A 57,671-nucleotide genomic window follows, 5' to 3' on the forward strand; every position below is an offset into this window, starting at 1 on the left:
ACACGTCCGGGATCATCGGGGCGGGAGGCTAGCTGCGCTCGGTCTCGGGGGGCAAGGGAGGCGGCGCCGAGACCGCCGAGACCGCCGGCACCGCCGTGACCGCCGTGACCGCCGGGACCGCCGCGGCCCGCCGGCGCAGCATCCACTGCGCCCCGAGCCACGTGACGACGCCGGCGCCGAGGCCGAGCCAGGCGGAAGCCGAGGGCGCGCCGGCGCGCTCCACCAGGAAGGCCCCGCCCAGCAACGTCCCGCACAGGCCCAACGTGAGGGCCAGGTTGTCGACCGCCGAGAGCCGGCCGACGAAACGATCCGGCGAGAGCCGCTGGATCTCCGTGCTCGACAGCACCCAGTTCGCCCCGCTGCCCAGGCCCCACACGAGCACGACCGCGAGCAGCGCCGCCGGGTGGCGGGTCACCGCGAACACCGCGATCGCCCCGAACGTGACCCAGACGGCCCCGGTCGCCGCGCGCTCGCCCCGCAGGCCGCGGCGGACCAGCGCGACGCCGACCAGCGGGCCAACCCCGGTGCCCGCGCCGCGCACGCACTGGAGGACACCCAGCGTGAGCGCGCCCGTGCCCGCGAAGGGGAGCTGCGTCGCGACCAGGTTGAGCAAGAGGAGCGCCCCGCCGTTCGCCATGTGGACCGGCGTCTTCGCGAGCACCGCGGCGAGCAGCGGAGGCCGCTCCCACGCGTGCCGCCACGCGAGGACCATGTCGCGGCGCACCGACGCGAGCGCCGACAGCATGCCGCCCTCCGACGGCCGCCCCTCCGCCACCATCGGGGGGAGCCCCCGGAGGAACAGCGCCGCCAGGCCGAACGACGCCGCGTCCAGGGCGAGCGCCGTCGCAGGGCCGAGCCCCGCGATCAGGCCGCCGAACGCCATCCCGACCGCGAACATGACGCTCCACGTCGCCGACGCGATCGCGTTCGCCTCGAGCAGCTCGTCCTCCTCGACCACATGGCGCAGCACCGCGCTCTGCGCCGGCAAGCGCAGCGCGCCCACCGACGCACGCACGAAGACGAGGACCTGCACCCCGACCACGCTGCCGGCGACCGCAGCCCCCAGCATCCCGACCGTGAGCGCGCTCTGCACCACGCTCGTCGCGACGAGCAGCCACCGCCGATCCAGCCGGTCCGCGAGCACCCCCGCCACCGGCGCGAACAGCGCGATCGGGAGGTGATGCCCCACCATCACCAGCGCGAGCGCAACGACCCCGCCCCCCTCGCCGCCCAGCGCGAGCAGGCTCACGGCGACGAAGCTCATCCAGTCGCCCAGCAGCGAGACGACCTCGCTCATCCAGACGCGACGGAACGCAGGGCGGCGGCGGAGCAGGCCAGGACGGCGCTCCGGGCGCCTGCCGCTGTTCATCCAGGGCACACCATGGTAATCGCGCTCTGTCTCATGCGGATCTGCGCCATCATTCCCGCCTACCAGGCCGAGCGCAACGTGGGGGACGTCACACGGGGGGCGCTCCGGGTCCACGGCCTGGCCGGCACCGTCATCGTGGTGGACGACGGGTCGAGCGACAGGACGGCCGAGCGGGCGCGCGCGGCCGGCGCCACGGTGCTGAGCCACCCGGAGAACCTGGGCAAGGGCGCCGCCCTGCGCACCGGGATGGAGTTCGCCCTCGCCGCAGGCTTCGACGTCGCGGTCACGATCGACGCGGACGGACAGCACCCGCCGGAGGAGGCGCGGCGCCTCATCGAGGCCGACGCCGACCCCGAGGCGCTGGTGCTCGGCATCCGGGATCTCGCGGGCGCGGGCGCGCCGCGCGCGAACCAGATCTCGAACCGGATCTCGAACTTCTTCCTCTCTCTCTTCGCCGGCCGTCCCTTCGCGGACACCCAGTGCGGCCTGCGCCGCTACCCGCTCCGGACGACGCTGTCGCTCGGCGCCCGCGACGAGGGGTACGCCTTCGAGGCGGAGATCCTCCTGCGCGCGGTGGCCGCCGGCGTCCGCCTGGTCGAGGCGCCGATCCGGGTCATCTACCCGCCCGAGGGCGAGCGGCTCACCCACTTCGACAGCGTGCGCGATCCGGCGCGGATCATCCGCCGGGTCGTGGCGACGCTCGCGCTCACGCGCGGGCTCCGCCACGTGCCGGCCGAGCCGGTGCTGGCCCCCGACCCGGTCCGCCCGGCCGCGGCGAGCGCGCTCGCCACGGAGCTCGACCCCCACCCGCGGCAGCCGGCGACGGCGCCTCCCTGATTTGCGGCCGCCGCGCCTCGCACGCCACCGCCGCAAGCTCCTCGCGGCCGCCGCGCTCCTCGCCGCGCCGGTCCTCGCGCACCTCGGCATCGCCGCCGCGACGCGGATCGAGCCGCCCCCGATCCGCGCGGCCGCCGGCGAGCCCGAGGCGAGGCCGGGGGGGCTGCGCGTGCTCGGCCCGGCCTACGTGCGTCGCCGCGGGCGGATCCTCGAGGCGCGCCTCTCCGGGTCGCCGGAGGAGATCGGGCACCAGCACGGGCGGCTCTTCTACCCGGAGATGGTCAAGAACGAGGGGACCCTCTACGAGCAGTTCCACCACTACGTGCCGGTCGCCCCGCTCCGGTGGCTCATCATGGACCTGTCGCGCCTGGAGTTCCGCGGCGTCGACGAGGGCATGACCGACGGCGTGCGGCGCGAGATCGCCGCGCAGGCCCGCGCCTTCTCGCCCGACCCGTTCGACGGCGTCCTCCCCACGTACCACCGCTTCGTCTTCCTCCAGTCGCTCTACGACATCGCGCTCTCGTTCGAGCACTCGCCGCTCATCGGCTGCACGAGCTTCGCGCTCACCGGGACGGCGTCGGCGGGCGGGCACGCGGTGCTCGCCCGTAACTTCGACTTCGAGGCCGGGCCCGTCTTCGACGAGGGCAAGGCGGTGTTCCTCGTCCACGAGCAGGGGAAGATCCCGTACGCCTCGGTGTCCTGGCCCGGCCTGATCGGCGCGGTGACGGGGATGAACGCCGAGGGCCTCGCGCTCGTCGTCCACGGCGGGCGAGCCGGCGAGCCGCGGGCGGCAGGCGAGCCGGTCGTCCACACGATGCGCGAGGTGCTCGGCCGCGCGCGGAGCGTCGACGAGGCGCTCGCGATCCTCGAGGCGCGCGCGCCGATGGTCTCCCACCTCGTGATGCTCGTCGACGCGGGCGGCGAGACGGCGATCGCCGAGCGGGCGCCCGGCGCGCCGCTGCACGCGCGCCGGGGCCGCGGCAAGATCCCGCTCACCAACCACTTCGAGGGGCCGCTCGCGGGCGATCCGCGCAACCTCCGCGTCCAGGCCGAGACCTCGACCCGCCCGCGGCGCGACCGCCTCGACGAGCGGCTCGCGGCGCTGCCCGAGGGCGCGACGATCGAGGCGGCGATCGACGTCCTGCGCGACCGGCGCGGGCGCGGCGGCGCGGCCCTGCCGCTCGGCGACCGGCGCGCGATCGACGCGCTCATCGCCACCCACGGGGTCGTCATGGACGCCACGGCGCGCGTCCTCTGGGTCAGCGAAGGCCCCCACCTCGCGGGCCGCTTCCTGCGCTTCGACCTCACCCGGCTGCTCAGCCCCACGTTCGACCCGGCGCTCGACACGGCCGAGCCCGACGCCCTGCCCGAGGATCCGCTGCTCACGAGCGGCGACTACGCCGCCTGGGAGCGCGCGGGCTCACCCCACGAAGGCGGGGAGCGCGGCAACGACAATCCTTAAATAAGCAACGACAATCCTTAAATAAACAGACGCAACCAAATAACCGCTCCGTCCCTCGCGCAAGCGCGGCGGCGCCGTCTCCATGCCGTGACGTCGAGGTGGCGAGCGTGGCGAGCGTGGCGAGCGAGCGCGACAGCCCCGCGCCCGGGATGCGCCTCATCCCACAGCGAGCACGAAAGCGCCGCGCCCACGAGGATCCTCCCCGCAGCGCAGCGGCGACACACCCGGCGCGAAATCGCAAGTTTTCGGCGTGGTTTCGGGGTGCCCTCTCTCCCACGCCCATACACCGGAGGTGGGACACCTCTCGTCCGGCGTGGCCTTACCGCAAGATTGCCTAGCGCGACCTTCCGTCCGACAATGCGATTCGGGGCGCCAAGGTCGCGGCATCGGAGCGGCGACCGGGTCGACCAGACCATGACGGACATCAACCTGATCAACACGACCCTCGATCAACGGTACGTCATCCTCGGGCTGCTCGGGGAAGGCGGGATGGGGGCGGTCTACGAGGCACGGCACCTGGGCACCGGCCGCCGCGTCGCCGTCAAGGTGATCACGAGCAAGCTCGCGCAGGACGAGGCGGTGATGGCCCGCTTCGAGCGCGAGGCCAGGGCGGCCGGCGCGATCGACAGCGAGCACATCGCGAGCGTGCTCGACAGCGGCAGGGACCGCGCGACCGGCCTGCCCTTCCTCGTGATGGAGCTGCTCAACGGCGAGGACGTCGACCAGATGCTCCGGCGGCTCGGCCCCCTGCCGCCCGAGCTCGCGCTCTGCATCGTGGCCCAGGCGTGCATGGGCCTCATCAAGGCGCACGACGCGCGCGTCCTCCACCGCGACATCAAGCCCGCCAACCTGTTCCTGGCGCGGCGCGACGGGGGCGAGTACGCGGTCAAGCTCCTCGACTTCGGCGTCGCCAAGATCCAGGACGACACCTTCGAGCAGCAGAAGGAGCTCACGGCCACGAGCAACCTGATCGGCTCGCCCATCTACATGTCGCCCGAGCAGGCGCGCAACATGCGGGACGTCGACGGCCGGACCGACGTCTGGTCGCTCGGCATCGTCCTCTTCAAGATGCTCGCCGGGCGCACTCCCTACAGGAACTCGCGGGGGCTCGGCGAGCTCATCGTCGCGATCTGCTCGACCCCGGCGCCGCCCATCCAGACGCTGGCGCCCTGGGTGCCGTACGAGGTCTCCGAGATCGTCCAGCGCGCGCTCCAGATCGACCGGAACGTGCGCTTCCAGAGCGCGGCGGAGATGCTCGACGAGTGCCGGATGCTCCTGCAGCACGGCATCTCGATCCACGAGAGCATGCTGCGGCCCCTCCCCGACTCGGTGCAGGCCGACATCCCGCCGCCCTCGCAGGGGCCGCCGCACCCCGACATGCCGACGCGGCGCCCGCCCACGCCCGTGGGGACGCCCCGCAGCCGCACGCCGACGCCCGGGAGCACGTCCCGCAGCTGGCCGGACCCCGGCGACTTCTCGACGCGGCGCCCGCCCACGCCCGTGGGGACGCCCCGCAGCTGGCCCGAGCACGTCACGCACAGCGGGGCCCTCGGCCAGAGCGGTCACCACTCGACCCAGAGCGGCCACCACCACACGACCCAGGGCGGTCACCACCACACGACCCAGAGCGGCCACCACGTGACCCCGCACGGCCTCCTGATCCGCGGGCTCCCGGACGGCCCGCCGCCATCGAGGACGGTCTCGGGCACCTCCGTGCCCTTCCACAAGACGATCATCGTGGCGGGCGACCAGCCCACCGCTCACGTGCGCCCCCGCAGCAGGGCGGCCCCGCTCGTTGTGGCGGCGGCGCTTGTCGCGGCGACGGGCGCCGGCGTCGGCGCCTGGCTGGTGCAGAAGACGACGGCGTCCGCGTCCGCCCCGGCGACCGGCGGGACGCAGCCCGCGCCGGCGGCCGCCGCACCGGCCGCGCCCACCGCGGCGCCGGGCGCGTCCGCCGCGGCCGCGGCCGAGCCGGCCGTGCAGATCGATCCGGAGCGGCTCGGGAGCTTCAACCCGCTGCCGGCGGTCATCACGTCCTCGAGCAACCCGCTCACGGACGAGAAGATCAACCTCGGCCGGATGCTCTACTACGAGACGCGGATCTCGAAGAACCACGACCTCTCGTGCAACTCGTGCCACCCGCTCGACCGCTACGGAGCGGACGGCGCCAAGGTGTCGATCGGGCACGCGCACCAGAGCGGCCGCCGCAACACGCCGAGCGTGTACAACTCCGCGGGGTTCTTCTCGCTCATGTGGGACGGGCGCTTCGACAACGTCGAGGCCCAGGCCAACGGGCCGATGATGAACCCGAGCGAGATGGCGATGACGCCGGTGCGGCTGGAGGCGACGCTGCGCTCCATCCCGGAGTACGTGAAGGCGTTCGGCAGGGCGTTCCCGAGCGATCCGTGGCCCGTCAACGCCAACAACACCGCGAAGGCGCTCGGCGCGTTCGAGCGCAAGCTGATCACGCGCGGGCGGTGGGACCTGTTCCTGGAAGGGGAGCCCGAGGCCCTGACCAACGCGGAGAAGGAAGGGTTCAACACGTTCGTCGAGGTCGGCTGCGTGACGTGCCACTTCGGCCCGCACGTCGGGGCGACGATGTTCCAGAAGCTCGGCCTCGTGCGGTCGTGGCCCGACACGATGGACCGCGGCGTCTTCGAGATCACGAAGAAGCAGGCCGATTTCATGGTCTTCCGGGTGCCGACGCTCCGCAACGTGGCCATGACGGCGCCGTACTTCCACGACGGGTCCGTCTCGTCGCTGCAGGAGGCGGTGCGGCTCATGGGCAAGCACCAGCTCGGCAAGGACCTGTCCCATGCGCAGGTCGAGCAGATCGTTGTGTGGCTCAAGTCCCTGACGGGCGATCTCCCGAAGGAATACATCGCGAAGCCGAACCTGCCGGAGAGCGGGCCCAACACGCCGAAGCCCATTGCGGATTGAGCGCGGCTCGCTCGTCTGACATGACCATGTCAGAGGACGAGGCGAGGATGCAGCGACGATCTTTCCTGATGGGGCTCGCGGCGTGCGGCGGGGCGCTGTCGATCGGCAGCCACGCGCGCCGCGCGCGCGCGGACGAGGTGGGCGACGCGCTCGCCGAGATCACGCGGGCGCGCGCGTCGGTGAAGACGCTGGTCGCGCCGTTCACGCAGGAGCGGAGCATCGGCCTGCTGGCGACGGCGGTGAAGAGCGACGGCGAGATGACGCTGGTGCTGCCCGACCGGCTCCGGTGGGAGCTGAAGCCGCCGGACGCGATCACCTACTGGATCACGCCCGAGGGGTTCGGCTTCGCGACGCCGAAGGGCGCGGCGGGCGCGGGGCGCGGCGCGGCGGGGCGCTTCGGGTCGGTGCTGTCGGACCTGCTGGTGCTGCTCGGCGGCGATCTCGGGAAGCTGCGGGCGCGCTACGATCTGTCGATCCCGAGCCGCGCGGACGGGATCACGCTGGCGGCGCGGCCGCGGGCCGAGGAGGTCGCGAAGCACGTGCGCAGCCTCGAGATGACCTCGGGGCCGGAGCTGTGGTCGGTGCGGCGCGTGGTCATCGAGGAGCGGAACGGCGACCGGAGCGTCATCGCGTTCGGCAAGGTGGCGCGGGACGTCGCCGTGGATCCGGCGCGGATGAAGGCGCCGAAGCAGGGCTGAGCGGGCGCCGAGCTCGTGCCCGGCGGCGCGCGAGGCAGCGCCGGGCCGCCCGGTCCCCCGGGACACGGAAGCAGAGAAGAGCGCGGGCGTCGCGGCGCTAGAACACCTATCACGTCAAAACCCGGAGAATTTTCACAGGGAGGCGGGGAGGCGGGGAGGAAGAAGAAATGAATTTCTCCCTCTTGCTGTCTCTCGCTCCCCGCCTCCCCGTCTCCCTGTGAAATTCCTGCTTTTTCTCGTGGTTTCAACCCGTTTGTCGCTCTAGGCGAAGATCAGCACTCGCACTCGTCCTCCCCTTCATAGGACTTGGCGACGAAGCTCATGTCGTACGGGTAGTTCGCCTCGGGCGGCCCATAGACGCGGAGCAGCAGATCGTTCGCCGAACCCGCGCCCCCTCCGTCGAGCCATACCCGTCCATGATCGCTCTCCTCAGCCCCGAGGAGCTCCATCGTGGCAGCGCTGTAGACCTCCACGATCAATGTGTTCTCTGGACCGGGGGGCGGAGTATACTGCGCACAACCCGCGCCGCACAGCTCTGCCCCGGAGGCCAGGACGCGAAGGCTCCAGTTGACCTCCTCGATCCCGAGAGAGGTGGTGTCAAGCAGGTACCAGTCCTCGTCGCCCTGGCAGAGGACGAAGTCGATCTTCGAAAACCACGCGCTGGGACCAAGGCTGTCGTCGGTATGGTCATACGCGAGCGGAGCCGCAGAGGCGGACGCGTCGTTCGCCTCGTAAGCGTCGTCTGCGCAAACAGACGCTCCGCCGCCCCCGGTCGCGGCCCCGCCTGTACCAGCCCCGCCAACGCCGCTGCCGCCGCTGCCGCCGCTGCCGCCGCTGCCGCCGCTGCCGCCGCTGCCGCCGCTGCCGCTGATGGCGCTACCGCTACCACCGCTGCCGCTGACGGCGCTACCGCTGATGCCGGTACCGCCGCTGGCGCTGGCACCGCTGCCGCTGGCACCGCCGCCGCCTCCTTCGGCGCCTGAGCCCGCGCCATCGTCGAGCCAGGGCGAGCAAGCTGTCGTTCCAAACAAAGACGCGCAGAGCGCTGCGAACCCCATGAGACGAACCGAGCTAGGAATGAGCGACATAGATAACTCCACTGGGCACAAATGAACAACGACCTCCAGGGCGAAGCTTCGCCCTCGAGGCGCGAACATCGAGCGTTCGCACAAAGCAGGCTCACAATCGAATCATCAGCTCACACCAGTTGTCATATTTCATATTTCATTCCTCCCTCCTTTCTCATGGCGCCATGCCTGCCGCGGCGTATCCTTGTCGGCGATGGATCCGCATCGTTCAATCGTCGCTCATCGCCCTCGTGATCGCCGCCGCCCTCATTGCCCTCCTTCGATGAGCTCGCGCACCGATCGCGGCGCTCGCTTCCGGAGCATCGCGTGGGGCGCGGCGCTCGCGGCCGTCCTGGGGTGCCGTTCGTCGCCACCTCCGCCGGCCCGTCAGGAGGTCATCGACATCCATGTGCACCTGACGGAGGCCAGCGCGGTGGCACCATTGCTCGCGCACATGGCCAAGCATCACGTCGATCGCGCCGTCATCCTGGCGAGCCCGGATCTGACGAGCGGCCGCGGTGGCGCTGGCCTCTCCGGCTACCGCGCAGGCAATGACATCGTCCTCGACGCCGCAGCGGCTCACCGTGGAAAGCTCATTCCCTTCGTCACCCTGGATCTGGGTCACGACGACCTCGCGTACCTCGCCGAGCTGCGCAGTCGAGGCGCCTGCGGCGTGAAGCTTTATCAGGGGCACAACCTCTTCCACGAGCGTCCGCTCGACGACCCCTCGCACCAGGCGATGTGGCAGGCGCTCGCGGATCAGGCGGTTCCGGTTCTGCTTCATGCCAACACCGTCCGTTACAGGAGCGAGCTCGAGGCGGTCCTGCGCGCCTTCCCCGACCTGCAGCTCGTGTGCGCGCACCTCTGCGGCAGCCGCACCGACCTCGCGCGCATGGAGTCCCTGATGGAGGCGTTTCCGCGCCTCCTCGTCGATACGAGCCATGGCTCCGCCGGCCCGGCGACAGAGGGCTTCGCGAGCCTCGAGCGGGAGCGCGCCCAGCTCCTCAGGCTGTTCTCTCGCTGGCCCGAGCGCTTCCTGTTCGGGACCGATCTCGTGACCAGCGGGCTGGACCCGATGTCCATGGAGCTGTGGGACCTGCAGGTGGAGTCGAACATGGGTCTCTTGAAAGAGGACAAGTTTCGCTTCTTCCGTCAAACCGCCGATCAGCCGGCCCGCACCATCGGCACCTATCAGGGCCTTCACCTGCCCCCCGAGCTCCTCGGCCCCGCCCTCGGGCAGAACGCCGCGCGATGGCTCGGCGCCTGCGTGCGCTGAGGGCCACCTCGCGGATCGCCGCCCGCGGCCTCAGGGGCCGAACTTCGCGAGGAAGATCGCCCGGGTAGGCGTCGGGGTCACCAGCGGCCCCATGCCAAAGTCGATGGTGCCGAGGAACGGCCCGGCGGCGTACACGTCGCCGGTCGCGTCCATGGCCGTGGAATAGCCGTACTGTTGCCCCCTGCCGCCGGTGTGCTTCACCCAGCGGACCGTGCCCGCCGCATCGAGCTTCGCGACGAAGGCATCGCCATAGGTGCAGTCCATCAGGCCCGTGCCGAAGTCGACGTCGCCGTAGATCAAACCGGTGATCGCGAGCTCGCCGTCCACGGTCGCCGCGACGTCCAGCGCCGTCTGCGGCCCATACTGCCCGAGACGCCTGGCCCAGAGGAGCTCGCCTGCCGGGTTCAGCTTGGTCACGAAGGCGTTGCCGCCCCACGTGACAGAGCCGGGCTCGAGAGGACCGTACCCTCCCTCGCTCACCAGCGGACCTGCGCCGAAATCCACGCTCCCGAGGAACGTCCCGCTGATGACGACGTTTCCAGCGCCGTCGACCGCGACGCCGTACGCCCTCTGGAGCGCCTCGTCGCCGAACCGCTTGCTCCAGACGTGCTCACCGGCAGCGTCGAGCTTCGCCACGAAGATATCCTCGCTGCCCGCGGTGATCAGCGGCTCGCCGCCGAGGTCGATCGCCTCGGCGAAATAGTCGCCGAAGCTGCCGGCGAGGACGACGCTGCCCGACGCGTCGAGAGCGACGTTGTGGATCTCCGTGTAGCCGAGCTGCTTACTCCAGAGGCAATTCCCCGCAGGGTCGAATTTCGCGATGAACGAGTCCATGTCACCGACGCTCGTCAGCGAGGCGCCGCAGACGCTGATCTGGCCCATGAACGTCCCTGCCACGACGACGTTCCCGGCTGCATCCATGGCGAGGCTGTCCGCCCATTGATCACCATCGACGCCGATCCGAGCCGACCAGACGTGATCTCCGCCTTGTGTGAAGACGGCCACGAAGGCGTCGCCACCCGACTCCTGCCCCACGAGCAAACCACCTCCGAAGTCGACGCCGGTCCCGTAAACCACCCCCGTCGTGGCAATGAGCCCCGCCTGGTTGACGGCGACGTCATTCGGGTAAGCCGAACCGGTGAATTCCTTGTGCCAGAGGGGTTCTCCTTCGCCGTCGAATTTCGCGAGGGAGAAGGCCAGGGCGCCCCCGGTCGAGAGCGGACCGTCGCCGAAGTCGACGCCATCGGCAACCGTCGTCGCGACGACGAGGTTGCCGGGTTCGTCCACGGCGATGCGGCTGCCCACCCACACCTGGGGTTGGCGTGGGTTCGAGGCGAAGTGCCGGCTCCACAGAGGATCGCCATTGCCGACGGCGCCGCCGGCGCCCGCGCCGCCGCTGCCGACGACGGCGCCGCTGCCGCCCGCGCCGCCGCTGCCGCCTGCGCCACCGGCGCCTGCGGCGTCGCTGCCGCTGCCGCCTGCGCCGCCGCTGCCGCCTGCGCCGCCGCTGCCGGCCCCGCCCGCTCCGGTCGCGCCACCCCCGGCGCCCTCATCGCGTATGGGATCGAGCGGGATTCTGTCGCATGCGGCGACAAGCGTCATGAGCACGGTGCATCCAGGTACGAGGAGCTGTTTCAAGGAGGCCTCTCCGATCTCGATTGAAGAAGTGCGCGTGGCTTGCTCCTATGAATGGCCGCCTGTCGTGGCGGCGGCTCACCGCTGGACGACGACACCCAGCGAGAACGACGCGAGCGGGCTGAATGTCGAGATCACCCGTCCTGCAAACCGGATGTCGACAGGCGGGATCGCCGCGCCGCCGAGCGCACCCGCCGTGAGAACCACGGAGTCGACGAGCCGGAGACGCGCCTCGCCTCGCCCGTACACGAAGGCGGTGAACGTGGACTCGTCGCTGTCGATATAGGGCGGTCTCGCATCGCCGGACGCGCTCACGTAACCGAGACCCACGCCGGGGGAGAGGACGAGTCCGAACCGACGGCTCCTCTCGATGGGCGCGAGGGTGAGCTCGGCGCCGAAGAGCGAGCGGCGAAAGCGAACCTTGCCTTCCGCCGCCTCGATGTCCGGACCGACGATCGACAGGTCCGCCAGGAGCCCGACACCGATCCGGGCCGAGGGCCAGATCCGGAGCGAGGCATCGAGCGCCAGCGAGGCGCCAGGCGCCTGCCATCCCGCGGCGATCGCGACGCCGACCTCGACGAGCGGGGCCCTGGGCGCCGCAGGCACCGCGAACGGCGGCGAGGACGGCGCCCAGGCGCGGAGCGGCGGGCTCCGCCACGCCTCACCGGGCAACGCGGCTGGAGGCGCGGCGGGAGAGGGCTGGACCAGGGCCGGCGCGACGGCCGCCGGCTCCGGTGCGACGGCTCCGGCGGGGGCCCCGGCCGTCGACGCCGTCGACCGGAGCGCCCGCACCAGCTCGGCCGCGCGGAGCACCCGGGTGTCGAGCGGGCCGTCGGGCGCCACGCTCGCGACCAGGTCCGCGCGCCCGCTCGAGTCCGACCAGATCTCGATGGCTCCCCCCTCGCCTTCGGGGATGACGATGAGCAGCCCGCCGGCACCGGCCGCCGCCGGGCCCGCCTGGACGTGGACCTGCAGGCCCGCCGCTTCGAGCTCCTGCGAGAGCCGGTACGCCAGCGCCCCGCGCGCGCCGGCGACGACCGTGATCGGCGGCGCCTCGTCGGCGGAGCACGGCGCTGCGAACGCCGCGAACGCCAGCAACGCGACGAGCGCGCAGCCGATCGAGCTCGCCACGGCGCGCGCTCCCCGCGAGCGCAGGCGGCGCCGGCGCGGCGGCCGCGATCTCCGCGGGAGGAGGCTCGCTCCAGCGTGCAAGGTGCCGAACGGAACCCTCAATCGGCCTCATGAGCGAGCGTCGCCGCGAGCCCGGCGTGGGCGCCGTTCGGGTACGCCGCGAGGTAGCGCGCGGCGAGCTCGCGGGCGCGCGCGCGGAGCTGGAGGTTCCTCGCGCACTCTATCGAGCGGCCGAGCGCCTCCGGCGCGAGCGCGCCGCGCGGCCTCTCCGCGAGGTACACGGCGAACCAGCGCTCGGCCTCCGCCCACGCGCCGCGCCCGTCGAACGCCATGCGGCCGAGGTGGTACGCCGCGGCGGCCGCGGCGTCGCTCCCGGCAAACCGCCGGCGCGCCGCCTCGTAGAACCTGGCCGCGACGTCCGGCTTGCGGGAGAGCCGCGCCGCGGAGCCGAGATCGACGAGCTCCGCGCCGCCGGCGCGCCCGAGCACCGTGTCGATGCCCAGGAGCTCCACGTCCGCGAGCGCCTCGCCGAGCTTGCCCGCGGCGAGGTGCGCGCGCCAGCGCTCGGCGGGGGCGTCGGCCAGGGGCTCACCCGCGCGGGGCCGCGGCGCGCCAAGGGTGGGTGGCGCGGGGGCGGGCGCGGGCGCGGATGCGGCGGCGCTCGCGCCCGGGAGGAGCGCGGGAGGCTGCGCGGAGGGGATGGCCTCCGGCTCAGGCGCTGGCGACGGCGCCTGCGGCGCGACGGACGACGCCCGCGGCGCGGCGGATCGAGGAGCCGCGCACGCCAGCCGCGTCGCTTCGGGGGCGGCGAGGGCGCGCCCCGAGGGGTCGACGCAGGGGCCCAGGATGCGCACGCGGCCGGTGATCATCGAGACCGTGAGCTCCTCGGCTTCCGTGTTCCACGTGATGTCGAACTCGGTGCCGATCACGTGGACCTCGAAAGGCCCCCCGGCCACCACCCACCGGGTGTCGTCGCGATGCACGACGCGCACGCGCAGCGAGCCGCGCTCGAGGAGGACGCTCGCGCCCCGGGGGCCGACCTCGGTCACACGGGCGCGCGTCCCGGGCGCGAGGTCCACGCGCGACCCGTCCGAGAAGTCGAGCCCGACCTGCGACGCGTCCGCCGCCACCCACCGGCCGACGGCGCCCGGCGCCCCCGCGACCCGGTAGGTCAACGGGTCGCCCGGCCGGAACAGCACGAACCAGAGGACCGATGCGGCAAAGCACGCCGCAGCGAGCGCGACGCCGAGCCGCCGCGAGCGGGGAGCCGCCCTGGCGCTCAGCGAGAGCGCGGCCTCCTTGCGGTAAATCGCCTCGAGTCGATCCGTGGTCGACGGCCGCACCCGCCGCTCGAGCGCGGCATCCTGGTGCGCGGCGACCCGGCGCCCCACGGCCGCGACGTCTTTGGTCCTCAGGTCCATCGGTCGCCCTCCGCGAGCCAGGAAGACAGCACTTCGTCCTTCTTGCAGCGCTCGACGAACGCGAGCTCCGCGCGCTGGATCCGGCGCTTGACGGTGGCGAGCGACACCTTGCACGCAGCGGCCACCTCCGCGAGCTCCTGGCCCTCGACGATGCGCAGCGTGAAGGCCAGCCGATCGTCGGCGTCGAGCGTCTCCAGGGCGCGGTAGAAGGCACGCACGCCCTGCCGGGCCTCCGGATCGGCGCTGGCCGCGACCTCCGGCAGCTCGTCGCTCGCGAAGAACGCGAGCCAGCGGTGCCTGCGCCTCTTGCGGAGCGCCTCGCGCGCGACGAACACGGTGACGCTTGTGATGAAGGGCTTCAGCGCCTCGGGCTCGCGCACGTCGTCGATGCGGGAGAACACCCGGGCGAACACGTCCTGGACCAGATCCTCGAGGCTCCGGACGTCGCCCAGGATGCGAAACAGCATCCGCTCGACGAGGCCCGCATAGGTGTCGAGCAGGCGGCGCTCCGCCGCGGGGTTCCGAGCGTGCAGGCCGCGCAGGATGTCGGGTGAGGTGACCTGCGCGCCGGCAGGGCGGTCCGGCGGACGGGGCTTTCCAACGACGCGGAGGTGCACGGACATGGGGGGCAGCCTCTAAGATGGCCGGCCCCCGCCGCAACGGCTCAGGGCGGGCGTGCGGCGACGCCCTGCGCCCCCGCCCGGCGAGCTGATGCGTGAGCGCTGGCGCGCGAGTACCCATTCGCCAGTTTGCGACAGCGCGAGCTCGGGATCTCTTCATGCGACCGAGCCCGTCGCCCGGCGTCGTTTTAAACAATAAATAACATTATTTAACAATCGCATCCCTGCGAGGCGATCATGGAGTGAGCGCGCGCCGCATATCACCGCGCTACAGGCTTCTTCCGCATCATCAGGGGACGGCATGCTCCGCCGATTGGTGGGCTAGACAGGGCTTCTTCTTCGTGTCATGACCTGCGCCCGTTGCTCGAGCGTTCCCCGTAACCCACGATCCTCTCGGGCTCGCAGCTGAGCGAGCGCCGAGCCCGGTGGATCACCTCGACCGTTGGCGCCCCCTGCATCCCCCGCGAAGCCTTCGATGCGCTGCGGGAAGCATGCATCGACTCAATAGGTGAAGCCCCTGGGCGCGCGCAGGTGGTCTTGCGTGCTTGAATCGAAAGGAACCGTTCGTGACACTTGGCATGACTTTTTTTGGGCATGCGCCCAGCGCCGCACAGGATGATCTGTCTGGATCTCGGAGCGCCATAACGTCACTGCCTGAGCTGCTCGCTCGCCGCGCGGAAGAGCTCGGCGACGCGCCCGCGTACGTCCATCTCCACGAAGGCGAGGAGGAGACGGCGGCGCTCTCGTTCGCCGCGCTCCACGCCCGTGCTCGAACAATCGCCGCCTTCCTCCGCGCGCGCTATCCGCCGAAGAGCCGAGTCCTCCTCCTGTTCGCCCCCGGGCTCGAGTTCATCGAGGCGTTCTTCGGCTGCCTGCTGGCGGACATGGTGGCTGTCCCCACGTCACTCCCGCGGCCGAATCGAGCGGAGTCTCGGTTCGACGCCATCACGGCCGACTGTGCCCCTGCGTGCGCGCTCGCCGCGGGTCCCACGCCGCGGGAGCGGGGCGCGTCGGCCTCGCGCTCCGGGCTCGCCGTTCACACGCTGGAGGAGTGCTCCTCGGACGCCGGTGCCGGACGCGCGGGCGGCGCGCGTGGCGTCGAGGACGCGCGGGGCACGACAGACGACGTCGCGTACCTGCAATATACCTCCGGCTCGACCTCCAGCCCCAAGGGCGTGATGGTCAGCCATCGCAACGTCCTGCAGAACTGCCGCATGCTCGCCGACGGGTTCGGGATCGAGCGCGGCGACACCTTCATCAGCTGGCTGCCCCACTTCCACGATCTGGGGCTGATTCACGGGATCCTGCTGCCGCTCTTCGTGGGCGGCAGATGCACCAGCATGCCTCCGGCGTCGTTCATCTCCCGGCCCATGCGCTGGCTCGAGGCGCTGTCGCGCCACCGCGGCCACCACAGCGCGGCTCCGAACTTCGCCTTCGATCTCTGCGTGACGAGCTCGACCGCCGAGCAGCGCGCCCGGCTCGATCTGTCGGCGTGGAAGACGGTGATCAACGGGGCCGAGCCCGTCCGCGCGGGGACCCTCGCGCGCTTCCTCGAGGCCTTCGCGCCGAGCGGATTCCGGCCCGATGCGCTGCGCCCCTCCTATGGCCTGGCCGAGGCGACGCTGGGGGTCAGCGTCTCGCCGAGGCGCCCGCCGCGCGTCGTCACGGTGAGCTCCACGGAGCTGCAACAGGGGCGAGCGCGCGCCTGCTCCGCCGCGGAGTCCGACGCTCGGGAGCTCGTGAGCTGCGGCCGGCCCCTGCCCGGAACGCGCGTCGCGATCGTCGATCCAGCCAGCGGAGCGCCCGCGCCGGATCTGCAGGTAGGCGAGGTGTGGGTCGAAGGCAGCGCGGTGGTGAGCGGCTACTGGAGGAACCCGGAGGCGACCAGCGCCTCGTTCGGCGCGCGGCTGCGCGGGGCAGGCGATCTGCGCTTCCTGCGGACCGGCGATCTCGGGTTCTTGCAGGACGGGGAGCTGTTCATCACAGGGCGGCTCAAGGACGTCATCATCGTCCGGGGACGCAATTACTATCCGCAGGACATCGAGCTCGCGGTGTGCTCCGCCCACGAGGCCTTTGCGCCCGACGGGGGAGCAGCCTTCTCCGTGGGCGTCGAGGAGGGGTTGAGCCTCCCTGCCGAGGAGCCGGAGGCGATCGTCGTCTGCCAGGAGATCAAGCGCGGGCAGCGCGGGCTCGATCTCGAGGCGCTCGCGCGCGCCGCTCGGCGCGCCGTGGCGCAGCAGTTCGGGCTGCCGGTGCACGCGGTCGTGCTCCTCCCCCCGCGCCGCATCCCCAAGACCACGAGCGGGAAAGTGCAGCGGAGGGCGTGCAAGGCGGCCTTTCTGCGCGGCGAGCTGGAGCCCCTCGGCGTGTTCCACGGCGGGCCGACGGGCGATGGAGCGCCCGTCGCGGCCCAGGACGGGGCGTCCGCAGCAGCCAGCGCGCAGCCCGATGGATCGAGCTGTACCGCGCGCCTCGGGGCGCTCGTGGGAGACCTCCTTCAGGTGGACGCCGCGCAGCTGCGCTGGGACGTGCCGCTCGTCGAGATCGGGCTCGAGTCGGTCAAGGCGATCCAGCTCGCGGAGCGCATCGCGGGGCTCAGCGGCAGGCAGATCTCGCCGGTGAGCTTGATCGAGGGAATGACGTTGACCGAGCTGTCGCTCCTGCTCGCCGGGCCGCTCTCGCCCGGCGGCCCCGAGGGAGAGGCCCCCATCGTCAGCCCAGGCGACGACGACCCGGGAGCGCCCTTTCCCCAGACCGACGTTCAACGGGCGTATCTGGTCGGGCGCGAGAGCGCCTTCGACCTCGGGGGCGTCGGCTGTCACGGCTACCTCGAGCGAGAGTGCGATGGGCTGGATCTCGAGCGCTTCGAGCAAGCGTGGAATCGGGTCATCGCACGCCACGCGATGCTCAGGGCCGTGTTCACCGGAGACGGGCTCCAGCGGGTGCAGCGGACGGTGCCCCGCTTCGAGCCGAAGATCTGGGATCTCCGCGCGATGACGCCGGCCGACGCCAGCCGGGCGCTCGATGACATCCGTCATCGGCTGTCCCACCGCGTGTTCGCGCCCACGGAATGGCCCCTGTTCGACGCCGGCGTGTCGCTCCTTCCAGACGGCCGGCGCCGCGTGCACATCAACCTGGATCTCCTCGCGCTCGACGCCTGGAGCTGCGGGATCGTCTCGCGCGATCTGGAGCGCTTCTACGAGCAGCCCGAGCTCGAGCTGCCGCCGCTCGGCGTGACCTTCCGGGACTGCATCGTGGATGCGGAGCGCCATCGACAGACACCGGATCACGAGCGCTCGCTCGCGTTCTGGCGCGAGCGCGTGGCGAGCCTCCCCCCCGCGCCCGACCTGCCGCTCGCCAGGAAGCCTCGAGAGGTCACGCCGCCCCGGTTCGTGCGGCACAGGGGGCGCATCGACCGGTCCGCGTGGGAATCGCTGAAGAGCCGGGCGAAATCGAGCCGCCTCACGCCGTCGGCCGTCGTCCTCGCGGCGTTCGCCCAGGTGCTCGGGAAGTGGAGCGCCCGCCCGGAGCTCTCGCTCACGCTGACGTCGTTCGAGCGCCCGCGGCTGCACGAGGACGTCGCGGAGATCGTCGGCGACTTCACCACCGTGGTGCTCGTGGGCTTCGACGTGGGCGGGCGCAAAGCGGTCTCCGAGCTGGCGCGCGCCACCCAGGACCAGATCTGGAGGGCGATCGAGCACCGGCGCGCGGGGGCGATCCCGGCGCTCCGCCAGGCGCGCGCGCCGAGCGTCCCCGTGGTGTTCACGAGCCTGCTCGGCCAGGGAGGGGCCGAGCCGCAATCGCTGTTCTCCTGGCTCGGCAAGGAGGTCTTCATGGTCACCCAGACGCCGCAGGTGTGGCTCGATCATCAGGTGACCGAGGACCAGGGGGAGCTCGCGTTCTCCTGGGATGTCGTCGACGGGCTCTTCCCCGAGGGGATGGTCGGAGCGATGCTCGAGTCCTATCTGGATCTGCTCGCGCGGCTGGCGCGCGGCGACGAGGCGCTCCAGCGGGCGAGGGTCGCGCTCCCGATCGCGCAGCAGGAGGCGCGCGCCCGGATGAACCGGACGCAGCAAGCCGCGCCGGAGGAGCTGCTCCACGCGGCGTTCCTCCGGAGCGCGGCGGCCCGCGGCGGGTCGCCCGCGGTGATCGCGCCCGGGGGGAGCATCACCTACGGGGAGCTCGACCGGCAGAGCAACGCCCTCGGCCGAGCCTTGCGGGCCCGCGGCGCGCGCCCCAACACCCTCGTCGCCATCGCCTGCGAGAAGGGCATCACGCAGGCGCTCGGGGCGCTCGGCGTCCTCAAGTCCGGGGCTGCCTACCTTCCCGTCGATCCGGCGTGGCCCCGAGAGCGGCTCTGGGGGATCCTGGCGCAGGGCGAGGCGCGGCTCGTCCTCACCCAGGCGCGGTTCGCGGAGCCGGCCCGGTGGCCCGCGGGGACGATCGTCGTGCCCCTGGACGCGCCGGGCGGGCTGTCAGAGGACGAGTCGCCCCTCGAGGCCGCTCAGCGGCCCGACGATCTGGCCTACGTCATCTTCACCTCGGGCTCGACGGGGAGGCCGAAGGGCGTGGCGATCGATCACCGCGGCGCCGTGAACACCCTCGCGGACGTGAACGCGCGCCTCGGCGTGAACGCGTCCGATCGTGTCCTGTCGCTCTCGTCGCTCGCCTTCGATCTGTCGGTCTACGACCTCTTCGGCCTGTGGGCGGCGGGGGGCGCGGTGGTGCTGCCCGAGCCGGCCCGGCTGCGCGATCCCGGCCACTGGGAGGAGCTGATGTCCCGGCACGGCGTGACGTTGTGGAACACCGTCCCGGCGCTCATGCAGATGCTCGTCGAGCACCGGGCGGAGCGCCCGGGCGCCCCCGCGCCCCTGCGCGCCGCGCTCCTCAGCGGGGACTGGATCCCCGTGACCCTGCCCGATCGCATCCGCGAGGCGTTCCCGGGCGCGTCGGTGCTGAGCCTCGGCGGGGCGACGGAGGCGTCGATCTGGTCCATCGCCTATCCGATCACCCGCGTGGATCCGAGCTGGAAGAGCATCCCTTACGGCAAGCCGCTCGCGAACCAGCGGTTTTACGTGCTCGACGGGGCGATGGAGCCGTGTCCCGACGGGGTGCCCGGGCGCCTCTACATCGGCGGCGTGGGCCTCGCGCGCGGCTACTGGCGAGACGAGGAGAGGACGCGCGAGCGCTTCGTGACACACCCGGAGACCGGAGAGCGGCTGTACTGGACCGGCGACCTGGGACGCTGTTTGCCGGACGGGAACATCGAGTTCCTGGGACGCGAAGACTTCCAGGTGAAGATTCAAGGGCACAGGATCGAGCTCGAGGAGATCGAGGCCGCGCTGCTCCAGCACCCCGACGTGGCGAGCGCCGCGGTCTCGGTGGGGAGCACGGCGAGCGGTGGAAAGCGGCTCATCGCCCATGTCGTTCCGGCCCAGGGCAGGGCGCTCGAGGCGCCCGCGCTGCGGGCGTTCATCGCCTCGAAGCTCCCGGACTACATGGTGCCGGGCGCCTTCGTGGAGACGTCCCGCCTCCCCCTCACCAGCAACGGCAAGGTCGATCGCAGCGCCCTTCCGGATCCAGCGCGCGAGTCCGGCGTGGAAGCGCCGGCCGGCGCGCCGCCGCGGAGCACCGCGGCGGATCCGGCGCTCGCGCCCGGGGTCGAGGCGCTGCTCCGCGAGCACCCGAGCGTCGCGGCAGCGAGGGTGGAGCGCGCCGCGGGGGAGCGCGCCGGGAGGGTCGCGTACGTGACGGCCCGGGAGGGCGCGGCGGACCCGGAGGTCCCCTTGCTGCAGGATCCGATCGCGAGGCTGAAGTTCAAGCTGAGCAAGCCGGCGCAGCGCGATGATCTCTCCGGGGCCGCCATCCCCCTGATCGCACGCGCGCGCACGGACGAGGATCTCTCGGCGTTCGCGCGGCGGCGCAGCTATCGCCAGTTCCGGAGCGAGCCCATCCCCTTCGAACGCCTGGCGCGCTTCCTGAGGCAGCTGTCTCCGGTGAGGTTGCCAGGTTATCCGCTCGCCAAGCAGCTCTACGCCTCGGCGGGCAACCTGTATCCGGTGCACGTGTATCTGTATGTGAAGCCGGATCGGATCGAGCGGGTCCCCGGAGGCACGTACTACTTCCACCCCGAGCGGGAGCAGCTGGTCACGATCCAGCCCGGCGCGCACATCGACCGGTCGGTCCACGGGGGCCCCAACGGGCAGGCGTTCGACAGCTCGGCGTTCAGCGTGTATCTGGTGGCGGATCTCGGCGCCATCGAGCCGGTGTACGGCAGCCGGGCGCGGGATCTGTGCCTCATGGAGGCCGGCGTCATCGCCCACCTGCTCGAGTCGACGGCGCCGGATCACCACATCGGCCTCTGCCAGACGGGCGGATTCGACTTCGCGCAGGTCGCCCACCTCTTCCAGGTCGGCCCCCGCCACGAATACCTCCACGGCCTCGTCGGGGGGGCCATCTCGGACTCCGACACCACCCTCGAGGCGCTGGCCCGCGAGTCGGCGGCGCTGGCGGCCATGGTCGACGCCGCGACGCGCGCCGCGTCGCCGCAGGTCCGGGAGGACGCGCCGCCGCCCGCGGAGCGAGCCAGGGCGAGGCCCGCCGCGGTGGCGAGCGACGGCCTGGAGAGCGCCATCGCCCGCATCTGGGCCGAGGTGCTGAGACGCCCGCGCGTCGGTCACGACGACAACTTCTTCGATCTCGGGGGCGATTCGCTCCTGCTCGTCAGCATGGCGCGCAGCCTCCGCGAGCGCTTCAGCCGCGATGTTCCGCTTGTGCACCTGTTCGAGCATCCGACGGTGTCCCAGCAGGCGGCGTACCTGAGGACGCTCGGGGTGAACGCGCCCCCCTCGGCGAACGGCGAGGATGCGGCGGCGGTCGGGGCCGCGCCGCGCGCGGCGGAGGGCGGCCGGTTCGACGCCATCACCGCGCGCGCCCAGCGGCAGCGCGAGCGAGGCCTGGAGCGGCGCGCGCTCGCGTCGTTCACGCCGGAGCAGGCCTCGCGCCGGAACAAGCCGGAGGAGTGAGCGATGCAGGACCTCGAAGATCTGCGCGATGCCATCGCGATCGTCGGGCTGAGCGGGCGGTTCCCGCAGGCGAACGATCCGGAGGCGTTCTGGAGGAACCTGCGCGATGGCAGGGAGTCCATCGCCCGCTTCACGGAAGAGGAGCTGATCGCCGCCGGGGTCCCTCGCGCCCAGGTGAGGGATCCGGGCTACGTCAAGGCGCGACCTGGCCTCGACAGGCCGGAGTGGTTCGACGCCGACTTCTTCGGATACAGCGAGCGGGAGGCGCAGTGGATCGATCCGCAGCAGCGGCTGTTCCTCGAGTGCGCGTACGAGGCGCTCGAGGACGCAGGCCACGACGCCGAGCGGTTCCCCGGCTGGATAGGCGTCTTCGCCGGCGCCAAGATGAACTCGTATCTCCTCTCGCACCACCGCGCGCTGCTCCAGAAGTTCGAGTCCTCCGAGGCGATGCAGCTCCTGATCGCGAGCGACAAGGACTATCTGACGACGCGCGTCGCGTACAAACTCAACCTCAAGGGCCCGAGCATCAGCGTCCAGACGGCCTGCTCCACCGGGCTCGCGGCGGTCCACCAAGCATGCCAGAGCCTGCGGGCCGTCGAGTGCGACATGGCGATCGCGGGCGCGGCGTCGGTGATGTTCCCGGAGCGGCGCGGGTACTTCCACGAGAAGGGCGGGCCCACGTCTCCCGACGGCCACTGCCGTCCTTTCGACGCCGACGCCGCGGGGACCGTGTTCGGCGACGCGGTCGGGGTCGTCGTGCTGAGGCGGCTCGAGGACGCGATAGAGCAAGGGGATTTCATCCACGCGATCGTCCTCGGATCCGCGACGAACAACGACGGCTCCGCCAAGGTCGGGTACACCGCCCCGAGCGTCGACGGGCAAGCCTCGGTGATCGTGATGGCGCACGAGGTGGCCGGCGTCCGAGCGGACACCATCGATTATGTCGAGGCGCACGGGACCGGCACGGCGCTGGGCGACCCCATCGAGGTACGCGCCCTGGAGCAGGCCTTCCGGCGCGCCGCCGCCCCGCTCCGCCGGTGCGCCCTCGGATCGGTGAAAGGGAACGTGGGCCACTCGAACACGGCGGCCGGCATCGTCGGGCTCATCAAGACGGTGCTGGCGCTCCGGCACGCGCAGATCCCGGCCACGCTCCACTACCAGCGGCCCAACGCGGAGATCGACTTCGACAGCTCTCCTTTTTATGTGAACACGGAGCTCCGCGCCTGGCCGAGGGACAACGGCCCTCGGCGAGCCGGCGTGAGCTCGTTCGGGATCGGGGGGGCGAACGTGCACGCGGTCCTCCAGGAAGGGCCGGCCTATCACCCGACCCCCGGCGGAGAGAGCGAGATCCTGGCGCTGTCGGCCCGGAGCGAGGCGGCCCTGGCAGCGATGCGATCGCGCCTCGCGGAGCACCTCGAGGGGCACCCGGAGATCTCCTTGCGAGACGCGGCGTTCACGCTGCTCGAGGGGAGGCGGAGGTTCTCGCACCGCGATTTCGTCGTCGCGTCGTCGTCGCCCGACGCCGTCGCGCGGCTGCGCGAGGCCAGGCCGGGGCGAGGGGCGCGGACGGGCGCCGCCGGCGTGGTGATGCTGTTCACCGGCCAGGGGAGCCAGCACCCCGGAATGGGCCGGTCGCTGTACGAGGAGCACGCCGTCGTCCGGGAGACCCTGGACGAGTGCGCGGAGCGGCTCCGGCCGCTCCTTGGCCGCGACCTGCGAGCGCTGCTGTTCAACGGCACGGCCGACGAGCTCCGGGAGACGGAGGTCGCTCAGCCGGCGTTGTTCGCCGTCGAGTACGCCGCGGCGCGGCTGCTCGAATCGTGGGGAGTGCGCGCCGAGGCGCTCCTCGGGCACAGCGTCGGCGAGCTCGTGGCGGCCTGCGTCGCGGGGGTGTTCTCGCTCGAGGACGGGCTCCGGGCGGTCGCGGTGCGAGCGAGGTTGATGCAGTCGCTGCCGCGCGGGGCGATGCTCGCGGTGCCGCTGTCCGAGGGGGCGGCGCTCGAGAGCCTGCCGCCCGCGCTGTCGCTCGCCGCGGTGAACGGGCCCGAGCTGTGCGTCGTCTCCGGCCCCGAGGCGGCCATCGCGAGGTACGAGGCGCAGCTCGGCGCGCGCGGGATCCAGGGCCGCCGGCTCCAGACCTCCCACGCCTTCCACTCCGCCGCGACCGAGCCGATCCTGGACGAGTTCCGCAGGGTCATGGCGGCGATCACGCTGCGCGAGCCCCGGATTCCGCTCCTCTCCAACGTCACCGGCGGGTGGATGACGGGCTCGATGGCGCGGAGCGCCCAGTACTGGGCCGACCACCTGCGGCGCGCGGTCCGCTTCGGCGACGGCGCCAAGGCGGCGCTCGAGGGCGAGGGACCGCATCTGTTCGTGGAGGTCGGGCCCGGCTCGACGTTGTGCTCGCTCGTGCGCGCGCAGCTCGGGGGGAGCGGGCAGAGCGCGGCCGTTCCGCTGCTGCCCGGGCCGGGCGACGCCGGGAAGGGCCGGCGCGTGCTGCTCGAGGCGGCCGGCGAGCTGTGGGCGCGCGGCGCCGACCTGCGCTGGCAGGCGGTATTCCCGGACGCCCGGGCGCGCCGCGTCCCGTTGCCGACCTACCCCTTCGAGCGGAGGCGCCACGCGGTCGAGGACGGCCTGCCAGAGCCGTCCGCGAGCGCGACGGAGACCGCGGCTCCCGAGGGCGCGGAGGGCACCGGCGGAGCGCGGCTGTTCCGGCTCCGCTGGTCTCGTCTCCACGAGGCCGCCTCGGTATCCCGGCTCGAGAACGAGGCGCCGTGGCTGCTCCTCACCGACGCAGACGAGGGCGCGGGCGCGCTCGAGGCGCACATCCGCGGCTCGGGCGCTCGCGTGATCACCGCCCGCCCCGGGCCGGCGTTCGCCGCGTCGGGCGACCTCGGTTTCGTCCTGCGCCCTGACAGCGAGGAGGATCTCCAGGCGCTGCTCTCGACCCTCGACGGGCAAGGCGTCTTTCCCCGGCGCATCGTCCACCTGTGGAGCGCGCTGGGGAGGCCGGGCGAGGGCGCTGAAGAGCTCCTGCGGCGGGGCTTGCTCAGCGTGTGCGCCGTCTCGCGGAGCCTCGGCGCCGCGCCGCCAGCGGCGGGGCTCGAGCTCGCGATCGTGACCCGGGGAGCCCACGCGATCGCCGGCGAGACGACCCCTTCGCCGGACCATGCCGCGCTCGTCGGCCTCTGCCGCAGCCTGGGCAACGAGCTGGCCGGCGTCCGCTGTCGCGCCGTCGATGTGATCCCGCCGCGGGACGGGGAGACCACCACGTCGTGGGCGCGGGCCGTCTTCCGGGAGCTCGCGGGCGAGCCGGAGCACGACCTCGTGCTCCTGCGCGCGCAGCAGCGCTGGGTGCCCGCGTTCCAGGCGATCCTCCCTCCATCGCCGGCCGCGGAAGCATCGCGCCTGCGGCGCGGGGGCGTCTACCTGATCACGGGCGCCTTCGGCGGGATCGGGCTGCGCCTTGCCGAGCACCTCGCGCGCGCCTGGTCGGCGAAGCTCGTGCTGATGGGGAGGACGCCGCTCCCGCCGCGATCGGAGTGGCCGAGCTACCGGGAGCGCGACGGGGCGCTGGCCGCGACCGCCGAGATCCTCGAGGCGCTCGGGCGGATGGAGGCGCAGGGGGCGGAGCTCGTCGTCACCGCCGGGGACGTAGCCGAACCGCAGGACGTGGCGCGCGCTTTCGCCGAGGCGAGGGCCCGCTTCGGGCGCGTCGACGGGGTATTCCACGGCGCCGGGATCCCGGGCGCCGGCCCGCTCGAGGCGCGGACGGACGAGGAGATCTGCCGGGTGCTGTCGCCGAAGACCACCGGGACACGGAACCTCGCCGACCAGCTCGGGCAGGAGCGAGAGCAGCCGTTCCTCGTGCTGTTCTCATCGACGTTCTCCCATCTCGGGGCGACGGGACAGGCGGATTACGCCGCCGCGAATGCGTACCTCGACGCCTTCGCCGGGGCGTACCAGAGCGCGACCGGCAACCCGAGCTTCGCCGTCGCCTGGGACGGCTGGGAGCAGATCGGGATGGCGGCGCGGGCCAGGATCACCCGGCCAGGGCCATTGCCGCCTGGGCCGAGGTCGAGCCTCCGGGGGCACCACCCGCTGATCGACCGGGTCGACGACGCGGCGACCGGGCCGCGGGTGTTCCACAAGCGGTTCAGCCTGGCGCGCGACTGGCCTGTCGCGGAGCACCGGACGCAGCGCGCCGGGCTGGTTTCCGGCACGACCCTGCTCGAGATGGCGCGGGCCGCGGCCACGCTCGCGGGGATGGGCGCCGTGGAGCTGCATGAGGTCCGCTTCCACGCGCCCTGCCGCGTGGAGGACGGGGCGCCGCAGGACGTCTGTCTCGAGAGCGAGCGGAGCGGGGCGCGGACCGACTTCTCGATCTTCGCTCCGGGCCCCGCCGGGGCCAGGGAGCGGCTCGCGTCAGGCACCTGGACGCCCGCGCTCGACGAGACGCGCGAGCACGCGCCGGTCGAGTCGATCCGGCGGCGCGGCCGCCCGGCGGCCACGCGGCAGCTCTTCGAGGCCGTCAACGCGAGCGGCTTGCTCCGGTGGGGACCTCGCTGGGACTGCATCGAATCGCTCCATGTCGGGGAGGACGAGGCGCTCGCCGAGCTCCGTCTTCGCCCGGAGTTCGCGGAGGACCTGTCCGTGTACGGTCTGCATCCGGCGCTGCTCGACGTGGCCACCTCGGTGACCGCCGTGCTCGACCCTCGAGGGATCTACCTCCCCGTGGGGTACGGCCGCGTGGTCTGCCTGGCGCCGACGCCATCGAGGCTGTTCAGCCATGTTCGCCTGCGCCGGGAGGAGACCGAGCCTGGCCGTGTTCTCTCCGCGGACGTGACCCTGCTCGACGAGCAGGGGCGGGTCATCGCCGACGTCACCCGCTTCGTCCTCCAGCGCGTCCACGGTGGCGCTGGCGCCGCCCTCGCCGCGCCGTCGCGGAGAGCGTCGCGCGGCATCGACCCGGAGGACGGGATGAAGGCCATCGAGCAGATCCTCGCGCTCACCGGGCCCGAGCAGATCGTGGTCTCGCCGCGCGACTTCCCGGCCCTCGCCGAGCAGCAGCGCCGCGCCCGGCGGGAGCCCTCGGCGAGCCCGCGGCTGCCCCTCGGCGACGACGAGCGGCCTCGCGACGAGATCGAGCGCGTCGTGTGCTCGCAGTGGGAGGAGCTGCTCGGCCGGCGGCCGATCGGCATCCACGACGAGTTCTTCAGCCTTGGCGGCCACTCGCTCCTGGCGATCCAGATCCTCTCGCGGATCAACGACGCATTCGACGTCGATCTGCCGAAACAGGACATGTTCGAGGGGGCGACCGTCGCCCGGCTCGCCGAGAAGATCACGAGCGCGCTCGCCGAGCGCCTCGCGATGCTCGAGTCGATGACAGACGCGGACGCGCCCGGCGAGCCGTCCTGAGCCGTGAACGCGCCGGAACCCGGGAGAGGAGCGTCGAGGTGAGCGAGCTAGAGCAGCGGATCAAAGGCCTGTCGTCCCAGGAGCTCAAGGCGCTCGTCGCGAAGCTGAAGGGACAACGCCCGTCCGGAGGCGGCGCGGCGGCGGGGCCGCAGCGGACCGGGACGCGGTCGAGGTTCCCCCTGTCGTTCGCGCAGCAGCGGCTCTGGTTCCTGTACCGGTACGCGCCCGACAGCCCTGCCTACAACCTCCACGGGGCCGCGCGGCTCCGGGGCTCGCTCGACGCGGCGGCGCTCGAGCGGGCGATCGCGCTCCTCGTGGAGCGGCACGAGATCTTGCGGACGCGCTTCGGCGAGGACGCCGAGGAGGCCTACCAGGAGGTGCTGCCGCCGTCCGGCGTCGCCGTGGCGGTCACGGATCTCTCCTCGATGGATCCGGCGGCGCGCGAGCGCGAGCTCGCCCTCCGGTGCGCAGAGATCGCCCATGCGCCCTTCGTCCTGGAGCGAGGCGACCTCCTCCGGACAGCCCTCTTTCGCCTGACCGCAGAGGAGCACGTCCTGCTCATGGCGACTCACCACATCGCCAGCGATCACTGGAGCTGGGGCGTGCTGCTCCGGGACCTCGCCGCGCTCTACAACGAGCTCGTCGCGGGGCGCGCCCCGCGGCTGGCCGAGCTGCCCGTCCGGTACGGCGATCACGCCGTCTGGCAGCGGAGCCAGTGGAGCCAGGAGCGCCTTCAACGGGCGCTCGCGTACTGGAAGGAGCGGCTGCGCGGCGCGCCGGCGCTCCTCGAGCTTCCGCTGGACCGGCCGCGCCCGGCCTCGCAGGCGCACCGGGGGGCGAAGGCGTCGCTCGCGCTGTCACCGCGGCTCAGCGCGGCGGTGAAGGCGCTGTGCCAGCGGGAGGGCGTCACCCTCTTCATGGCGCTCCTCGCCGCGTACCAGATCCTCCTCTGTCGCGTCACGCAGAAGCTCGACGTCGTCGTCGGGTCGCCCGTCGCCGGGCGGACGCGGCGGGAGATCGAGCCGCTCGCCGGGATGTTCGTCAACAACCTCGCGCTCCGCGCCGACCTCTCGGACGACCCCAGCTTCGTCGAGCTGCTCCGCCGCACGAAGCGCGGCGTGCTCGACGCCTTCGCGCACGACGATCTGCCGTTCGAGCTGCTCGTGGAGGCGCTGCAACCCGAGCGGAGCACGTCCCACGCGGCGCTGTTCCAGACCCTGTTCATCCTGCAGACCGCGGCGGCCGATCTGCCGGCCTTCACGGGGCTCACGCTCGAGCCGATCGAGGTGCCGGTGACGACGTCGAAGTTCGACTGGACCGTCGAGGCCTGGGACCGCCCGCAGGGCCTCCGGCTCGATCTGGAGTACGACACCGACCTGTTCCGCGGCGACACGGCCGAGCGGATGCTCAGGAGCTATGAAGCGCTCCTGCGCGCGGCGGCCGCGCGCCCCGACACGCGCGTGCTCCACCTGCCGGTCGTGCACGAGGACGACGCGCTGCGCCTCGAGCAATGGAACCGGACAGAGCGACCTTTTCCCGAGGAGCTCTGCGTCCACGAGCTCTTCGAGCGGCAGGCGCGGCGCCACCCGGAGCGCGTCGCGCTCTCGTTCGGTGAGGGCGAGATCACGTACGGAGAGCTCGACGGCGCCTCGGCCCGCCTCGCGCGCCGGCTGCGCGCGATGGGCGTCGGCCCGGACGTCCCAGTGGCGATCTGCATGGAGCGATCGATCGCTCTCGTCATCGGGTTGCTCGCGATCCTGAGATCGGGCGGCGCCTACGTACCCCTGGATCCCGCGCTGCCGGGCGAGCGCATCGCCTATATCCTGCGCGACGTCGGGGCCGCCGTCCTGCTCACGCAGCGCGCGCTGCGGCTCCCGCTCGCCGGCGAGCCGCAGAGGACGGCGTTCTTCGAGGATCTCGCCGCGGATTCCGGCCTGGCCGAGGAGCCGCTCCCGGCGCCGCCCTGCAGCCGGAACCTCGCCTACATCATCTATACGTCAGGCTCGACCGGGCACCCCAAAGGGGTGCAAGTCGAGCACCGCAGCGTCGTGAACTTCCTTGAGGCGATGCGGGAAAGCCCCGGCCTCGACGCCGGCGACGTGCTGCTGTCGGTGACCACGGCGTCCTTCGATATCTCCGTCCTGGAGCTGTTTCTGCCGCTGAGCATCGGCGGAAGGACGGTCCTCGTGACCGCCGCCGAAGCGCGGGACGGCGCCACGCTCCTGCGAGCGCTGGAAAGTTGGGGGGCGACGGTCATGCAAGCGACGCCGAGCACGTGGCGCCTCCTGCTCGCGGCGGGGTGGACGGGCAGCCCGCAGCTCCGCGCGCTGGCAGGCGGGGAGGCGCTGCCGCCGGACCTCGCCCGGGAGATCGGCGCGCGCGCCGGCTGCCTCTGGAACCTGTATGGCCCGACGGAGACGACCGTGTGGTCCGCCGCGGCGCGCGTCGACGATCCGGACAGGATCACCCTGGGATCCCCGATCGTCAACACGCGCATCTACCTCCTGGACGAGCGGCGCGAGCGGCTCCCGATCGGCGTGGCCGGGGAGCTGTACATCGGCGGAGCGGGCCTGGCCCGCGGGTATCACGGCCGGCCTGACCTGACCCGGGAGCGGTTCGTGGAAGACCCGTTCTCGCCGGCGCCGGGCGCGCGGATGTACCGCACCGGCGACCTGGCGCGCATCACGCACGACGGGCGGATCGAGTTCCTCGGCCGGATCGATCATCAGGTGAAGATCCGCGGCTTCCGCGTCGAGCTCGGCGAGATCGAGGCGACCGTGGCGCGCCACCCCGGCGTCAGCGAGTGCGTCTGCGCCGCGCACCGGGACGCGGTGGGCGAGGCGGTGCTCGTGGCCTATTACGTGCCCGCGGCGCAGCCGGTGAGCCCCGAGGCGCTCAGGGCGCACGCGCGCGCGTTCTTGCCCGAAGCCATGCTCCCGGCGCGCTTCGTCGAGCTGCCCCGGCTGCCGCAGACGCCGAACGGCAAGATCGACCGCAAGGCGCTCCCGGGCCTGGACGCGCTGGAGCGCGCGCCGGCGCGCGATCGGCAGGAGCCGGCGACCGAGATGGAGAGGCTCGTGGCCGCTGTCTGGGAAGAGCTCCTCGGGCGCGCGCCGGGCAGGACCGACCATTTCTTCGAGCTCGGGGGCCATTCGCTGCTCGCGATGCGCGCCGTCTCCCGCATCCGCGAGCGCGCCGGCGCCGAGGTGCCGCTCCGGTGGCTGTTCGACACGCCGGCGCTCGCCGATCTGGCGCAGCGGATCGAGCAGCTCGCGCGCCCGTCGGCGCGTCCGGCGCTGCGCCGGCGTGACCCGGGCGGGGTGATCCCGCTGTCCTACGCGCAGACGCGGCTCTGGTTTTTGGACCGGCTGGCGCCCGGGACAGGGGCCTACAACGTCGGTGGTGCGGCCGAGATCGCGGGGCCTTTGTGCGTGCGCTCCCTGGAGCGCGCGATCCACGCCGTCATCGAGCGGCACGAGGCCCTCCGCACCGTGTTCCGCGTCGTGGACGGGGCTCCCGTCCAGATCGTCCAGCCGTCAGCGCGGCTCGACTTCGAGGAGATCGATCACCGGGCGCTCGCTCGGGACGCGCGCGAGGCGACGGCGCTCGCGCGGCTGCGGCGGATGGCCGGGCGCCCGTTCGACCTGGCCAGAGGCCCCCTGGTGCGGGCCGAGCTCGCGCAGATCGACGGCGAGCGGTACCTGTTCGCGTTCGCGATGCACCACATCGTGACGGACGGCTGGTCGCACGAGATCTTCGTGCGCGAGCTCGCCGCCGCCTATGAAGCGATCTCGGCGGGCGAGCGCCCGCGCTGGGAGCCGCTCCCGGTCCAGCACGGCGACCACGCGGTCCACGAGCGGCAGCGCTGGGACGAGGCGGCGCGGGGCGAGGAGATCGCCTTCTGGAAGGCCGAGCTCGCGGGGGCCAGTCAAACGCTCGATCTCCCGACGGATCACCCTCGCCCCGCGGAGAAGCGGTATCAGGGGGCGCGGCGCCACTTCCGCTTCTCGCGAGCGCTGACCGAGGCCGTCGAGGACCTCGGCCGCAAGCACGGCGTGACGCCGTTCATGACCTTGATGGCCGGGTTCCTCGCGCTGCTCCACCGGCTCAGCGGGCAGGCGGACCTGCTCGTCGGGACGCCGATCGCGGGGCGTGATCACCGCGAGCTCGAGGGCGTCATCGGGTGCTTCGTCAACACCCTTGTCTTCCGCGGCGACCTCGGGGACGACCCGCCCTTCGGCGCGCTCCTCGCGCGGGTGCGCGGCACGGCGGTGCGCGTGTTCGCGCACGCCGACATCCCCTTCGAGCGGCTCGTCAACGCCGTTCGACCGGAGCGAGACCTCGGCCGGACTCCGCTGTTCCAGGTGATGTTCGCCTTCCAGCCCAAGGTGCCCGCGCCGGTCGCGCTGGGGCGGGCGCGGGTGACGCCGATCGACCTCGATCCGGGGACGTCGCAGTACGACATCACCCTGTCGATGCAGCACGACGGGGCGACCCTGAGCGGCCATATCGAGTACGACACGGCGCTGTTCGGCGAGGCGACGATCGCGCGCCACGCCGAGCTCCTCCAGCGCCTCCTCGCCGAGGCGGCGCGTGAGCCCGACACGAGGGTCTCGGCGCTCCTCCGCGGCGAGGCGCTCGGACCCGCGACGGCCGCGGCCGCGCGCCGGGCGCTCTCGGCGCCCGCGCTCCCGTTCGTGCGGAGCGACCTGGCAGGGGAGGCTCCTCGGCTCGTCCGCCGCGCCCGGCGCGTCGACGCCGGGCTCCTCCCCGGGCTCGAGGCGCGCGCCGCGCTCCTCGGCGTGGCCCCGGGCGCGGCCGTCGCCGCCGCCTTCGCGCAGGCGGTCGCCGCGTGGAGCACGTCGCCGCTGGCCGTCGTGGTCGGCGCGCCGGGCGAGCCGGCGAACGGAACGCTGTCCGTCTCCATCGGCGCGGGGAGCGGGCAGCTCGAGGTGAGCCGCGGCGGCGAGGCGCCGTTCGTCGACCTCGCCCGGGCCTTCAACGAGGCCATCGCGCTCGCCGCGCCCGGGACACGAGCGCCGGACGAAGCCGTGCGTCACCCCGGCGCGACGGCCGTCAGGCTGCACGTCTCTGGGCCCTTCCGACCCGAGGGAGGAGGACCAGGCACGCAGGCTCCCTGCATCGAGCACGCGATCCAGCAGGACGAGGGGGGCTTCGTGCTGAGCTTCGGCGCCGCCGACGATCTGTTCCCTGAAGGCCTCGCGGCGGATCTCCTGGAGGCGTACGAGGCGCTCCTGAGCCGCCTCTCCCGGGACGGCGCGCCCTGGACCAGCGCGGCGGCCATCGAGCTCCCGGAGCGGCAGCGCGCCGTCCGCGCCGGCGTCAACAGCGCCACCCGTGAGGTCTCGAGCGATCTCCTGCACAGCGGGTTCATGCGGCAAGCGGCGCTGCGGCCCGCTGCGCCGGCGGTCATCAGCCCCGAGCGGACGCTCACCTACGGAGAGCTCGATCGGAAGAGCAGCGCGCTCGCCCGGCGCCTTCGCGCGCTCGGAGCCCGACCGAACGCGCTCGTCGCGGTGGCCGCGGCGAAGGGGTGGGCGCAGATCGTGGCGATCCTGGCGGCCCTCAAATCGGGGGCGGCGTACCTGCCCGTCGATCCGGAGTGGCCCATCGAGCGTATCCGCGCGGTCCTGGAGCAGGGACAGGTGGAGATCGTCCTCACGCAGGAGCGCCTGGCCTCGTCGCTGGCCTGGCCCGAGGCCCCGCGCCTGATCGCGGTCGACGACGACGGCGCGTCCGCGCCGGAGGACGACAGCCCGGTCGCGGCGGTCCAGGGGCCGGACGATCTCGCCTATGTGCTGTTCACGTCGGGCTCGACGGGGAAGCCCAAGGGCGTGGCGCTCGATCACCGCGGCCCGCTGAACACGATCCTCGAGATCAACGAGCGCTTCCAGGTCTCTCCCTCCGATCGCGCCCTCGCGCTCTCCGCCGCTCACTTCGATCTCTCGGTGTACGACGTGTTCGGCCTGCTCGGCGCGGGAGGCGCCCTGGTGCTCCCCTCGCCCGAGGCGGCGCGGGATCCGGCGCACTGGCGGCAGCTCATCGAGACCCACCGGGTCACGGTCTGGAACTCGGTGCCCGCGCTGATGCAGATGTTCGTCGAGCACCTCGGCGGCGGTCCGCTGGCGTCCCCCTCGCTGCGCTGGGTCATCCTGAGCGGCGACTGGATCCCCGTGCCCCTGCCCGATCAGATCCGCCGCGCTTGCCCGGGGGCGCGGGTCATCGGGGCGGGGGGGCCGACGGAGACGTCGATCTGGTCGATCTTCTATCCCGTCGGAGAGGTGGACTCGGCCTGGAGGAGCATCCCTTACGGCAAGCCCCTCCCGAACCAGCGTGTCCACGTGCTCGACGAGCGCATGCGGCCGTGTCCCGACTGGGTCGCCGGCCGCATGTACGTCGGTGGGATCTGCCTCGCCCGCGGCTACTACAGGGATCCTGCGCAGACCGCGGAGCGCTTCCTCGAGCACCCGGAGACGGGCGAGCGGCTCTACTGGACAGGCGATCTCGGGCGATTCCTTCCGGACGGGAACATCGAGTTCATCGGACGGGAAGACTTCCAGGTGAAGATCCAGGGAAACCGCATCGAGCTCGGGGAGATCGAGGCCGCGCTGGCGCAGCATCCCGAGGTCGAGCAAGCCGTGGTGTGCGTGGAGTCGACCCCGGGCGGGGCCAGGCGCCTCGTCGCCTGCTACGTGGCGGAGCGGGGCGCCGCGCTCGAGCCTCGCGTCCTGGAGGAGGCCGTCGCCGCGAGGCTGCCGCAGTACATGGTGCCCAGCGCGTGGATCGCGCTGGAGCGCCTGCCGCTGACGGCCAACGGCAAGGTCGATCGGAGGGCGCTCCTCGAGCTCGCCGCGCAGCACCAGCAGGGGGCCAGCGCGGCCTACCGGGCGCCGTCGTCGGAGGCAGAGCGCCGGATGGCCGTGCTCTGGGCCGGCGTCCTCAAGCTGGATCGGGTGGGCGTGGACGACAATTTCTTCGCGCTCGGAGGGGATTCGCTCCTTGGCATTGCGCTGGTCGAGCGGGCGCGGGAGGCGGGGCTCGACGTCACGCCGAGGCAGCTCTTCCAGCACCAGACGATCGCGCGCCTGGCGGCCGCTTGCGCCTCCCCGGACCGCCCGGCGGTGGACGTGGAACCGGAGAATGGGGAGCGGCCGCTCACCGTCCTCCAGCGCTGGTATCTGGAGGAGGCCCGCGAGCGCACCCGCCCGGCGCGCTGGAACGTGAACCTGCTGCTGGAGGCCGTGGCGCCGCTCGATCTCGACAGGCTCGCGCGCGCTTCGCTGATCCTCGCAAACCGTCATGAGGCGCTCCGCGCGCGCTTCGAGGGCGCCCCGAGCGGCTTTCGCCAGGTGATCGACGCGCCGTGGGCCGAGGCGCCGTTCGCCTGCGTGGATCTGTCCGGGATCCCGGAGGATCGGCGCCCGGCCGAGCTCGAGCGGCATTGCGATCGCATGCAGGACGCGTACGAGCTCGAGCGCGGGCGGCTGTTCCGGATCGTCTTTTTCCGGTGGGACGAGCAGGGGCGAGGCCGGTTGTGGCTCAACGCGCACCACCTCGTCGTCGACTGGATGTCGATGATGATCGCCGCGCTCGATCTGCAATCCATCTACGATCAGCTCGCGACGACGGCCACGCCCCGCCTGCCGCCCACGGGCGTTTCGTCCGGCCGCTGGACGCGCGCGCTGGAGCGGTGGGTGAGCGATGAGATCCTGCCGAACGAGCGCGCCTACTGGCTCTCGCTGCCCTGGGACGAGATCGACCTCCTCCCGGCGGACCACCCGGCGACCCGCCATCTCTACACGGTGGAGTCGGTCCGCGATCACTGGGCGTCGCTCCCCGAGCAGGAGTCTCAGGTCATCTTGCGGGACTTGCCGGCGCGCTTCGGGGTGAGCACGGAGCACGCGCTCATCGCCGCGGTCCTCCGCGGCGTGACCGCCTGGACGGGCCGCGATTGGCAGGACATCATGGTCCTCTACTCGGGGCGTGATCTGATGCCCCATCACCCGGAGCTCGACGCGTCTCGCACGGTGGGCTGGCTGAGCGCCGAGCGGGTGCTCGTGCTCCGGCGCCCGATCCAGCAAGAGCCCCTCGCGGCGCTGCTCGATACGAGCCGGCAGATCGATCGCATCCCGAGCGGGGGCCATGGCTACAACCTCCTCAAGTACCTGGGAGGCGACGCCCGGCTCAGCGCGGAGCTCGGGCGGCTCCGGAAGCGACCGGGGATCCTGTTCAATTACCAGGGGCGCGTCGAGCCGCCTGCGCAGGGCTCGATCCTCCGCATGGCGAGCGAGTCCACGGGCTACGACGAGGCGGCGACGAACCTGCGGTTCAACCTGTTCGAGTGCCACGTCCTCGTCCGCGGAGGGGCCCTGACGTTCCGGTGGCGCTACAGCGCGAACGTGCACGCGCCAGCGACCGCGCAGCGGGTCGCCGGCGACGTCATCGACGATCTGCGGGCGATCGCGCGCGCGTGCGGGTGAGCGGAGCCCGCGCACATGCGCGCGGCGGCGCGAGGGATGGATGGACACACCACGTTTGGATGAGCCCCTATGAAGACGTTCGCAATCCAGTTACCGGATCAGAGGGTCGTTCACGATCGCGTCCCCGACATGGCGAGGACGCTGCATCTCCAGGTGCAGGGCTACTTCAGGCCTCGCGTGCAGAGCCTCCTGGCCAGCGGGGAGGTGACCGTGATCGACGTCGGCGCGAACATCGGCCTCTTCGCGCTCGAGGTGCTGAAGCGGACCGACGGGCGGGCGCGGATCCACTGCTTCGAGCCGATCCCCGAGACCTTCGAGCTCCTCCGGATGAACCTGGGATCGTCTGCATCAGAGCGCGTGCGCCTGCACCGCGCGGGTCTGGGCCGGGCCGCGGGCACAGCGACGTTCCACTACGCGCCACGCCAGGGCGCCATCTCGAGCATGTACGACATGATGGCGAGCGACGACAAGCAGGCCACGCTCGCGGCTATCTACGACGAACGGATCCGGGAGAAGCACCACGCGGATCTGCCGGCCTACATGAAGCACCTCCCGCGCGCGGTGAACTCGCTGCTCATCGACGGTCATGCCTGGTGGATGAGGCGCGGCATGAGGCGAGTGGAGTGCGAGCTCGCGACGCTGTCCGAGCTCATCGAACGGGAGGAGATCGGGCAGATCGACCTGCTCAAGATCGACGCCGAGAAGGCCGAGATCGACGTGCTGGAGGGAATTCGCCCCGGCGACTGGGGGAGGATCCGGGCGGTCGTCCTCGAGCTGCACGACTTCGGCGGGAGAGGCGAGCGCGTCCGGCGGATGCTGCGCGATCACGGGTTCGAGGTGGAGACCGACCAGATCTGCCCCGAGGACGTGATCATCACCATGGCGGGATACCGTTAGAATGCAGGGGAGCGCCGTCCGCGGGGCGCTCGGCGGCGCCCCCCCTCCTCCGCCGTCAATCGCCGGTGGCAGGCAGCAGCCGCACCACGCGCTGCGACCACAGCTCGATCAGCTCGGCGATCACCGCCTCCCGATCCTCCACCCCGTCGAGCAGCTCGCGGAGCCGCTTCCGGCCGTCGGCCCGCCACAGGACCTCGAACGTCTCGGCGGAGACCGGGGTTCGGGCGTCATTGTAGGTCGTGACGATCGCGCGCTCGACCTCGTAGCCGCCCGGCGTGGGCCCTCGCAGCGAGAGCAGCTTCACGAAGGTCGGAAACGAGGGCACGAGCTCCGCATAAGCCGACAGCGGCGCGGGCTTCTTGTGGACGAGGTGGTCGCCGACGACGAGCTTGTCGAGCCGCGTCGTCAGAAAACAGGTCACGCAGTCGTCGACCGAATCGACGATCGGCTCGGCGTTGTTGTTGAACGACGTGTTGAGCACCACCGGCACGCCGGTGAGGTCGCCGAAGGCCCGGATGAGCTGCCAGAAGCGCGGGTTCGTGCGCCTGGAGACCGTCTGAACCCGCGCGGTCCCGTCCACGTGCGTGACAGCGCCGAGCTGCTGTCGCTTCTGTTCGTGGACTGGCATGGTGAAGATCATGAAAGGCATGGCCTCCGCGCCGCCGAGATCGAAATAGTCGCGCGCGTCCTCCTCCGTCACCGCGGGCGCGAAGGGCCGGAACTCCTCGCGCTTCTTCACCATGGCGTTGATGATGTCCTTGTTCGCCGCCGGCCTGGGATCCGCCAGGATGCTGCGGTTGCCGAGCGCGCGGGGGCCGAACTCGGACCGGCCCTGCGCCCACCCGATCACGCTGCCCGCCGCGAGCAGCTCGGCGGCGGCCTTCGGCGCGTCGGCGAGCTCCTCGACACGGATGAAATCGCGCCACGCGTCGAGCGCTCTCCGGACCTCGCCCCGCTCGCCGATGTGCCTTCCCCAGTACAGGTGGTTCATCGCGGGCGGCCGCCGCGCCGGGGCCTTTCGCGCGTGCACGGCCATGGCGGAGCCGAGCGCACAGCCGGCGTCGTGCGCGGCCGGCTGGACGAACACCCGCTCGAACAGCCCGGAGCGGAGGATCTTCCCGTTCAAGGTGCAGTTGTGCGCGACGCCGCCCGCGAAGCAGAGGCTCACCTGCCCGGTCTCGCGCTGGAAGTGCCGCAGGCAATGGAAGACGATGGTCTCGAGCGCCTCCTGGAGCGAGGCGGCGATGTCCTTGTGGTCCTGCGTGATCGGCTCCCGCGGCGCGCGCGGCCGGATCGCGTCGTGGAGATCGACGACCTTGTCGAAGTCGATGGCCCATGCGCCCTCCGGGAGCAGCGTGAACATCGCCTGGAACTGCGCCCGGTACCTGCGCGGATCGCCGTACGGGGCGAGCCCCATCACCTTGTACTCGTCGAACAGCGAGAATCCGAGGAACCGTATCACCTCGACGTAGAAATTGCCCAGCGAGTCCCGCTCCGGGATGTCTCTCAACGAGTGAAGCTCTCCGCCGGAGCCGACGGAGACGGATCCCGACTCGCCGTCGCCACAGCCGTCGAGCGTCAGGACGAGGCTGCTCTCGTACCCCGAGCCGATCAGGGCGCTCATCGCGTGGGCCGTGTGATGCTTCACGAACTGGATGCGCTCGGGCTCCACGTCGACGCCGAACTCCGCGAGCACAAGGCGCCTCATGACGTCTTTCGCCGTGCGCAGCTCGGGGCCTCTGGAGAAGAGCCCGCGCTTCACCTGGGCGTTGCACCAGTCTTCGCTGATGTAAAAGCAGAGGTAGTCGACCTCGTCGACGCGGAGCCCCCGGCTCTCCAGGCAGAAGCGGGCCGCCTGGAAGGGCGCCTTGTTCGAGTGCTTGAGGCGATTCAGCCGCTCCTGCTCGATCGCCGCGACGACCTCGCCGTCCTCGAGGAGGACGGCGGCGCCGTCATGCGACGTCGCCGCATTGAATGCTGGTCTCGGATAACCGATATGGTCCGGCTCGTGGCCTCCGCTGATTCCAAGGATTCGCATGAATGGAGGGTAGCCTTCGAATGCGATAAGTAAAGCTCGCTCACCGGCAAATTGACGCGCTGACGGGGCGTTCAATGCGAGATTCGAGCGGCGCGATCGACGCGTCGAACGGGGCTGCTTTCATTTTGTAGGAAGCAATCTGTACGACGAGGTCGCAGGCTGGCGTCGATGTCGCCGAACCACGATTGTTCGACGTTCGGTCGTTTCGATTCGGCTATCTTCGGGCTGCTCGCCGCGCGTCAGGGGCGACGAGAAGGGAGCCGAGCTCGATGATCATCCGAAACATGTGGAGCGCGCTTTTCGCCGTGTCGCTCGCGGCCGCGAGCGCCGTGGGCTGTGAGGGGGACGACTCGCCGATCTCCCCGGAAGGGGCGTCCGGAGCCGGGGGCGGCGCGGGCAGCGAGAGCACTTCGGCCGGCAGTTCGAGCGGCGGCGGCGCTACGAGCGGCAGCGGCGCTACGAGCGGCGGCGGCGCGGGCTCGTCGGGCGTGACGGGCGGCGGCTCGGACGGCGCGGGCGGCGGCGGGGGCGGGAGCGCGACGCCGAGCGCGGGCTGCGGAAACGCGCCGAGCCAGGCGCTCAACGAGTGGGTCGAGCAGCCCGCGAAGAGCATCGCGTCGGTCGAGCGACATTGGTGGGTGCGATTGCCCGTGGGCTACGAGCCGACGCGCGCGTATCCCGTCGTCTTCATGTTCCACGGCTGCTCGAGCGAGACGAACAATGTCCCGATGCAGAACGTGACCGGCGACGACGCGATCCTGGTGCGCGGCGCCGGCGTCTCCGACGGCGTTTGCTGGGACGCCTCGTCGAACGGACCGGATCTGACCTTCTTCGATGAGATGCTGGCGGACGTGCTCGCGAACACCTGCGCGGACACGTCGCGCGTGTTCGCGGCGGGCTACAGCAGCGGCTCCTGGCTCATCAACATGCTCGAGTGCAAGCGCGGCGACAAACTCCGCGCGACCGGCACGGTCTCGGGCGGCACGCCGGGCACGCCGCGCGATTGCGTCGGGCGGGTGGCGCGCATCTTCATCCATGACGCGGACGACAAGGACAACACGATCGACCGCAATCACGCCGAGCGCGATCGCCTCCTCGAGCTGAACCATTGCGACGCCGCGACCGCGCCGGTGCCGGAGGACCCCGCGCCTTGCGCTCGTTATCAGGGCTGCGACGCGGGCTATCCGGTGATCTGGTGCGAGACGAGCGGCAAGGGCCACGACCGGCAAGACGCGCTCGCGCCCGGCGCCTTCTGGGGCCTGTTCTCGGAGCTCTGACGGGCGCGCCCGGCGCGCGGAGGCGAACTCCCGATCATGCTTTGACCGGCGCCTCGGGATCCCTCACGCGCCTGCCGCCGCCGCGGCCTCGATCAGCGCTGGCTCCAGCACACCCGCTCGGTGGCCGAGGCCTCTCGCCCCGGAGGGCTCGTGCGCCCGCCAGAGATCCATCATCCGGCGATACGCCCCGCCGCGGCGGAGGAGCGCCGCGGGCGGGCCCTGCTCGACGACGCGCCCGCCCTCGATGACGACGACGCGGTCGGCGCGCAGGGTGGTGGAGAGCCGGTGCGCGATGAGCAGCGTGGTACGGCCCCGCGAGAGCCCCTCGATGGCCCGCTGCACCGCGGTCTCGCTCTCGATATCGAGGCTGCTCGTGGGCTCGTCGAGGATCACGACCGACGGGTCCTTGAGCAGCGTGCGCGCGATCGCGAGGCGCTGCCGCTCCCCGCCGGAGAGCGCCACGCCGCCGCGGCCGACGAGGGTCTGGTACCCGAGGGGGAGCCGCTCGATGAACTCCTCGGCGCAGGCGGCGCGCGCCGCGGCGTGGAGCGCCTCGCTCGTCGCGTCGGGCGAGCCATAGCGGAGGTTCGCCTCGATGGTGTCCTCGAAGAGGAACGGCTCCTGCGTGACGATGCCGAGCTTCCGCCGGAGCGCGCGCTGCGACAGCGCCCGGAGATCGAGCCCGTCGATGCGGATCGCCCCGGAGGTCGGATCGTGCAGCCGCAGGAGCAGATCGGCGAGCGTGCTCTTCCCGGCGCCGCTCGGGCCCACGACCGCCACGAACTCGCCGGCCCGGATCGAGAGCGAGACCCCGTCGATGACCGCCCGCCCGGCGGCGTGCTGGTAGCGGAAGCTCACCTGGTCGAGCTCGAGGTCGCCGCGGATGTGCTCCGGGCTCACGGCGCGCTCCGGATCGGCGACCGCGACCTCGGCGTCGAGCACGCCGAAGATCGCCGCCAGGCCGACCTCGGCGCGGCGCGCCGTCTCGTAGACGCCGAGGAGCGTCTGCGCAGGGCCATAGAGGCCGCCGACATAGCCGAGGAACGCGACGAGCGTTCCCACGCCGAGCTCCCCGCGGAGGACAAGGAGGCCCCCCACGCCGAGCAGCGCCACACGGCCGATGTTGACGCAGACGCTCCGGCCCGCGGAGAGCCGCGTCTGGAGGCGGATGCTCTGGAGCACCTCGCCCTGCGCCTCCTCGACGGAACGGATGAACCGGGCGTGCTCGTCCGCCTCGCGCGCGAACGCCTTGACCGTCTTGATGCCCGAGAGCACCTGCTGAAAGCGGTTGTAGATCCCGCACCAGCGGTCGAGCACCTCGCGCTCGCGCTCCACGAGGCGCGCGGTCGTCGCCCTGCCGAGAAGGAGCGGAGGCACGATGAACCCGACCGCGACCAGCGCGAGCAGCGGGCTCAGCCGGAGCATGATCCCGAGCGAGACCACGAGGTAGACGAGCGCGGGGAAGAGCTGGAACGCGACCGAAGCAAGGCAGTCCATGAGCGACGTGATGCCGCGATCGACCCGCGTCATCGTCTCTCCGACGCCCCTCTCCTGATGGTACGAGAGGGTCGAGCGCGGGCAGGCCGCCCGAGAGGAGCGTGAGCGCGAGGCACACGGAAAGTCGCGCGCGATGGGGGGATAGGTAATTCAGACTCCGGCGCAGGTCACGAATCAGGGATCGCTTCGCGGCCAATGCTCATTCTCGCCTCATCGCAGCGCAGGAGAAGGCGCCAGGCGCGGCCGGATACGAGCAGGGGATAGCCCTAGGCGCAACGGTCTTCTCTGCGCGTTCGAATGGAATCGTCGGTGTCCCAGGAGCCCACGGAGCCGAGGGATCACGGGAGTCCGGATCACACGCCGGCGCCGGGTCAGCGCGCCGGCGAGATGTCCACCACGCTCGCCGGATCCGTCACCGCGCCCGGCCCGAAGTGGAACTCGAGCGGCTCGTTGTCGAGCCATTGCGGAAGCAGGTTGTTGTAGAACGCGCTCTCGCGGTGGAGGTCCGACCCGCCGGGGAGCCCGAAGCGCATCTTCGGGCCCGCTGGATCCGCGTCGATGACGAGGCGGATCGACGGCCCGTTGGCGAAGGCGAAGCTGGGCTTCTTGCCGTCCGCCGGGAGCGCGCGCGATCTCGGGTTGGCGACATTGACGGTGAAGAGCCCGCCCGGCGCGGCATAAGGCCCGTCGTTGTACACGGCGAGGCCGAAGTTATCGAAGATGCTGCGGAGCGTGAGCGTGTGGACGCGGCCCCAGCGCCAGTCGTCCGCCGGGCCGATGACCGCGAGCGAGGCGGCCGCCTTCGCGAGCGCCCGGAGCAAGATGTCGTCCTGCGTCTCCGCCATGCCGTCGGTGGTCACGTCGTCCCAGAGCAGAGGGCCCGAGCTCAGGCGCGCCGGATCGCGCAGCGCGCGCGCCACGACGGTCAGCCCGAACCCGGGCGCATCGAGGCCCGCGGCCGCCGCCTCGTCGCCCAGCGCCTCGCTCACGATCGCATAGAACGTCGCGTGGAACGCCGTGCAGCCGATCGACTCGGCGGCGAGCGTCGCGTCGTCCACCTTCCCCGCGTCCACCGGATCGTGCCCGTCGAGCCCTGTCGGACACGTGTAATCCCAGGCGGCGAGCGCGTCGACGACCGCCTGCTCCTCGTCCGTCAACGTCGCCAGCTCCGCCGCCGAGAGCACGGCTGGCACGACGAAGCTGCCATAGAGCGAGTACGTGTCGCCTTGCATCGCCGTCATGGTGTCGGGCGAATGCGCGTCGCCGCCTGCGTCGAGCCGATCGAGGATCCGCTGCTGGCGCGTCCCGTCGGCCTTGCCCCACGCCTGGAGCGCGCCTTGCCCGTCGTTCGTGGGATCGCCGTCGGCTGTCGCGCCCGTCATGTCGCCGTTCGCCGTCGCGATCGCGGCCGCAGGCGGGTTGAGGAGCTGCGGCAGCTCGGCGAACGGGATCGGGTCGCCCCACTCGGCGCTTCCGTCACCCGGGAGCGGCAGCCACGCGGGCACCTCGGGCGACGCCCAGGGCCGCGCCGGCACCTTGCTGTACGGGAACCAGCCGATGTTGCCCTGGGTGTCGACGACGACGAAATTCTGGCTGACGAAGCTCGCCGCCTCGAGCCCCGTCCTGGCTTCGGCGACGCTTCCAGCGCGCCCGAGGGCGAAGAGCGCGTCGAGGTCCGTCCCGCCGTCGTGCCCGCGCCACCGGATGGTCACGGCGGTGCCGGCGTCCGCGTCCTCGCTCACGATGGGCCCGTGGTGCGGGACCCAGCGGAAGGTCTTCTCGATCGTCTCGCCGGAAGCCGCGTCCTTGAACGAGAACTTCTTCTCGACGATCGCCACGTCTTCCCCCTTGAAAGCGACCGACGCGCCGTCCCCGGTGAGCGTCTCCAGGTAAACGTCGGCCAGGTCGTAGTACGCGGTGGTCACGCCCCAGCCGATGGACTCGTTCTGTCCGATGATCACGCTCGGCATGCCCGGAATCGTGGCGCCGGCGACGTGGTATTCGCCGTCGCCCCGGCTCTTGGCGTCGATCTCGACGGGGAACCAGGTGCTGGGATTGCCGAGCAACAGGTGCGGATCGTTCGCCAGGATGGCGTGGCCGCTCTCGGTGCGGCTCGGACCGACAACCCAGTTGTTCGACCCGGCGTCGCCCGCCATCTTGCGCCGGCCGTCGCCGACCTTCGCCGCGCGCTCCGCCGCGCCCGTGAGGAGCGCCCGGTGCGGCGAGAGCCGCGACACGGCCACCGGCGCGAAGGGCCGCACGAGGTCCGCCGTCTGCGCGGCGGGCACGGTGGACGCGTCGAACACCGGCGCGGGCGAGAACAGATCGGCGGCGAGCGCCGCGTCGAACAGCGGTATCTGCGCCGCGAGCTCGAGCTCTCCCCCGCTGTTGTTCGAGAGGTCGTTGAGCACGTAGAGGCCGACGGCGGTGCTGTCTTCCGGCGTCCAGTCGCGGATCGCGTCCTTCACCATGAGCGCGAGGTTGTACTCGACGGTCAGCGTCGCGCCGTTCCTCTTGCTCCGCATGTCGGCGAGCCAGGCGTTCACGCCGCGCGCATACGCGTCCAGATGCCCTTTCACCTCCGGGCTCGCCTGCTCGTAGAGCACCCTCTCGAGCGGCTCGCCGTCGCGCGTCGTGAAGAAATGGCGGTTCCGATAGTCCTGCTCGAGCACCTGCGCGCCCGCCTTCACAAGCCCGCCGAGCGACCCCTCGACGAGGTTGCGGATGAAATCCATGAAGAAGAAGCGGTTCTGAGCGTGGAAGTAACCGAGCGCGGCGAAGCAGTCGTCGTCGGACGCGCACTCGAGGTGAAGGACCCCGAGCTCGTCGGTCACCGCCCGGACATCCCCGTCGAGATCGGGAATCGCCACGCCGCCGGGGTCCGATCCCCCTGCGCCGCCGCCCGCTGCTCCCCCGCCCCCCGCTGCTCCCCCGCCGCCTTCACCGCCATTGCCACTTGCCGCGCTGGACGGGGCTTCGCCGTCGTCGCCGCACGAAACGGCGGCCGCCGAAGCGGCAAAGACGAGCCCGAGAGCCAGCGAACCTAAACGAGCCGTACGCATCATCAGCGATACTCCTCCTGCCTTCGGGCGCACGATATCACGCGCCTCCGGCGGGAACGGCGAACAGTGCGCGTCGATGGCCTGCCGGAGCAGAGGGCGAGATCCAGCAGCGTCGACTCGGGAAGCGGGGCCCCCGGACCGCACCCGCGCGCCTCCGCCCGGAGGGAGCGCGCCCCCGCCGGAACGCCCCCGGCCCGGCCGGGGCGCGCGGCGTCGATCCGGGGGCGCGACGCCTGGTTCCCCTCGCCGCGATCTCGACTATGACGCCGGGCATGCGACGCCTCCTGCTCCCGCTCTCCCTCCCCGCCCTGACGCTCGCCGCCGCTTGCTCCGGCGCGCCCCCGGAGCCCGCCCAGCCGTTGCCTTCCCCGCGCGCGCACGACGGCCGCCCGCCCGCGGCCGCGGCGTCCCCCGCCGAGGCCGGAGCCGCGGCGCCCGCCGCCCCGGAGGCCGGCGCGCCCGCCGCCCAGACGGGGACGGCCGGCGGGGAGAGCGCCGCCGCCGAGGAGCAGGCGTGCCCGGCCGACATGAAGCTCGTCGAGGGCGAGTACTGCAGCGAGGTCGAGCACAGCTGCCTCCGCAGCTGGTACGACAAGTCGAACAAGAAGACGATCTGCGAGGAGTTCGCCCCCGCCCCGGCCCGCTGCACAGGCGACAAGACGAAGAAGCGCTATTGCATCGACACGTACGAGTGGCCGAACAAGAAGGGGGAGCGGCCCGAGGTGATGAACCGCTTCCACCAGGCGCAGGTCAAGTGCGCCGCCGTCGGCAAGCGCCTCTGCACCGAGTCGGAGTGGACGCTCGCCTGCGAGGGCCCCGAGATGAAGCCGTTCCCTTACGGGTACTCGCGCGACGCGACGAAGTGCAACGGCGACCACCTCTGGGACGATCCCGACATGAAGAAGGTCGCGAAGCGCGACCCGGGCGAGCTGGCCCGCCTCTGGAAAGGGGTGCGGAGCGGGTCACAGCCCGAGTGCATCAGCGACTATGGCGTCGCCGACCTGCCCGCGAACACCGACGAGGTGGTCGCGAGCGAGACGAGCGGCGGCTGGCGCGGCAAGTTCGACAGCGTCCACACCGGCGGCCCCTGGTACAAGGGCGTGCGCAACCAGTGCCGGCCGAAGATCTACACCCATGACGAGGGGTTCTATTATTACTTCCTGAGCTTCCGCTGCTGCGCCGAGCCCGACGGCAAGGCCACCGAGCCTCGGACGCCCCGGCAAGTCCAGGAGGGGTGGGACATGGCTCGCGTCGAGCGGATGGCGCAGTTCACGGTCGAGGAGATGCGCGGGAAGCTCGAGCTCAAGCAGCAGGGCAAGTGCGAGTGCAGGCCGACCGACATCCTGTGCAAGACGATGTGCGGCACGCTGCTCGGGCCGGGCGCGGTGGACGCGACACCGGGGGGCGGCGCGCCCGCTGCGCCAGCGGGCGGCGAGAAGAAGCGGTGAGCGGCGAGGCGCATGCCGGGCCTGCGATGCAGCGCGAAGGGGGCCGCCTCCACGCCGCTGCCCGCGGGCTCCGCTACATGCTGGCTTCCGTCAGCATCGCCACGACGCGCTCGATCGACCAGTAGCCTGCCATTGCGCCCATCGCATACACCACGCCGCGCCTCACGGTCGCTGGTTGCGTGGGGACGCGCGCGGCAAGGAGGCGCAGCGCGACCACCAGCGCGATCACGCCGAGCTGACCGAGCTCCACGCCCACGTTGAAGAACAGGAGCGCAATCGGCACATGCCTCTCCGGCAGCCCGATGTCGAGCAGCGACGACGCGAACCCGAGCCCGTGAAGCAGCCCGAAGGCGAACGTGACGGCCCATGGGGCCCGGCGGGTGAGCGAGTCGGTCGGCCGTATGCACTCGCCGCAGATCAGCACGATCGAGAGCGCGATGGCCGCTTCGACCGGCGGGGCCGGCAGCGTCAACCAGCCGAACACGGCGCAGGCCAGCGTCAGGCTGTGCGCGACCGTGAAGGCCGTGACGGCGCCGAGCAGCTTCCGGCCGCCGCGCACGAGCAGCGTGAGCGCGATGACGAAGAGGAGATGGTCGAACCCGGTCAGGATGTGCTCGACGCCGAGCCACGTGTAATCGACCATGATCGGCCGGAGCGCGCCGAGCCCGGCGGAGGCGGGAATACCGTAGACCGCCAGGCTCGGGTCGTTGCCGGTCAACACCCGGACAAGCCGGCTTCCATTCCGCCACTCGACAACCACCATCACGTTGGTCTCGGTCCCCTCGAGCCAGGGGAGCTCGATGGTGCCGACCAGGCCGTCGCGACCGCAGTCGAGAGCTGCTCCGTCGAGCTTGCAGGCCGGGGGGAACACGGCGGGCGTCGCGAGGTCGGCCTTCAGCGCGGACGAGCTCGCCTGCCAGCGCACGAGGAACCGCCCGTCGTGACCTTCGACCTCCGTCAGCGAAAGAAGCGCTGAGTTGAGCGCGTGGCCGGCCGCGGGGGCTGGCGCCAGAAGCAGGGCCAGCAAGAACGGCAGGAAACGAGCCAGCCGGAGCAGACGCGAACGATTCAAGGGCTCTCCTTGAACCTGTACTGCGCAAGGAGGGTTTTGACGAACTCGTCGACGGCTTCCTTCTTCCGTGCGGCGGTCCAGTCGAGGGTGAGGGTCGCGCGGATCGCCTCGCGGCTGGGCAGCCCCCCGCTTGTCTGGTTGACCCGCACGAGCAGCAGGCTGTCCTGGGTCTCCAGGGCCTGCCACGTGGCGAGCGGCGAGCTGCCGATGCTCTCGGAGACCGCGGGTCCGAACTTGGCTGCGAGTGAATCGCGGGTGAGGTTGCCACCCTCGATCGGACGACCGAGCGTTCGTGGGTCCGCGCCGTCGGCCAGCGCACGTCGATACGTCGACCGCTGCTCCTCTGCGGCCGGATCGCTCCTGGAGAAGGCCACGATCTCGAAATCGTACCGGAGCGGCGTTTCGTACTGGCTCCGGTGAGAAGCCAGCCACGCGTCCAGCTCTGCATCCGTCGGCTCCCGCGCCGCCATCGGCTGAGCCGCCCGTGTCCGCAGCCTCTCGGCCAGCGCGACCCGCACCGTCGCATCCTGCCGATCGAGCCCCTCCCTCAGCGCCTCACGGTAGAGCACCTCGTCCCGCTTCCACCCGTCGAGCGCCTCCGCCAGCTCAGCCGCCGTCGGCGCTCGCCCCATGGTGTCGCGGAACTGCCGTTCCAGGTCCGCCTTCAGCCCCGTGCTGACGACGATCTCCCTGGGATCGCCGGCGACGAGCCGGTGGCCGAGGAACAACAGCGCGCCGATGAAGAGGAAATGAAGGACCGGTTCGCGGAGCAACCGAGCGAAGCTCCCCATGGTTCTACCGCTGATGTCAGGCATGAGACGCGCTCTGGCTGGGGGAGAGGAGACCCAAACGCTCCGGAGACGTCAAGCCCCAGCTGCGGGGCCTGCCCCGGGTGAGATCGGCTCCGCCCGGAGCCGCGCCGGTGAACGGCGCGGGCTTCGGGCGGCTCGCGTCACGGCGAGAGCGTGACGGACTTCGCGTCGAGCGCCACTTCGTAGTAGCCCTGCGGATGCCACTTGAGCGCGGTGCCGTTCTGCTTGAGCGTGCCGCCGGTGACCGTCACGCGCACGTACTTGCCCGGCGGGAAGTTCTGGGGGAGCGTCCAGTTGTAGGTCGTGTCGTTCCCGTTCTTGGTGTTGGTGCCGTCGGTGATCGCCTTCTGGCCGCGCCAGTAGGCGCCGATGGTCTCCATGGTGCCGATCCACACGTCGCCGTAAGCCTTGACGGCCTTGACGTGATCGACCCAGGCCTGGAACGGGATGGGCTGATAGGCGCTGTCGTTGCCGCCGGTGAAGCCGTGGATGCAGAAGGTGCGCCACTTCTTGCCGCTTCGCGCGCTCGCGACCTCCGAGTCCATCTGCGCCTTGGAGGCGTTGGTCGGGGGAATGTAGGTGGGCAGCTGGAACGCATTGCTGTTGTCGTTCGGGCCGATCAGGGCGTTGGACACGCCGCGATTGATGAGGAAGCGCGACTGGGCGATGCTCGTGTACCCATTCGCGCCGTACGGAGCCGCCATCGTGTACGCGGTGATGCCGAACTTTTGCTTGATCCATTGCTGCGCGGAGTCCGTCGCGGAGCCGCCGGGGTCGTCCATCGCGTGGCTGGACGTGTGGTTGCCGATCTCGTGCCCGTCCATCTGCGCCTTTTGCCACACCGCGTTGTTCGCTTCGCTCTTGCCGGTCCAGACGTAGAAGGTGAACGGCACGCCGAGCGCGTTCATCGCATCGTAGTTCTGGATCTGCGTCTGGTTCGAGTCGTCGAAGCTGTACGTCACGGCGCCCGCGAAGCCGGCCCAGTCGATGACCTTGAACCCGCCGGCCGCGCCGCCCGGCTTCGGCACGTTGCCAGCGCCGGGCCCCGGCGGAAGGCCGGATTCGGGCGCCTCTCCTCCATCACCGCTACCGCCCGTTCCTGCTCCACCCGTTCCGCCCGTGCCGCCGGCGGGGTCCGAGCCGCCGCCACCGGCAGGGTCCGCGCCGCCCGTGCCGGCGGGGTTCGAGCCGCCGTCGCCCCCCCCGGCCGACGCCGAGGTCGCGCCGGGATCCCCGCCGCTGGAGGAGGAGCTTCCCGGCGTGCCGCCGCTGCTGCTGCTGCTCGTCGTCTGCTGGCCACCGGTGGTGCCGCCGCTGGTGGTGTCCTCCCCGTCATCGCCGCAGCCGCTGACGTGCAGCGTGCCCAGCAACAACATCGCACCGAGCGCCAAGGATGATGACGCAGGAAAATTCTCGAAGTGGAAGAATCGCGATGATTTGAGCATGGGGTGAGGATACAAAACCCCCGGAAGGCGCTCAAAGGATTATGCACGACGCACGCGCATCGACGCATCGCACGAATGGCTCACATGTTACCAAAAGTAGCGAGCGGCTCACACGTTACCAAAAGTAGCGAGCGGCTCACACGTTACCAAAAGTAGCGAGCGCCGCGTCAGCGAAGCGCTCCGCCGTATCTTTCTAGCCGCGCGGCGACCGCCGGAGCGTACCGGGCTTCGCGTCGGCCTCATGCGCAGCGCCGTCACCCTGACTCGCCGGGTGGTTTCCACCCCCGCCTGGACGATCGGCAAAGCAGGCGGGCGACCCCGAGTAGGCGGCCGGAGGAACCGCCCGCCGCGTGGGTCCAAGGGTCCGCTTCACGGATCCCCCTGGTGTCCGAGCAGCACGCGTCGACACCATCGATGCAAGCGCACGTCGTCGGTCGCGAACGACCAGCGGGCGGCGAGCCATCGCTCTGCAGGCTCGAACAGCGCGTCGAGGTGCTGGGCCAGCAGCCACTCCCGGGCGAGGCGTCGGTCGCGATCCGTGGCGGTCGTGGTGATGAACGGCGTGAGGTAGATGACGGCAGAGAGCGGATCGAGCCGAGCATCTCCCACGATGGGTAGGCCCCCGAAGTCGATCACGGCGCTGACCTCCTGGCCTTCGACCAGCACATTGCCTGGATAGAAGTCCATGTGCACGAAGCTCGGTCGCTCCGGCTCGGGCAGCGCGGCGGCCAGAGGCGCCGGATCGATGCCGTCGAACGCGCTCCCGGCGCAGGTCAGGCTCTTCCTTGCGCGCAGCTCGAGGTAAGAGCGGTAAGAGGGCGTCCGGATCGGCTCGGCTTCGCAGAGATCGCCGTACCAGGCAGCGCTCACGCGCAGGGCTCGCAGGCGCGTCGAGGCCTCGAGAAAGCGAATGATGAGCTGTTCCCGCTCGGCGCCGGCCGCCTCGCCGAGCACCTGCAAGAGGGGCCGCCCGGGCAACCGCGGCTCGAAGGTGATGAGGCGGCCGTGCAGCTCGGTCATCTCCAGGACACGCGGGATCGAGAATGGCACCGCGCTCGCGCCCTCGTGGAAGCCCTCGAGCAGCTGGGCTCGTCGAACGACCGTCTCCCGGACGGTCCCGGGATGGTGGACGCGCACGACCCGCTCGCTGCCCAGCGCGAACACGCAGGCTTCACCGCCGATGCCGAGCAGCGCATCCCGGGTCAGGCCGAGATGGCTCATCACCTGCAGCAGGGGGGCGTCGTCGTCGATGCTCATTCCGGGGTCCGCTGCGGGTGACTCGTGAGGAGGATATCGCTCTCCCCGGGGCCGCGCGCCCCTTAGAAGAAGGCTTTCAACAGGCCGATCGCGCCCTGTTTCCAGGGCACGCGATGGGTCACGCCCGAACGGCTCTCGAACTCGCTCCTGTGCGCCCGGTACCACTCGAGGTTGCGCACCAGCGCGTCCTTGTTCGAGTACTTCGGCGCGAAGCCGAGCACCCGCTCGGCCTTCTCGATCGACACGAACGAGTCCTTCGACGCCGTCTCGTAGACCCACTTGTAGAGCGGCGACACGCCCATCGCCTCGAGCGCGCGCAGGCCGAGCACCGCCGGCGCCGCCGGGAAGGGCACGATCTTCTTGCCCTTGCCCACCGCGTCGAGCACCGCCTGGTAGTCCTCACCCATGGTGGTGAAGTCCTTCGCGCCGATGTTGAAGGTGTCGTTGGCGATCGACGCGTCCTTCGTCATGCACAGATAGATCGCCTCGCAGAGATCGGCCACGTCGAGGAGCTGGTAGCGGTTCTTGCCGTCGCCGATCATGGGGAAGCCCTTGCCGTCGAGCGCCCAGTCATAGAGAAGGGCGAAGACCCCGAGCCGCTCCGGTCCGATGAAGGACTTGGGCCGGATGATGGGCACCACGAGCCCCCGGCCACGCTCCTCCAGGCACACGACCTCGGCCTGGATCTTGGCCTGCCCGTACGGGCCCACGCCGTCGAGCCGGTCGTCCTCGCAGAGCGGGTGGTGGTCGGGGATGCCGTACACGGCCGTCGAGGAGATATGAACCGCGCGCTCGGCGCCGTGGCGGCGCGCGGCGCTCATGACCACGCGCGTGCCGATCACGTCGGTCGTGTAGATCTCCTCCGCCGTGTACAGGGGCAGCGCGGCCGCTGTGTGCACGACAAAGTCATGCCCCTTCACCGCCTCGTCGACGACCGCCGCGTCACGGATATCCCCGCGCACCTCGCGGATGCTCGACCGCTCGGGGTAGTCGAAGTCCAGGAGGTCGAGCGACGTGACTTCATAACCGCGCTCGAGCAGGTGCCGTACCAGATTGATCCCGAGGAAGCCCGCGCCGCCCGTGACCAGGACCTTCTTCTTGCTCATCGTCTCACAACCTCGCTTCTGGGACAGGAATAAGGAGAGCCGCCGATGCTCACGCGCCGCGCGCCTCGATGATGGCCCGAGCCTCGGCCGGGTAGCGCTTGCACTCGAGCAGCGCCCCGAGCAGGAGCGGCGCCACGATGGTCGCGTCCGACTCGATCACGAACATGGGCGTGTCCTCGGTCAGCTTGTCCCAGGTGATCTTCTCGTTGGGCGTGGCGCCGGAGTACGAGCCGTAGGACGTCGTCGAGTCGGAGATCTGGCAGAAGTAGGCCCAGGGCCGGGCCGGCTCCTCGAGATCGTACTTGAGCGATGGCACCACGCAGATGGGGAAGTCCCCTGCGATGCCCCCGCCGATCTGGAAGAACCCCACGCCCGCGCCTGCGCTGAGCTCACGGTACTGGTCGTAGAGCTCGGCCATGTACTCGATGCCCGACTTCACGATGCTCGCGCTGCACTCGCCCCGCTTCACGTAGGACGCGAAGATGTTGCCGAAGGTCGAGTCCTCGTGGCCCGGGACGACCAGCGGCAGCCCGGCCTCCGCGGCGGCGAGCAACCAGCACTCCTCGGGCGGTCCGCGGTGGAGCGCGGGCTCGACCGCCCGGACCAGCTTGTAGAAGTACTCGTGCCAGAAATGGCGCTCGCCGCTCGCCGTCGCCCGCTCCCACATGGGGACGATGTGCTTCTCCACCGCGCGGAAGGCCTCGTCCTCGGGGATGCTTGTGTCGGTCACGCGCCGCATCCGGTTCTCGAGGATGCGCGTGTCGTCCTGCTTGGTGAAGTAACGGTAGTCGGGGAAGTCACGGTAGCCGTCGTGCGCCACGAGGCGAAACAGCGACTCCTCCAGGTTGGCGCCGGTCACGGACATGCCGTGGATCAGGCCGGCGCGGATGGCCGGCGCCAGCGTGATGCCGAGCTGGGCCGAAGACATCGCTCCGGCCACGGCCCAGAACATCTTCCCGCCGCGCTCGATGTGCTCCCAGTAGGCGAGGAGCGCGTCGCGCGTCGCGCGGGCGTTGAAATTCTTGTAGTTGCGAAGGACAAACGTGAGAAGGGGCAGCGTCGTGGCCCCCGACTTCGTCTCAACCATGTTTCGCCGAGCCTCAGCGACCACGAAGGTCGTCCCGGTGGTCTCGGGTCGCGCAGGCCACCAGGGACGCGCTACGGACCGGCGCAGGCCGGGCCGCCATCGCAACGTCGGGTGGCTTCGGGGGCACCGTAGCACGAGTCGCGTGGATGGTGTCAAGCCGGGCGGGAATCATGCAGGAGACTGGAGCGACAAACGGGTTGAAACCCCGAGAAAAAGCAGGAATTTCACAGGGAGGTGAGGAGGCGGGGAGCAAGAGACGGAGAGAAGGAGAGATTCTTTTTTTCTTCCTCCCCGCCTCCTCGCCTCCCTGTGAAAATTCTCCGGGTTTCAACATGATTGGTGTTCTGGCCGTTCTCGAGACAGCTGTTCAAGGAGCCGGAGCTCGCACTGGCGATCGTCGTTCTGGCGGGCAATAAGGAACATCCTTACCCCGGGTTGCCTTTCCTTCTCCCGCCGGCCTGCTGGCGCGGCTCCACGCCAGCGGCGCGCCGCCCTGTCCGGGCCGCCGGTTTCGCCGGGTCGACCTTGCCCATCGCTGCGCATGCGAGCTCGGGCAGGGTCGCCTTCATCCACGCGGGGTCCACGGCGCCGGGCGCGGAGAGGTAGGCGCGGCAGGCCTGGTGCGCCGGCCCGAGGAGCACGACGTCGACCATCACCTCGGACGAGCGCGCCCCGGAGAAGACGCCGAGCTCGGAGAGGTGCGCGATCGTCTCTGCCTTGAGCCGCGCCTTGGTCTCCCGGAGCGCGGCGCGGTGATGCCCGTCGAGCTCCAGCGCGAGCGCCTGATACATGAAGCGCGCCTCGCCCTCGTGGTCGAACACCCAGGTCAAGTGCGCCTCCACCAGCGCCCGCACCGCCGAGCGCGCCGTCCTCGCGGCGAGCACGCGCGCGGTCACGTGCCCCACCAGCCGCTCGAAGGTCCGCTCCAGCAGCGCGGCCACGAGCGCCGGGAAGTCCTCGAAGAGGTGGTACACGCTCGAAGGGCTCGCGCCCGCCTCCTTGCGCACGTCCTCGATGCCCGTGCGCAAGAGGCCTCGCTGCTCGAAGCAGCGGAGCGCCGCGTCCAGGAGCGCCTCCCGGCGGGCCACGCCGTTCTGTCGAGCCACGGCCATGGCCCCTCCCCTACCCCAGCCGCGCACCGCTGGCCAGCAGGCCCAACTGGAGGATTCTTCCAATTTCATCTTGGAAGTTTCTTCCATTTTGTTTACCTTCCAGTCGAAAGCGAGGTGTCGCATGGAGCTGGGGCTGGAGAAGAGGGCCGCGCTGGTGACCGGTGGCTCGCAGGGGATCGGCAAGGAGGTGGCGTTGCAGCTCGCGGCCGAGGGGGCCCGCGTGGCGCTCACCTACCGGAGCGAGCGGGAGAAGGCCCGAGAGGTCGTCCGGGAGATCGAGGGGCGAGGCGGCGAGGCGGTCGCGCTGGAGCTCGACCTCGGGTCGGTCGATTCCGTCAAGGCGGCGGTCGCGGCCACCGTGGCGCGCTTCGGGCAGATCGATGTGCTCGTCAACAACGCGGTCCGCTGGAGCGAGCGCTTGCCCTGGGACGCGCCGCGCTTCGAGGACATCCCGCTCGCGGAATGGCAGGGCGTCATCCACGACAACATCGACGGTGCCTTTGCCGCCATCCAGGCCGCGGTGCCCTCGATGCGGGCCCGCGGATGGGGGCGGATCGTCAACATCTCGTCGGGCGTGGCGCTCGACGGGGTGGTGGGCGCAGGGCCTTACGCCGCCGCCAAGGCGGCGCTCCACGGGCTCACGTCCGTGCTCGCGCGCGAGCTCGGGCCGCACGGGATCCTGACCAACGTGGTGGTGCCGGGGTTGACGCTGACCGACAGGGTGAGCGCGCAGGCATCACCGGAGCTCGTCGCGCAGCGCGGGAAGGCGTATCCCGTGGGGCGGCTGCTGCGGCCCGAGGAGGTGGCGCCGACGATCGTCTTCCTGTGCTCGGCGGCGAACACCGCGGTCACGGGGGAGATCGTCCGCGCGAGCGGGGGCCGGCCGATGTAACCGAGGGAACTGACACCCACCGGTCACGGCGCCTGCGCGCCGTCCACCACGGCCGCGAACTCCGGATCGGTCAAGCTCTTCATGAAGGCCACGACATCCGCCTTCTCCTCCGGCGTGATGGTGAACGCCCTGACGAGCGTGCTCTTGTTCGGGTTCTCGCTGCCCACGCCCGCGAACGGCCCGTCGTCGATGGTCCTGCCTCCCGCGGCGTAGTGGTCGACGACCTCCTCCAGGGTGGCCACGCTCCCGTCGTGCATATAGGGCGCCGTCAGCTCGACGTTGCGCAGCGAAGGAACGCGGAATTTCCCCTTGTCGGCCGGGTCGCCGGTGAACTCGAACAGCCCCTCTCCGCCGGATGGATAGTCCCCGTCCGGGCCGAGGTTGTAGAGGCCGGTGTTGTGAAAATCCATCTCCGCCTGCTTCGTCTCGGCGCTCCGGAAGGCGGTCGTGAAGTTGATCCCGCTGTGGCAGTGATAACACTCGAGCCGCTCGGAGAAGAAGAGGTCCATGCCGCGCAACGCCGCATCGGACATCGCGCCCGCCTCTCCGCCATAGGTGGTACGATCGTACGCGGAGCGCCCGGAGATAAGCGTCCTCTCGAACGTCGCGATCGCCTTCACGACGGTATCGAACGTGATCGGCTCGCTCTCGCCGGGGAAGGCCGCGACGAACGCGGCCTTGTACGCCTCGTCGCCGCGCAGCCGGCCGAGCACGACGTCCTCGGCGCCGGTGATCCCGAGCTCGACCGGGCTCTCGCCGAACATCGGGACGAGCGCCTGCTCCTCGAGCGACGACAGCGTGGGGTTGCCCCACGTGAGCAGCGGGAAATAGGCGACATTGGCCAGCCCCATCGCATTGCGCGGGATCGTGTCCCCTGTCGAGCCGGTCGGGGTAGGCTTGCCGTCGGCAAACCCCCTGTCGCGCTCGTGACACGAGGCGCACGCCATGGTCCCGTTGCCCGACAAGCGCTCGTCGAAGAACAGGGCGCGCCCGAGCGCGACCTTCGCCTCGGTCATCGGGTTGTCGGGCGGCACCCACGGCCTCGGGAAGCCGAGGGGCAGGGCGAGCTCATAGCCGTTGACCGGCAAGGTCGCTTCCGTCTCGCCCCCACACGACGCCGCCGCGAGCGCGACGAGCCCCGCCGATGCGATTGCGCGGATCACTCCAGCAAAATGCGACGCTGTTCGTTGTGACACAGATTACACGCTCCGGAGATGGTTGGAAACGGCATCTCGCTCGTCCCCTCGCCGTCCTGTGACCGCAGGAAGAAGAACAGCGCCTGGTCCGGGAAGGGCAGCGGCTCGGTCGTGAAGAAGTTCCCGTTCCCATCGATGGCAACGGAGAGCACGAGATCTCCCTCGCCTCCGCCTGCCGTGCGGAGCTCGACCGTTCCGCCTGCCACCGGCGTGCCCGACGGCGCGTACACCGTGCCGGCCGTGGTGAAGAGCCCTTTGCCAGGCCCGTGGGGCTGATGGCAACCGATGCAGTTCTGCCCCATGTTGTGGCTGCGCTTCTCCGCAGCGGCGCTGATGTTCTCCACGTTGAGCGCTGGATCGCGCTCGAAGCGAGGGTCGCCCGGGAGGATCTCCGCGTCGCTCGGCTCGTCCATGTCCTCGTCGGAGGCACCGCAGCCGGCAAGCCCACAGACCCATAGCGAGGCGAGCAGGCAGGTCGCCGTTCTGAGGATGTACATCTCACTCCACCCGGAAGGCGGTCTGCGCAGCGGACGGGTTCACGCCATCGAAGCCCATGCCAAGCGCGTTGAAGACGGGCGGGCACTCTGGATCGCCCTCGAAGGACATGCAACCGGAGGTGCGATCCGTCTCGCCGTCGACCTGGTGGTCGAGGTCGGACCCGGCATAGAATCTGGCGATATCGAAGACGATGGTGCTCGACTCCGGGTCGACCCCGTCGATGCGTAGTTCGGCGAGGTTGTCAGCGGCGCACGAGTACCCCTCGCTCACGGTGCCCTCGCACTTCGTACTCCCGAGGTGGAAGAAATAGGTCGGGTTCATCGTCGAGACGAGGTCGAGGCGCACGAACTTGTAGCCGCCCTTCCACGACCACCACATACCGGGAATGTTCAGGGGCGCCGGGGCCGTCGCCGCGTCCAGGTGGTTCATCTCCGGGGGCAAACCCACGTTGAACCTGACACCGGCGTAATCGCCGGCGGGTGCGGTGCCAACAACCTCGGTCCTCGTCTCCGGGCTGCCGGTCTCACAGGAGCCCGTGCCGTCCTCGAAGTCGAGGAACGCGATCTTGTCGCGCTGCCACTGGCCATCCTGCTCGAGCGCGAGGGGCTCCTCGGACCCGTCGCCGCGAACGAGCCGCACGTCGTAGACGTACATGCGAAAATCGAGCGCATTGACCGACGATCCGGTCGTTCCGACTCCATCGAAGGTGTCAGTGCAGGAGAACGGCCTGTCGCCGACCTTGGCGGCGAAGCTCAGCGCGAACGTCTTCGAGACGACGTCCTCATCGCTCCCGCCGCATCCGCTCAGAGCCGCGAGACAGGCCACACCGAGGCACGTGACACGAGCCATTGAACCAATCATCAGGCAACCTTTCAAGCTACGAAGCCACAACGTCGTCACCACCGCACCGGAGCGGAGCGGAGCCTACTCGAAGCTCGGCTCTCCTGCGTGCAGCAAGTTGTCGCACCCTGCGGCCATCCTTCAAGGAGAGTCGACGGCATCCGGGCGAAGAGGTTTCCGCCGCGGCCACTGCGCCGAGGTCATAATGAGATGTCCCTGCTGAGCCTCCTCTCCGATCAACCGGGAAGACGGGTGCGCTCATGCGTCGCGCTCCCGGAGCTCGTCGTCGAGGCGCTCGTCGTACTCGTCGCGAGCAGCCACGAGCGTGCCTCCGGACGGAGCGGCCTGCGCAGCGTTGCTCCGCCACGAGCGCAGCAGGGCGAAGATCCCGAGGAAGGTCGCTGCGATGCCCAGCATCAATCCCAGCGCGACCTTGCCGAGCGCGCCTGACGAGGGCGCCGCGCGGAGGCGTTCGCCGTATCGCGCCACGAGGTCCTGCTCGATGGCGTCGGCCACCTCGCCCCGACGGAGACGCGCATGGATCTCGCGACGAAGCTCGCGCGCCAGCTCCGATTCGTGGACATCCAGCGTCTGATCCCAGCAACAAGGCGCGAGCAGACGCGCCGCGAGCGCCCTCTCGCCAGGCGCTGGGGTCGAGTCGACGAGCTCCGAGGCGGCCTGGCTGGGCGGCGCGGGTTCGGCGCTGCCGGTGAGCGCCACGCCAGCGAGGGCGAC

The 57,671-nt window shown here is 71.2% G+C and carries 33 protein-coding genes (2 of these 33 running past the window's edge); 12 read left to right on the plus strand and 21 right to left on the minus strand.

Annotation, left to right across the window (positions count from 1 at the left end):
- Together WMF46_RS37115 and WMF46_RS37120 are read right to left on the minus strand one after the other, a co-directional pair.
- Window positions 1-4, minus strand: partial view of a phosphotransferase enzyme family protein gene (locus WMF46_RS37115; RefSeq protein ID WP_437981536.1) — the 5' portion only. Its footprint begins 968 nt before the window's first position; only the first 4 of its 972 coding nucleotides appear in the window; it begins with the start codon at window positions 2-4; its stop codon lies off the left edge, out of view.
- Window positions 5-28: 24 nt separating this feature from the next.
- On the minus strand, window positions 29-1,369 hold the full coding sequence (locus tag WMF46_RS37120) for an MFS transporter (protein WP_437981537.1): 1,341 nt from the start codon (window positions 1,367-1,369) through the stop codon (window positions 29-31).
- A 12-nt stretch (window positions 1,370-1,381) separates the two neighbouring features.
- Between WMF46_RS37120 and WMF46_RS37125 the strand changes: the two genes are divergently transcribed.
- From WMF46_RS37125 to WMF46_RS37140, 4 genes are all read left to right on the plus strand, one after another.
- A complete protein-coding gene (locus WMF46_RS37125; RefSeq protein ID WP_437981538.1) occupies window positions 1,382-2,206 on the plus strand; it encodes a glycosyltransferase family 2 protein in 825 nt (274 codons plus the stop codon).
- A 1-nt stretch (window position 2,207) separates the two neighbouring features.
- Window positions 2,208-3,668: a C45 family autoproteolytic acyltransferase/hydolase gene (locus WMF46_RS37130; protein ID WP_437981539.1), complete on the plus strand. Its 1,461-nt coding sequence runs from the start codon at window positions 2,208-2,210 to the stop codon at window positions 3,666-3,668.
- A 414-nt stretch (window positions 3,669-4,082) separates the two neighbouring features.
- Window positions 4,083-6,608, plus strand: coding sequence for a cytochrome c peroxidase (locus tag WMF46_RS37135; RefSeq protein ID WP_437981540.1), 2,526 nt, complete (start codon window positions 4,083-4,085; stop codon window positions 6,606-6,608).
- 47 nt (window positions 6,609-6,655) lie between these two features.
- Window positions 6,656-7,306 (plus strand): LolA family protein, encoded by a 651-nt coding sequence (locus WMF46_RS37140; protein WP_437981541.1) that lies wholly within the window; start codon window positions 6,656-6,658, stop codon window positions 7,304-7,306.
- 272 nt (window positions 7,307-7,578) lie between these two features.
- Here WMF46_RS37140 and WMF46_RS37145 read toward each other — a convergent pair whose 3' ends face one another.
- A complete protein-coding gene (locus tag WMF46_RS37145) occupies window positions 7,579-8,364 on the minus strand; it encodes a hypothetical protein (protein ID WP_437981542.1) in 786 nt (261 codons plus the stop codon).
- 292 nt (window positions 8,365-8,656) lie between these two features.
- Here WMF46_RS37145 and WMF46_RS37150 point away from each other — a divergent pair, with 292 nt between their 5' ends.
- A complete protein-coding gene (locus WMF46_RS37150) occupies window positions 8,657-9,649 on the plus strand; it encodes an amidohydrolase family protein (protein WP_437981543.1) in 993 nt (330 codons plus the stop codon).
- Between the two features lie 30 nt (window positions 9,650-9,679).
- Here the strand turns inward: WMF46_RS37150 and WMF46_RS37155 are convergent, their stop codons facing one another.
- The 4 genes from WMF46_RS37155 to WMF46_RS37170 form a co-directional block, all read right to left on the minus strand.
- Window positions 9,680-11,287 (minus strand): hypothetical protein, encoded by a 1,608-nt coding sequence (locus tag WMF46_RS37155; protein WP_437981544.1) that lies wholly within the window; start codon window positions 11,285-11,287, stop codon window positions 9,680-9,682.
- A 75-nt stretch (window positions 11,288-11,362) separates the two neighbouring features.
- Window positions 11,363-12,415 (minus strand): hypothetical protein, encoded by a 1,053-nt coding sequence (locus WMF46_RS37160; RefSeq protein ID WP_437981545.1) that lies wholly within the window; start codon window positions 12,413-12,415, stop codon window positions 11,363-11,365.
- 98 nt (window positions 12,416-12,513) lie between these two features.
- Window positions 12,514-13,836 carry a FecR domain-containing protein gene (locus WMF46_RS37165; RefSeq protein ID WP_437981546.1) on the minus strand — a complete coding sequence of 441 codons (1,323 nt, stop codon included), beginning with the start codon at window positions 13,834-13,836 and terminating at the stop codon, window positions 12,514-12,516.
- Window positions 13,827-14,459 (minus strand): RNA polymerase sigma factor, encoded by a 633-nt coding sequence (locus WMF46_RS37170; protein ID WP_437981547.1) that lies wholly within the window; start codon window positions 14,457-14,459, stop codon window positions 13,827-13,829. Before WMF46_RS37170 ends, WMF46_RS37165 begins: the two co-directional genes overlap by 10 nt.
- Window positions 14,460-15,034: 575 nt before the next feature.
- Here WMF46_RS37170 and WMF46_RS37175 point away from each other — a divergent pair.
- The 4 genes from WMF46_RS37175 to WMF46_RS37190 all read left to right on the plus strand — a co-directional run bounded on the left by WMF46_RS37175 (window position 15,035) and on the right by WMF46_RS37190 (window position 36,297).
- Window positions 15,035-21,481, plus strand: a complete 6,447-nt coding sequence (locus WMF46_RS37175; RefSeq protein WP_437981548.1) for an amino acid adenylation domain-containing protein — start codon at window positions 15,035-15,037, stop codon at window positions 21,479-21,481.
- A gap of 3 nt (window positions 21,482-21,484) precedes the next feature.
- Window positions 21,485-26,899, plus strand: coding sequence for an SDR family NAD(P)-dependent oxidoreductase (locus tag WMF46_RS37180; RefSeq protein ID WP_437981549.1), 5,415 nt, complete (start codon window positions 21,485-21,487; stop codon window positions 26,897-26,899).
- 38 nt (window positions 26,900-26,937) lie between these two features.
- A complete protein-coding gene (locus WMF46_RS37185) occupies window positions 26,938-35,400 on the plus strand; it encodes an amino acid adenylation domain-containing protein (RefSeq protein ID WP_437981550.1) in 8,463 nt (2,820 codons plus the stop codon).
- Window positions 35,401-35,469: 69 nt separating this feature from the next.
- Window positions 35,470-36,297 carry an FkbM family methyltransferase gene (locus WMF46_RS37190; protein WP_437981551.1) on the plus strand — a complete coding sequence of 276 codons (828 nt, stop codon included), beginning with the start codon at window positions 35,470-35,472 and terminating at the stop codon, window positions 36,295-36,297.
- 55 nt (window positions 36,298-36,352) lie between these two features.
- Here the strand turns inward: WMF46_RS37190 and WMF46_RS37195 are convergent, their stop codons facing one another.
- Window positions 36,353-38,335 (minus strand): carbamoyltransferase family protein, encoded by a 1,983-nt coding sequence (locus WMF46_RS37195; RefSeq protein ID WP_437981552.1) that lies wholly within the window; start codon window positions 38,333-38,335, stop codon window positions 36,353-36,355.
- A 284-nt stretch (window positions 38,336-38,619) separates the two neighbouring features.
- Here WMF46_RS37195 and WMF46_RS37200 point away from each other — a divergent pair, with 284 nt between their 5' ends.
- Window positions 38,620-39,612 carry an alpha/beta hydrolase family esterase gene (locus WMF46_RS37200; RefSeq protein WP_437981553.1) on the plus strand — a complete coding sequence of 331 codons (993 nt, stop codon included), beginning with the start codon at window positions 38,620-38,622 and terminating at the stop codon, window positions 39,610-39,612.
- A gap of 63 nt (window positions 39,613-39,675) precedes the next feature.
- Here the strand turns inward: WMF46_RS37200 and WMF46_RS37205 are convergent, their stop codons facing one another.
- Together WMF46_RS37205 and WMF46_RS37210 are read right to left on the minus strand one after the other, a co-directional pair.
- Window positions 39,676-41,259, minus strand: a complete 1,584-nt coding sequence (locus tag WMF46_RS37205; protein WP_437987982.1) for an ABC transporter ATP-binding protein — start codon at window positions 41,257-41,259, stop codon at window positions 39,676-39,678.
- A 221-nt stretch (window positions 41,260-41,480) separates the two neighbouring features.
- Window positions 41,481-43,979 (minus strand): penicillin acylase family protein, encoded by a 2,499-nt coding sequence (locus tag WMF46_RS37210; RefSeq protein WP_437981554.1) that lies wholly within the window; start codon window positions 43,977-43,979, stop codon window positions 41,481-41,483.
- A 464-nt stretch (window positions 43,980-44,443) separates the two neighbouring features.
- Between WMF46_RS37210 and WMF46_RS37215 the strand changes: the two genes are divergently transcribed.
- On the plus strand, window positions 44,444-45,619 hold the full coding sequence (locus WMF46_RS37215) for an SUMF1/EgtB/PvdO family nonheme iron enzyme (protein ID WP_437981555.1): 1,176 nt from the start codon (window positions 44,444-44,446) through the stop codon (window positions 45,617-45,619).
- 73 nt (window positions 45,620-45,692) lie between these two features.
- Here WMF46_RS37215 and WMF46_RS37220 read toward each other — a convergent pair whose 3' ends face one another.
- The 7 genes from WMF46_RS37220 to WMF46_RS37250 all read right to left on the minus strand — a co-directional run bounded on the left by WMF46_RS37220 (window position 45,693) and on the right by WMF46_RS37250 (window position 53,510).
- Complete coding sequence (locus WMF46_RS37220; protein ID WP_437981556.1) at window positions 45,693-46,691, minus strand: HupE/UreJ family protein; 999 nt, start codon at window positions 46,689-46,691, stop codon at window positions 45,693-45,695.
- Window positions 46,688-47,464: a hypothetical protein gene (locus tag WMF46_RS37225; protein WP_437981557.1), complete on the minus strand. Its 777-nt coding sequence runs from the start codon at window positions 47,462-47,464 to the stop codon at window positions 46,688-46,690. The genes WMF46_RS37220 and WMF46_RS37225 overlap by 4 nt, the downstream gene beginning before the upstream one ends.
- A 179-nt stretch (window positions 47,465-47,643) precedes the next feature.
- Window positions 47,644-48,879 carry a polysaccharide deacetylase family protein gene (locus WMF46_RS37230; RefSeq protein WP_437981558.1) on the minus strand — a complete coding sequence of 412 codons (1,236 nt, stop codon included), beginning with the start codon at window positions 48,877-48,879 and terminating at the stop codon, window positions 47,644-47,646.
- Between the two features lie 438 nt (window positions 48,880-49,317).
- Window positions 49,318-50,205, minus strand: coding sequence for a phosphotransferase family protein (locus WMF46_RS37235; protein ID WP_437981559.1), 888 nt, complete (start codon window positions 50,203-50,205; stop codon window positions 49,318-49,320).
- A 62-nt stretch (window positions 50,206-50,267) separates the two neighbouring features.
- The gene (locus tag WMF46_RS37240) at window positions 50,268-51,311 is read right to left on the minus strand and encodes an NAD-dependent epimerase/dehydratase family protein (RefSeq protein ID WP_437981560.1); all 1,044 of its coding nucleotides are present in this window, start codon (window positions 51,309-51,311) and stop codon (window positions 50,268-50,270) included.
- Between the two features lie 49 nt (window positions 51,312-51,360).
- A complete protein-coding gene (locus WMF46_RS37245; RefSeq protein WP_437981561.1) occupies window positions 51,361-52,398 on the minus strand; it encodes a deoxyhypusine synthase family protein in 1,038 nt (345 codons plus the stop codon).
- Between the two features lie 425 nt (window positions 52,399-52,823).
- Window positions 52,824-53,510, minus strand: a complete 687-nt coding sequence (locus WMF46_RS37250) for a TetR/AcrR family transcriptional regulator (protein ID WP_437981562.1) — start codon at window positions 53,508-53,510, stop codon at window positions 52,824-52,826.
- Window positions 53,511-53,631: 121 nt separating this feature from the next.
- Between WMF46_RS37250 and WMF46_RS37255 the strand changes: the two genes are divergently transcribed.
- Window positions 53,632-54,402, plus strand: coding sequence for an SDR family NAD(P)-dependent oxidoreductase (locus WMF46_RS37255; RefSeq protein ID WP_437981563.1), 771 nt, complete (start codon window positions 53,632-53,634; stop codon window positions 54,400-54,402).
- A gap of 23 nt (window positions 54,403-54,425) precedes the next feature.
- On the opposite strand, the gene WMF46_RS37260 is transcribed toward WMF46_RS37255, so the two are convergent.
- The 4 genes from WMF46_RS37260 to WMF46_RS37275 form a co-directional block, all read right to left on the minus strand.
- Window positions 54,426-55,565, minus strand: coding sequence for an MbnH family di-heme enzyme (locus tag WMF46_RS37260; protein ID WP_437981564.1), 1,140 nt, complete (start codon window positions 55,563-55,565; stop codon window positions 54,426-54,428).
- Window positions 55,562-56,095, minus strand: a complete 534-nt coding sequence (locus tag WMF46_RS37265; protein ID WP_437981565.1) for a carboxypeptidase-like regulatory domain-containing protein — start codon at window positions 56,093-56,095, stop codon at window positions 55,562-55,564. The genes WMF46_RS37260 and WMF46_RS37265 overlap by 4 nt, the downstream gene beginning before the upstream one ends.
- A 1-nt stretch (window position 56,096) precedes the next feature.
- The gene (locus WMF46_RS37270; protein WP_437981566.1) at window positions 56,097-56,945 is read right to left on the minus strand and encodes an MbnP family copper-binding protein; all 849 of its coding nucleotides are present in this window, start codon (window positions 56,943-56,945) and stop codon (window positions 56,097-56,099) included.
- A 249-nt stretch (window positions 56,946-57,194) separates the two neighbouring features.
- Window positions 57,195-57,671, minus strand: the 3' portion of a protein-coding gene (locus WMF46_RS37275) for a cytochrome c-type biogenesis protein (RefSeq protein WP_437981567.1). It continues 54 nt past the right edge of the window; only the last 477 of its 531 coding nucleotides appear in the window; the start codon falls outside the window, past its right edge; its stop codon occupies window positions 57,195-57,197.

It is taken from the genome of Sorangium sp. So ce117 (assembly GCF_051524395.1).
Taxonomy (GTDB): domain Bacteria; phylum Myxococcota_A; class Polyangia; order Polyangiales; family Polyangiaceae; genus Sorangium; species Sorangium cellulosum_B.

Bases quoted from the DNA above. Each gene is read 5' to 3' on its own strand.
- WMF46_RS37120 (WP_437981537.1), bottom strand. From the start codon at position 1,369: ATGAACAGCGGCAGGCGCCCGGAGCGCCGTCCTGGCCTGCTCCGCCGC.
- WMF46_RS37125 (WP_437981538.1), top strand. From the start codon at position 1,382: ATGGTAATCGCGCTCTGTCTCATGCGGATCTGCGCCATCATTCCCGCC.
- WMF46_RS37135 (WP_437981540.1), top strand. From the start codon at position 4,083: ATGACGGACATCAACCTGATCAACACGACCCTCGATCAACGGTACGTC.
- WMF46_RS37140 (WP_437981541.1), top strand. From the start codon at position 6,656: ATGCAGCGACGATCTTTCCTGATGGGGCTCGCGGCGTGCGGCGGGGCG.
- WMF46_RS37145 (WP_437981542.1), bottom strand. From the start codon at position 8,364: ATGGGGTTCGCAGCGCTCTGCGCGTCTTTGTTTGGAACGACAGCTTGC.
- WMF46_RS37150 (WP_437981543.1), top strand. From the start codon at position 8,657: ATGAGCTCGCGCACCGATCGCGGCGCTCGCTTCCGGAGCATCGCGTGG.
- WMF46_RS37165 (WP_437981546.1), bottom strand. From the start codon at position 13,836: ATGGACCTGAGGACCAAAGACGTCGCGGCCGTGGGGCGCCGGGTCGCC.
- WMF46_RS37170 (WP_437981547.1), bottom strand. From the start codon at position 14,459: ATGTCCGTGCACCTCCGCGTCGTTGGAAAGCCCCGTCCGCCGGACCGC.
- WMF46_RS37175 (WP_437981548.1), top strand. From the start codon at position 15,035: ATGACTTTTTTTGGGCATGCGCCCAGCGCCGCACAGGATGATCTGTCT.
- WMF46_RS37180 (WP_437981549.1), top strand. From the start codon at position 21,485: ATGCAGGACCTCGAAGATCTGCGCGATGCCATCGCGATCGTCGGGCTG.
- WMF46_RS37190 (WP_437981551.1), top strand. From the start codon at position 35,470: ATGAAGACGTTCGCAATCCAGTTACCGGATCAGAGGGTCGTTCACGAT.
- WMF46_RS37195 (WP_437981552.1), bottom strand. From the start codon at position 38,335: ATGCGAATCCTTGGAATCAGCGGAGGCCACGAGCCGGACCATATCGGT.
- WMF46_RS37200 (WP_437981553.1), top strand. From the start codon at position 38,620: ATGTGGAGCGCGCTTTTCGCCGTGTCGCTCGCGGCCGCGAGCGCCGTG.
- WMF46_RS37215 (WP_437981555.1), top strand. From the start codon at position 44,444: ATGCGACGCCTCCTGCTCCCGCTCTCCCTCCCCGCCCTGACGCTCGCC.
- WMF46_RS37230 (WP_437981558.1), bottom strand. From the start codon at position 48,879: ATGTTGTTGCTGGGCACGCTGCACGTCAGCGGCTGCGGCGATGACGGG.
- WMF46_RS37235 (WP_437981559.1), bottom strand. From the start codon at position 50,205: ATGAGCATCGACGACGACGCCCCCCTGCTGCAGGTGATGAGCCATCTC.
- WMF46_RS37240 (WP_437981560.1), bottom strand. From the start codon at position 51,311: ATGAGCAAGAAGAAGGTCCTGGTCACGGGCGGCGCGGGCTTCCTCGGG.
- WMF46_RS37245 (WP_437981561.1), bottom strand. From the start codon at position 52,398: ATGGTTGAGACGAAGTCGGGGGCCACGACGCTGCCCCTTCTCACGTTT.
- WMF46_RS37250 (WP_437981562.1), bottom strand. From the start codon at position 53,510: ATGGCCGTGGCTCGACAGAACGGCGTGGCCCGCCGGGAGGCGCTCCTG.
- WMF46_RS37255 (WP_437981563.1), top strand. From the start codon at position 53,632: ATGGAGCTGGGGCTGGAGAAGAGGGCCGCGCTGGTGACCGGTGGCTCG.
- WMF46_RS37265 (WP_437981565.1), bottom strand. From the start codon at position 56,095: ATGTACATCCTCAGAACGGCGACCTGCCTGCTCGCCTCGCTATGGGTC.
- WMF46_RS37270 (WP_437981566.1), bottom strand. From the start codon at position 56,945: ATGGCTCGTGTCACGTGCCTCGGTGTGGCCTGTCTCGCGGCTCTGAGC.